The following is a 41,976-nucleotide window of genomic DNA, read 5'->3' on the forward strand; positions in this document are numbered from 1 at the left end:
CTCACGGGGGTCGGTAAAGGCCTCGTAGTCCACCTTGAGGTCATAGCTGTGGTCACTGCTGTTGAGCGCAGTGCGCTCGATGTGGACGTAACCGGGTTCATATTTGGCCATGGGCTCTCCTGTATGAGATTGGGCGGGCACATGGCCCGCCGACGGTATTCAACGGTAGCTGATCCCAGGGGCAGCGGTCGAAACCCGCGTGCCGGCGGTACCGGTCACGATGCGCTCGATATTGGCCAGCGAGCTGATCACCGCCACCTTGCCCGTGTGCCGGGCAAAGTCGCTGGCCGCCTGCACCTTGGGCCCCATCGAACCTGCCGCGAAACCTAGCGTGTCCAGCTCGTCAGGGTGGGCCTGGGCGATGGCGCGTTGGGTCGGCTTGCCAAAATCGATGTACGCCGCCTCCACATCGGTGGCAATGATCAGCAGGTCGGCCTCGAGCTGTTCGGCCAGCAGTGCAGAGCACAGGTCCTTGTCGATCACCGCCTCGATACCCTTGAGCTTACGGTGTTCATCGTAGAGGGTCGGGATGCCGCCGCCGCCGGCACAGATCACGATGCTGCCCTTTTCGAGCAGCCATTTGATAGGGCGGATTTCGAAGATGCGTTTGGGCCTGGGGCTTGCCACCACCCGGCGGTATTTGTCCCCGTCAGGCTTGACCACCCAGCCCTTTTCAGCGGCCAGGCGCTGGGCTTCATCCTTGCTGTAGACCGGGCCGATGAACTTGCTCGGGTCCTTGAACGCAGGGTCCTCGGCGTCCACTTCGACCTGGGTCAGCAGGGTGGCAAACGGCACGCCGACGTCCAGCAGGTTGCCCAGTTCCTGCTCGATCATGTAGCCGATCATGCCCTCGGTTTCGGCGCCCAACACGTCCAGCGGATAGGCCTCGTCGGGCTTGTACGACAGCCCTTGCAAGGCCAGCAGGCCCACTTGCGGGCCATTGCCATGGGCGATTACCAGCTCGTTACCGGGGTGGATCTTGGCAATCTGCTCGGCAGCGGTACGAATGTTGGCGCGCTGGTTTTGCGCGGTCATGGGCTCGCCACGGCGCAGCAGGGCATTGCCGCCTAGTGCAACAACGATACGCATGGAGAATGTCCTTTATCGAAAGTCGTGAGCGGCTGCAGGACGGCTAATGCGGCCCGCTAACAGCCGCAATGCCAAAGCAGGCGGCGATCTACAGATCGGCCAGTGTCGACACCAGAATCGCCTTGATCGTGTGCATGCGGTTTTCCGCTTGCTCGAACGCAATGCAGGCCGGGGACTCGAACACGTCATCGGTCACTTCGATGCCGTTAGTGAGGTCCGGGTACTGCTCGGCGATCTGCTTGCCCACCTTGGTTTCGCAGTTGTGAAACGCCGGCAGGCAGTGCATGAACTTGGTCCTGGGGTTGCCGCTGGCCTTCATCAGCTCGGCGTTGACCTGGTAGGGCTTGAGCAGCTTGATGCGTTCGCCCCAGGCTTCGATGGGTTCGCCCATCGATACCCACACGTCGGTATGAATGAAGTCCACGCCCTTGACGGCGGCCTTGGCATCTTCGGTGAGGGTGATGCGGGCACCGCTTTGCTCGGCGTACTGCTTGCAACGTTGCACCAGGTCATCGTGGGGCCAGAGGTCCTTGGGCGCAGCGATGCGCACGTCCATGCCCAGCTTGGCGCCGATCAATAGCAGCGAGTTGCCCATGTTGTTGCGCGCATCGCCCAGGTAGGCGTAGCTGATGTCATGCAGCGGCTTGTCGCTGTGTTCGCGCATGGTCAACACGTCGGCAATCATCTGGGTAGGGTGATATTCATCCGTCAGGCCATTGAATACTGGCACGCCGGCATACTTGGCCAGTTCTTCGACGATTTCCTGCTTGAAGCCGCGGTATTCGATTGCGTCGTACATGCGCCCGAGCACGCGAGCGGTGTCCTTCATGCTTTCCTTGTGGCCGATCTGCGAGGAGTTCGGGTCGATGTAGGTGACGTTGGCGCCTTGGTCGTAAGCGGCCACTTCGAAAGCACAACGGGTACGCGTGGAGGTTTTTTCAAAGATCAGCGCAATGTTGTTGCCCTTGAGATGCTGCTGTTCGGTGCCGGTGTACTTGGCCCGCTTGAGGTCGCGGGACAGGTCCAGCAGGTAACGCAGCTCACGGGTGCTGTGGTGTTCCAGGCTGAGCAGGTTGCGGTTGTGGATGTTGAACGCCATGACTTTTCTCCTGGGTGTGGTGAACGCCGGGCCGCTACCGGGTAGGGGCGGCTTGGTTGATGGACGTCAGTAATCGATGGGGTCGCGAACGATAGGGCAGGTCATGCAGTGGCCTCCGCCGCGGCCGCGGCCCAGTTCGCCAGCACTGATGGTGATCACTTCGACCCCGGCCTTGCGCAGCAAGGTATTGGTGTAGGTGTTGCGGTCGTAACCAATGACCACGCCTGGCTCCAGCGCCACCACGTTGTTGCCGTCATCCCATTGCTCGCGTTCGGCGGCAAAGCTGTTGCCGCCGGTTTCGACCACCCGCAGGCGCACACCCAGCTGTTCGCCCACAACCTCGATGAACGACTTGTGCTCGCGGCGCACGTCCATGCCATAGGGCCGGCTTTCGTCGGGCTGGATGATGAACGGTACGATCTCGCTGACCACCTCGGGGAAGACCGTGACCAGGTCGCGGTCGCAGAAGCTGAACACGGTGTCCAGGTGCATGGCGGCGCGGGACTTGGGCAAGCCGGCGACGATGACCTTGTGCACGGCGCCCTTGGCGAACAGGCTCTGTGCCAACTGGCCGATGGCCTGGCGAGAGGTGCGCTCGCCCATGCCGATCAGCACGATGCCGTTGCCGATGGGCATGACATCACCGCCTTCGAGGGTGGACTGACCATGGTCCTTGTCCGGGTCCCCGTACCAGACCTGGAAGTCGGCGCCTGTGAACTGCGGGTGGAACGTGTAGATGGCGGTGGTGAGCAGCGTTTCCTGGCGCCGTGCCGGCCAGTACATGGGGTTGAGCGTAACGCCCCCGTAGATCCAGCAGGTGGTGTCGCGGGTGAATTGGGTATTGGGCAACGGTGGCAGGATGAAACTCGAATGGCCCAGGTAGTCGTTGTACATCTTGACCACTTCGGCGCCTTCGCTTTGCGGCAGATCCTGGCCAGCCACACCGCCAATCAAAAATTCAGCCAGATGACGCGGCTCCATGCCTTCGAGCCAACTGCGCACCTCATTGGTCAGGCCTACCCCGACGGTGTCGGGGGTGATCTTGCGGTCCAGTATCCATTTGAGCGCTTCGGGTTGCTGCACGATGTCGGTCAGCAGGTTGTGCATTTCCAGCACATCGACACCCCGCTCGCGCATCTTGGTGACGAAATCGAAGTGGTCACGCTTGGCCTGATCCACCCAGATCACATCGTCAAACAACAGCTCGTCGCAGTTGGTCGGGGTCAGGCGCTTGTGCGCAAGGCCCGGCGCGCACACCATGACCTTGCGCAGCTTGCCGGCTTCGGAATGCACACCGTATTTCTGTTTTTCAGCGGACATGGTTTGAATCCTCCATTGAGTCGAAGAGGGATCACAGCGTCAGGAAGCCGTCGTACAGGCCGAAGGCTGCCACCAGGGCACCGACGACCACGGCTGCGAAAATCAGTTTTTCCACGGGGGTGAAGACGGGTTGGCCCACTTCACGCTTGGCCTTTGCAAACAGGATGGCGCCAGGGGCATACAGCAGCGCCGAGAGCAGCAGGTATTTCACTCCGCCGGCATACAGCAGCCAGATGGCATAGAGCAGGGCGACGCTGCCGATGAACAGGTCCTTGCGGCGTTCGGCCAGCGCTTGTTGGTAGGTTTCACTGCGCACCGCCAGCAACACGGCGTAGGCCGCCGACCACAGGTAGGGCACCAGGATCATCGAAGTGGCCAGGTAGATCAGCGACAGGTAGGTACTGTTGGAGAACAGCGTGATCACCAGGAAGATCTGCACCATGGCGTTGGTCAGCCACAAGGCGTTGGCAGGCACCTGGTTGGCGTTCTCGCGGCGCAGGAAGGCCGGCATGGTGTGGTCCTTGGCAGCGGCGAACATGATCTCGGCGCACAACAGCACCCAGGACAGCAGCGCACCGAGCAGCGAGATGATCAGGCCGACGCTGATCAGCACGGCGCCCCAGTGGCCGACCACGTGCTCGAGCACGGCCGCCATCGAGGGGTTCTGCAACCCTGCCAGTTCAGGCTGGGTCATGATGCCCAGCGACAGCACATTGACCAGCACCAGGAACAACAGCACGGTGATGAAGCCGATGACGGTGGCCTTGCCCACATCGGAGCGTTTTTCCGCACGGGATGAGAAGATGCTCGCGCCTTCGATGCCGATGAACACCCACACCGTCACCAGCATCATGTTGCGCACCTGATTCATCACGCCGCCCAGTTCAGGTGTACCGGTGCCCCATATATCGGCGGTGAAGACGTCCAGCCGGAAGGCGAACAGGCAGATCAGCGCGAACAGCACCAACGGCACCACCTTGGCCACCGTGGTAACCAGGTTGATGAACGCCGCTTCACGGATGCCTCGCAGCACCAGAAAATGCACTGCCCACAGCAGGATCGAGGCGCCGATGATCGCGGCCGGCGTGTTGCCCTCGCCAAATACCGGGAAGAAGTAGCCCAGGGTACTGAACAACAGCACGAAATAGCCGACGTTCCCCAGCCAGGCACTGATCCAGTACCCCCAGGCCGAAGAAAAGCCCATGTAATCGCCGAAACCGGCCTTGGCATACGCATAGACTCCGCCGTCAAGGTCAGGCTTGCGGTTGGCCAGCGTCTGGAATACGAAAGCCAGGGTCAGCATGCCCACGGCGGTGATAGCCCAGCCAATCAACACTGCGCCTACGCCGGCGCTGGCGGCCATGTTTTGCGGAAGGGAAAAGATGCCGCCACCGATCATCGAGCCGACGACCAGCGCAACTAACGCACCGAGTTTTAGTTTTGCGGGAGAATCAGACATTTAACAACTCCTGCCAGGAGGAAGTTGGCCACAGATTAAATCTGATGCCGTGGCCATACGCTGATATGGATCAGTGCATTGCAAGGTAAGGGCGTTGAATTACCTTACCGAACTCCTGGAGATTGCCGACTGCCATGGCTGCAGGCCTTGTACGCTGGCACCTCCATGTCTTGCTACGCTTCATCCCTCTGCCCTGCGAAGGTTGAAACTAGTCGCTTCTGGGCAGAGCGCAAATTTTTTACCGGTATTTATGCTTTTATCGAAATAGTGTGAACCGGTTGGCACTCTGGAGTTCTTAACAACCGCACGCTTAGACGTTAATGGCTTAGTGGCTAAATGAGAGTACGGCTGTAATTGAGGTCAGCCTCTATTAATAAACAGCGTCTTGTTACAACTGCAACACTGTCAGGAAATATTTGGAGACCTATGGGCGAACAAGGACAGAAACTGCGTCTAGGGGCATTGGTGGCGCTGGTCGTGGGTTCGATGATCGGAGGCGGCATTTTCTCCTTGCCCCAGAACATGGCGGCCCGTGCCCAGGCCGGGGCGGTGCTGATTGGCTGGGGGATCACTGCCGTGGGCATGCTGGCCCTGGCCTTCGTCTTCCAGACGCTGGCCAACCGCAAGCCTGAACTGGATTCAGGCGTGTATGCCTATGCCAAGGCTGGGTTCGGCGACTACATGGGCTTTTCCTCGGCGTGGGGCTACTGGATCAGTGCCTGGCTGGGGAATGTCGGTTATTTCGTGCTGTTGTTCAGCACCCTTGGGTTCTATTTCCCGGTGTTCGGTGAAGGCAATACCCCAGTGGCCATCGGGTGTGCCTCGGTGTTGCTGTGGGCGGTGCATTTTCTGGTATTGCGCGGGATTCGCGAGGCGGCGTTCATCAACCTGGTGACCACAGTGGCCAAAGTGGTGCCCCTGGTGCTGTTCGTCGTCATCGCGGCCTGCGCTTTTCGCCTGGATATCTTCACCCAGGACATCTGGGGGCTGGACAATCCGGCGTTCGGCAGCGTGCTCGAGCAAGTGCGCAACATGATGCTGGTAACGGTGTTCGTCTTCATCGGTATCGAAGGCGCCAGTGTGTACTCAGGCAGGGCTCGGCGGCGGGCCGACGTGGGCAGGGCCACGGTCATCGGCTTCGTGGGTGTGCTGGCACTGCTGGTACTGGTCAACGTCCTCTCCCTAGGGGTCATGACGCAACCGGAGCTGGCCGGTTTGCAGAACCCTTCGCTGGCGGCGGTCCTGGCCCACATCGTCGGCCCTTGGGGCGCGTTGCTGATCAGCCTGGGGCTGGCGGTTTCGTTGCTGGGGGCGTTACTGTCGTGGGCGCTGCTGTGTGCCGAGATTCTCTACGCCACGGCGCGCGACCAGACCATGCCCCGTTTCCTTGCCCAGGAGAACGCCAACCAGGTACCTGCCAATGCACTGTGGCTGACCAACGGCATGATCCAGGGTTTTTTACTGATCACGCTGGTGTCCGCCGGTACCTATACCAGCCTGATCTACTTGGCCTCGTCCATGATTCTGGCGCCGTACCTGTGGTCCGCCGCCTACGCCATGTCGCTGGCCGTGCGGGGAGAGACTTACGAAGGCCAACCGGCCCAGCGGCGCAAGGACCTGCTCGTGGCCGCGCTCGCGGTTGGGTACGCCGTCTGGCTGCTGTATGCCGGTGGCCTGAAGTACCTGCTGCTCTCGGCACTGTTGTACGCGCCGGGGGTGATCCTGTTTGCCCGGGCCAAACATGAGCAAGGGCTTAAGCTTTTCACGCTGACAGAGAAGCTGATCTTCGCCGCCGTGCTATCGGGTGCGGCGCTGGCAGGCTATGCCCTCTGGTCAGGGTTGCTGAGCCTGTGAGCCGGCTGTGAACGGCCGTTCCGGTCGCGACCAGATCCACAGGTTGCCCAGGCTCATACCGGCAATGGCCAGGAATACCGGCCAGTGATGCTCAAGAAACACCAGCATCAAAACCGCGCAGAGCAACATGCTGACCGTCGCACTGACCTTGGCCCGCCGCTGGATCACCTTGCCGTTGCGCCAGTTGTACAGGATAGGGCCAAACAACCGGTGGCTTTCGAGCCAGGCGGACAGGCGAGGCGAGCTTCGCGTGGCCGCCCACGCCGACAACAGGATGAATTCGGTGGTCGGCAAGCCCGGAACGACAATGGCGACCAGGCCTACCCCCAGGCTTGCGTAAGCCAGGATCGCATACAGCAGACGGGCAATTTTGGAGCGGGCAGGTTGGGTCATGGGCTCACTGCTAGAACGAACGGCCCCCGGTCAGAGGGCCTTGAAAGTGTTTCAAGCCTGCTCGGCATTCATGGCATAGGCCTGTTTGAGCAAGACGGTGAAGCGCTCGAACGCTGCGACGGCGCCGTGTTCGGCAGCCGCCTCTTCTTCAGCTGACAGTATCAGGCCATCGAGTGTTCGCGTGAACTGCTTCCAGCCTTCGGCGCGCCCACCGGCGGGCTCGCCCAGGTGACGGGCGCCGAAGGTCTCCGACAAGCCCAGCGCCGCGGCCCGCTTGATCAGAAACGCGGCGCCCAGTTTGGAGCCTTCGGACACGAAGATCCAGCCTAGTGCCTCTGCCATGCTTGGACGTTGCACCGCCCCCGGTAGCTCGGCAGGCGCCTGCATGTCCAGGTCCGCCAGGTCCTGACGCGCCTGACGGGCTCGACAGCGCTCGGCAAGGTCGGGTAGGAGGGCGATCAATTGCGGGTCGTTGTAAAGCGGCTGCAGTTCGGCCTGGAACAGGTACTGGGCAACCACGAAGCGGGCAAAACTTTCGCGGCTATCGAATGGCGCATGGGATTTGACCAAGGCGTCGAGTGCGGCATGGGGCGCCTGGGTCACCAGGTTCAGGCGTTGGGTAAGCGAAGAAGCGCGGTTGTTCATGATGCAGTCCTTGGAAAGCAAAGCGTTTCAATACAAGACGAATCAACAGGAGCGGGGGCGTAAAAAGCCTGCAGGAGCAGGCGTGGGTGCTGGGAGCCAAGCCGGGTGCACAGCGGCCCGGCCGGCCCCAGCTGCGCCAGCGCCTCAGATATCCCACACCACGTTGATGGCGAAGTTACGGCCCGGCATGCTCAGGCGGTCGATGTTGGCCGGCTGGGTCACCCCGGCCTCCCCCTGGCCGTCGTAGCTGCGCACCGAGTCCCACTGCCAGTATTTCTTGTCGGTGAGGTTGTACAGGCCAGCGTTCACCGTGATGTCATCGGTGACGTTGTAGAAGCCGGTCAGGTCCAGTACGCCATAGCCGGGCGTGCGGAACTTCGACGCCGAGCCATCGGGCGAATAGAAGGTGCTGTCGTCGACCCGCGTCTTGCGCTTGACCAGCGTCCAGCTCAGCAGCCCACCCATGTCGCCCTGCGTGTAGCCCAGGCCCACGACGCCCTTGAGCGGGTTGACGGTGTTGAGCGGCTGGCCGCTGTCGTCGTTGCGCCCGTAGGTGTACGCCAGGGAGCCTTGTGCATACAGCCCCGCTGGCGCGCCAAACCGGTCGAGTTCCAGCTGGCCTCTTACCTCGGCACCTTTGATGGTCGCGCGCTTGATGTTGTTGGCCTGGAATGTCTGCTCGAGGTTGGCGCCTTGCACGGCGTCTTCGTCAATGAAGTCGCGGTACTTGTTGTAGTAGACCGCCACATCGAAGCTGCCCGCGTCGAAGCGGCCGCGCAGGCCGGTTTCCAGGCCCTTGCTGCGCTCAGGCTGCAGGCCAGGGTTACCCTCCACGCGGTAGCCTTGCTCCAGGTTCACGAACTTGCCGTACATGGACTTGGCCGTGGGCGTGCGGAAGCCCTGGGCGTATTGCGCGTATCCGGTGTAGTGGTCGTTGAAGGCATAGGTCACCCCCAGCTTGGGCGACACGCGGTGCCACTTTTTGTCCGAATCATCCTGGAAAGCCGGGGCCGTACCGCTGGCGTCAAGCCCGCGCAGGAAGGCGTCGGTAAAGTGAGGCGCCATGCGTGTGTAGTCGTAGCGCGCACCTGGCAGGAACGTCCAGTTGCCCCAGCGAACCTCGTCCTGAACGAACAAACTGTAGGTATTGACGGTCGGGTCCGGGAAGTCGCTGACCAGCGCCTGGCCGTCGCGCGGGCTGTCCTGGCCGATACCCCGGCAAGTGCCGCCGATGTTCACGCACGTGCCAGTACCGCTGCGCGCCCCGGTGACGTTCTGGTGCTTGAGGGTGGTGCCATAGGTCAGCGAGTGATCGGTCTGGCCAAGGCTGAAGGCCTTCTCCAGCTGGGCATCGAAGATCCACTGACGATCCTTGTAGGTGGTCTGGCGGTCGCGCAGTACCTGACGCCCCGACGCGACGTACAGCTCGTCGGTGCGCTGATCGGTCTTGGCGATCTGGTAGTTCAGGCTCCACTTGACCTCGTCCGCGAAAAGGCTGTCCAGGCCGAAACGGTGGTTCAGGCCGAAGCGCTCGCGGGTGATGGTGTCGTTGCCCTGGCGCATGCGGTACGAATTCCTGGCACCAAAACCCGGGATGAACGGCCCGCCTACTGCGCTGAGCAGGTTCTGGTCGCGGTCGTCCTTGAAGCGTTCGTAGGTCACGCCCAGCCGGGCGTCGTCGGCGTAGTCCCAGCCCAGCTTGGCCAGCACGTTGGTGGTGCGCGCATCCACCGGGTTGGCGCGGGTGCGTGCAAGGCCCACGCCGCCGTGATCGGCATGGCTCTGGGTTTCGTGACCGTTGCGCTGGCTCAGGTGCAGCAGGCCGTCCAGGCTGCCCTCACGACCAGCTACGGTGGCGGACGTCAGCCAACTGTCATCGGCTGAGCTGTAGCCGGTTTTCAGTCGTGCACCAGCGTCTCGGCCGGGCTTGATGATGTCTTCAGGATCAAGGGTGAAATAGCTCACCGCACCGCCGATGGCATTGCTGCCGTAGAGCACCGAGGCTGGGCCGCGCAGGATTTCCACACGCTTGATGATTTCCGGGTCGACGTAATTGCGCTGGGTCTGGGCGTAGGGCCCGTAGAAGAAGCTGTCCGGGATGGCCACACCGTCGATTTGGGTGAGTATCCGTTCGCCGTCGATGCCGCGAATGTTGTAGCCGTTCAGGCCGCTACGCTGCCCGGTCCCCGCCACCGAGACGCCCGGCTCGTAGCGCACCAGGTCCTGGAGGGTGTTGACGTTCTGCCGGTCGAGTTGTTCTCGGGTCTGCACGCTGACCGTACTGGGGACCTGGCTCACGTCCTGGGCGCTGCGGGTAGCGCTGACGGTCACCTGTTGCAGGGCTATGGCCCCGCGACCTGACTGGCGCTCGAGCACCACGTTGCCGCGGCTGATGGTGCGCGGGACCAGGCCAGTACCCTGTAGCAGGTGTTTGAGTGCCTGCTCCGGGGGCAGTGCACCTTGTATGCCGGGGGAGGCGACCCCTTCGGCCAGGCGGGCGTCGAAGCCCACCTGCCAGCCCGTGACCTGGCTGAACGCATTGATGGCCGATACCAGCGGCTGTTGGGCGATGCCGAAGTGGTAAGCGCCCACGCGCGAGGTGCTCACCGACGCTGGCTCGGCCGCCAGCGTGGGGAGGGAGTAGGCGCCTGTGGTGAGCAAGGCGAGTGATAACAGGGACAGTTGCCCCTTCAGGCGGGGACGTAGGGTCGAACGGATAGGACTGGTGGGCATCGAAAGCGCTCCCTGACGCGCGAACTGTTCATAGGGTGTGCGTTCTTGATTGAACAAGAATCAATTGCATTGGCTATGACGAGACGGACAGGGGGGCGCTATCGCGTAAAAATAAATCGCCTGCGCCCAGCTGGGCGTGTGGCGCGCTGCCGTGCGTGGGCAGGCGCCTTAGTTCAGGATGACCAGCGCCGGATACTCATGCAGTTGTGCCGAGGTGATGTGGGCCAACGCACGTAGCGCCTCAAGCGGCTGGTCGAGGCGGTAGTTGCCGGTGACGGCGATCTTCTCCAGCCGCTCATTGCGATTGATGATCCAGCCGGGGTAATAGCGGCGCAGCTCGGCCAGCACCTGGCTCAAGGGGCAGTTTTCGAAGACCAGGCGCCCATCGACCCAGGCCAGGTCCTTGCGCATGTCCAGTTGCCTGCGTGCACCGAACCCGTCGGGCCCGACGCGAATACTCTCGCCGGCCTGCAAACGGATACGCTGATCGCGACCTCCTTGTACGTCGACGTCGCCGCGCTGCACCTTGACCCAAGCTTGGCCATCGAGCAGGCGGACGGCAAAATCAGTGTCGCGTGCCTGGGCGCGCAGTGGGCCGGCCTGCACCTCAAGCGGGGCCGGCGCGCCCTTGGGGACCTGGAAGTATGCCTCGCCTTGCAGCAGGCGGGCGACCTGTTGCCCGTCGCTGCGCTCGCTGGCAAACGCTGATTGGGTATTGAGCAGCACCCGGGCATCGTCCTGCAGTTCCACCCGGTGACGTTCACCCACGACCGTCAGGTGATCAGCTTGTAGGCGCACTGGCACGTTGCCGAACATGAACAGGCCTACCAGCAGCGCGGCGGCGGTGGCCAGTGGTTTCCAATGGCGACGCAGACGACCGGCGCGAGGGCGCGGTGTATGGCCCTGCAGCTGTGCAGCGGCCTGCTTGAGCGCTGCGCCGTTCCACAAGGCCTCGGCCTGCACGAACGCTTCAGCATTCTCAGGATTGGCGTGCAGCCAGGTTTCGAAGGCAAGGTGGTCGGCAGGCTCGGCGGTTTCAAGACGCACCAGCCATGCCAAGGCCTCGTCCGTGGCGCGACGACGCGCATCGGGCGTGGCAGGTGATGGAGGATGTTCGGGGCTGTCGGTCACGGTGAATCCTTGAGCGGGCGTGCGCAGATGATCAGGGCGCTGGCGTGATGTGGCAAGCAGGCCTCATCGCGGCGGCCCGTCAGTCGTCCAGGCGCTGGGCCACACCCAGGCAGATACCCATGATCAACTTCAGTTCCTTTTGCACCGTGCTCGCAGAAACCCCCAGCTGCTGGGCGATTTCAAGATAGGTGGCGCCGTGCAGCCGGCTTAGCGTGAAGATCCTTTGCTGGCGCTGGGTCAGTTGCTTCAGGCTTTCGCTCAGGTGACGGAGCAGGTGCTCGGCATGCGCAGCCTCTTCGTTGCTGCTGGCGGGCACGGCGACATTGTTTACCACCTCGTCAGAGACGTCTTCGACCAGGGTTCGGGCCTGTACGCGGCGGGCACGCAAATGGTCGAGCGCAAGATTGCGCGCGGTCTGAAAGACGAAAGGTTCGATGTGCTGGACCGAACGCTCGCCCAGTGCGCGTGAGACGCGCAGGTAGGTTTCCTGGAGCAGGTCTTCGGCGGTACAAGGGTTGCCGACCATACGCTGGAGCGTGCGCAGCAAGATGGGCCTCTGGCTGAGGAATACGGAATTGAACCGGGACTGACTCACGGAGCGACCTGACCTGACAAGCGGCCAATGATAATGCTTATCATCCCTGCTTGAGGTCAAGCTGCACTCTGTAGGTAAATCGTAACGGCGCCGCGGGCCTCGCCGAAGCCGCGAAGCGGCTACGACGATACGGGCTATATACCCCAGCATTGAGTGCCAGCCGTGTGGCCCATTTCAGTGGCCAGCGCGTGCTGGCACAGCCGTTACTGAGCGCGACAGAGCGCCAGGCAGTTGTCCAGCATGCGGTTGGAGAAGCCCCACTCGTTGTCGTACCAGGCCAGCACCTTGAGCATGCGCCCATTGGCCCGCGTGTGATTGGCATCGAAGATCGACGACAGCGGGTTGTGGTTGAAGTCGCACGAGACCAGGGGCAGGGCGTTGTAGCCCAGTACCCGCGAATGCTTGCTGGCCTCCAGGAACAGCTGGTTGACCTGTTCGGCCGTGGCTTCGCGCTTGAGGTTGACGGTGAGGTCCACCAGCGACACGTTGATCACCGGTACCCGCACGGCCATGCCAGTGAGCTTGCCAGCCAGTTCCGGCAATACCAGACCCACGGCTTCGGCGGCGCCGGTCTTGCTCGGGATCATCGATTGGGTGGCCGAACGGGCGCGATAAGGGTCGCTGTGGTACACGTCGGTCAGCACCTGATCGTTGGTGTAGGCGTGGATGGTGGTCATCAGGCCTTGCTCGATACCGAACTCGCGGTGCAGCACCTGGGCGATGGGCGCCAGGCAGTTGGTGGTGCAGGAAGCGTTGGAGATGACCTGGTGCGAGGCGCGCAGCACGTCGTGGTTGACGCCATACACCACGGTAGCATCAGCGCCCTTGGCTGGCGCGGAGACGATTACCTTGCCAGCCCCGGCGGCGATGTGCGCAGCAGCCTTGTCGCGCTCGGTGAACAGCCCCGTGCATTCGAAGACCACATCGATCGCCAGGGCTTTCCAGGGCAGTTCGGCCGGGTTGCGAATGGCGCTGACCGCGATGCGGTCGCCGTTGACGGTGAGGCTTTCGTGGTCGGCTTCGACGCTGGCCTCGAAGGTACCGTGCACGCTGTCGTACTTGAGCAGGTGGGCGTTCATGGTGCTGTCGCCCAGGTCGTTGATGGCGACGACCTGCATGTCCTGGCGGTAGCCCTGGGTATAGAGTGCGCGCAGGACATTGCGCCCGATGCGGCCGAATCCGTTGATGGCGATGCGAAGGGTCATGGCGATACCTCTGGCAGTCCGAGTCAAACCTGTGGCACAAAGGTGCTTCACTGAAACGGTTTTGTTGTTGGAATTACAAGATTATTCAGTTGCAGATAGAAAACAAGCCTTTTTAGTGGCAGTATTTTGTTTAAACCTACAACGAGCGGTTCGATCGTGAGCCTTCCGAAGCAGTGCGCGCCTGTCCCTTTGAGCCTAGGCGGCAATCGGCAGGGCGCGGTCACTTGGTAAACCGCCCTTACAATTAGCCTGGAGTCCAGTACATGCACCCGCGCATCCTTGAGGTCACCCAACGGCTGGTCGAGCGTAGTCGCGCCACCCGCGAACGCTACCTGCAGCTGATCCGCGGGGCCGCCAGCGAGGGCCCGATGCGTGCCAGCCTGCAATGCGCCAACTTCGCCCATGGCGTGGCCGGTTGCGGCAGCGAGGACAAACAGACCCTGCGCCTGATGAACGCGGCCAACGTGGCCATCGTCTCGGCCTACAACGACATGCTGTCGGCCCATCAGCCCTACCTGCATTTTCCCGAACAGATCAAGCATGCCCTGCGCGAAGTTGGCTCGGTGGGCCAGTTCGCCGGCGGTGTGCCGGCCATGTGCGATGGCGTCACCCAGGGCGAGCCGGGCATGGAACTGGCAATTGCCAGCCGTGAAGTGATCGCCATGTCCACTGCCGTGGCGTTGTCCCACAACATGTTCGATGCGGCCCTGATGCTGGGCATTTGCGACAAGATCGTGCCAGGCCTGATGATGGGAGCCTTGCGCTTTGGCCACTTGCCCACGGTGTTCGTACCGGGCGGGCCGATGGTCTCGGGTATTTCCAACAAGCAGAAAGCCGATGTGCGCCAGCGTTATGCCGAAGGCAAGGCCAGCCGGGAGGAACTGCTGGAATCGGAAATGCAGTCCTACCACGGCCCTGGCACCTGCACCTTCTACGGCACGGCCAACACCAACCAGCTGGTGATGGAAGTGATGGGGCTGCACCTGCCGGGTGCCTCCTTCGTCAACCCCTACACGCCGCTGCGCGACGCACTGACCGCCGAGGCTGCACAACAGGTCACGCGCATGACGAAGGCCAGCGGCACCTTCATGCCCCTGGGCGAGATCGTCGACGAGAAGGCGCTGGTCAACTCGATCGTGGCCCTGCATGCCACAGGCGGCTCCACCAACCATACCCTGCACATTCCGGCCATCGCCCAGGCCGCCGGTATCCAACTGACCTGGCAGGACATGGCCGATCTGTCCGACGTGGTGCCGACCCTGTCCCACGTCTACCCCAACGGCAAGGCCGACATCAACCACTTCCAGGCCGCCGGCGGCATGGCCTTCCTGATCCGCGAGCTGCTCGATGCCGGCTTGCTGCACGAGGACGTCAACACCGTCGCCGGCCGCGGCCTGCGTCGTTATACCCAGGAGCCGTTCCTGGAGGACGGCAAGCTGGTCTGGCGCGAAGGGCCGCAGCAGAGCCTGGACGAAAGCATCCTGCGGCCCGTGGCGCGGCCATTCTCCGCCGAAGGTGGATTGCGGGTGATGGAAGGCAACCTGGGGCGTGGCGTGATGAAAGTCTCCGCCGTGGCACCGGAGCACCGTGTGGTCGAGGCGCCGGCGCGCATCTTCCACGATCAGCAGTCATTGGCCGATGCCTTTAAGGCAGGCGAGCTGGAGCGGGACTTCGTCGCGGTGGTGCGCTTCCAGGGCCCGCGCTGCAACGGCATGCCTGAACTGCACAAACTCACCCCATTCCTTGGCGTGTTGCAGGATCGCGGTTACAAGGTAGCCCTGGTGACCGATGGGCGCATGTCCGGTGCATCGGGCAAGATACCCGCCGCCATTCATGTGTGCCCCGAAGCCTATGATGGCGGCCCGCTGGCACGGCTGCGCGATGGTGATATCGTGCGGGTCGATGGCGCTGAAGGTACGTTGCGGGTGATGGTACCGGCCGACGAGCTGGCCCAGCGTGACCTGGCGACCGCGCCCCAGGGCAATGACCTGGGTTGCGGGCGCGAGCTGTTCGGTTTCATGCGCATGGCGTTCAGCCCGGCAGAGCAGGGCGCCAGCGCCTTTACCTCTGCCCTGGAGAACCTGAAATGAATGACCTGCTGGTTGGCGACATCGGCGGCACCAATGCCCGTTTTGCGTTATGGCGTGACAACCAGCTGCACGAGGTGAAGGTTTTCGCCACCGAGGACTACACAAGCCCCGAACAGGCCATCGAGGCGTATCTAGAAGCCCTGGCCATCCCCCGTGGTGGTATAGCCGCCGCTTGCCTGGCCGTAGCCGGCCCGGTCGATGGCGATGAGTTTCGCTTCACCAACAACCACTGGCGCCTGAGCCGGACCGCCTTTTGCCAGCGGTTACAGATCGTGCACCTGTTGCTGATCAATGACTTCACCGCAATGGCCCTTGGCATGACCCGCCTGCGCGAAGGTGAGTTTCGGGAAGTATGCCCAGGGCAGGCCGATCCGCTGCGCCCGGCGCTGGTCATCGGCCCGGGTACAGGCCTGGGTGTCGGCTCGCTGTTGCGCCTGGGGGGCAAGCACTGGCATGCCTTGCCAGGCGAGGGCGGGCACGTCGATCTGCCCGTGGGCAATGCCCGGGAGGCGGCGATCCATCAGTACATCCATGGCCAGATCGGCCATGTCAGTGCCGAGACGGTGCTCAGCGGCGGCGGGCTGGTGCGCCTGTATCAGGCCATCTGCGCCCTGGATGGCGAGACCCCGCGGCACACCTCACCGGCGCAGATCACCGATGCAGCCCTGGGCGGCGAGCCGCGGGCGCGAGCGGTTATCGAGCAGTTCTGCCGGTTCCTGGGGCGGGTGGCGGGCAACAACGTGCTTACCCTGGGCGCGCGCGGTGGGGTATATATCGTCGGCGGCGTGATCCCGCGTTTTGCCGAGCTGTTCCTGCGCAGCGGTTTCACCGCCAGCTTCGGCGACAAAGGCTGCATGAGCGGTTACTTCGAAGGCGTGCCCGTGTGGCTGGTGACGGCCGAGTTTTCCGGGCTGCTGGGCGCTGGTGTGGCCTTGCAGCAAGCCCTGGATCAAGGTTAACCGCCTGGGCACCCTGCAAGGCGACACAGGTCAGCGGGCAACAAGACCCGCCAGCACAAAAGGACATACCCTTGAGCACTGCCGGCAAATCCATCCTGATGGTTGACGACGATCAGGAAATTCGCGAATTGTTGCAAACCTACCTCAGCCGTTCGGGCTTTCAGGTCAATGCCCAGGCCGATGGTGCCGGGTTTCGTCATGCCCTTGACACCACAGCGTGTGACCTGGTGATCCTGGACGTCATGCTGCCGGACGAGGACGGTTTCAGCCTGTGCCGCTGGGTACGCCAGCACCCGCGCCAGGCGAGGGTACCCATCATCATGTTGACGGCAAGCTCGGACGAGACCGATCGGGTCATCGGGCTTGAGCTTGGCGCCGATGACTACCTGGGCAAGCCGTTCAGCCCGCGCGAGCTGCAGGCCCGCATCAAAGCCTTGCTACGCCGCGCCGAGTTCGGGCAGGCAGCGCCGGGCGGGGCGGTGCTGGCATTCGACGACTGGCGGCTCGACACGGTCAGCCATCGCCTGTTCCACCGCGATGGAGAGGAGGTGATTCTTTCGGGTGCGGACTTTGCGCTGCTCAAGCTATTCTTGGACCACCCCCAGCAGATTCTCGACCGCGATACCATCGGCAACGCCACCCGAGGGCGAGAGCCGATGCCACTGGACCGCATCGTGGACATGGCCGTCAGCCGTCTGCGCCAGCGCTTGCGCGACACCGAAAAGCCACCCCGGCTGATCCGCACCGTGCGCGGCAGCGGCTACCTGCTGGCGACCCATGTCTGCACTGCACCCTGAGCGGCGCTGGCGCCTGCTGCCACGCTCGCTGCTGGGGCGCATGCTGCTGCTGACCTTGCTGGTGGTTCTGCTGGCGCAAGGATTGTCGAGCATCATCTGGGTGGCCCAGCTGCGCGCCAGCCAGTTGCAAGGGCTGCGTGCCAGTGCCAGCAGCCTGGCCCACTCCATGAGCGCCAGCGTCAGTTACTTTCGTTCACTGCCCGTGGCTTACCGGCCGATGGTGCTCGACCAGTTGCGCAGCATGGGGGGCACGCGGTTTTTTGTTTCGCTGAACGCCAAGCCGTTGGATATGCAGGTACTGCCTGTCACGCCGCGCAAGCAGGCCGTGGTGGAGGTGTTCCAGCAGGTGCTGCATGAGCGTCTCGGGCCGCAGATGGACATCTCCGTCGAATTCGTCGACCCCGATGAACTGCGCATCTTCAACAGTGGGCTCAAGCTCGACGAGTTGCCAAGGTCATGGGCGCATTACTCACTCACCCTCGAACCGCTCAACCCGCCGGTGCTGGTCACCCAGATTCGTCTGGCCGAAGGCGAATGGCTGTACATCGCCTCGTTGTTGCCCGAGCCCTACACCAGCCTGGAAGCCGAGCGTCTGCCGCGTCAGCAGATCGGCTTCATCGTCCTGACCACGGCGTTGTTGTTGCTGTTCATCGGGCTGCTGGTGCATTGGCAAAGCTGGCCGCTCAAGCGCCTGGCCCGTGCAGCGCGCGAGCTGTCACTGGGCGCCGATGTAGCGCCAGTGGCCGAAGGCGGCGGCAGCGAGGTGGTGGAGGTGGGCCGGGCCTTCAACAGCATGCGCGAACGCATCAGCCGTTACCTCACCGAGCGTAGCCAACTGTTCAGCGCCATCTCCCATGATCTGCGCACGCCCATCACCCGGCTTCGCCTGCGTGTCGAGCTGCTTGAAGACGAACACCTGCAAGCCAAGTTCAGCCAGGACCTGGACGAACTGGAGCTGCTGGTAAAGGGCGCGCTGCAATGCGTGAAGGACACCGACATTCACGAGAACATCGAGCCGGTGGACCTCAATCAGGTCCTCGAACTGCTGGCTGAGCCGTACCTGCGAGACGGTCGAATCACCCTCGAAGGGCATGCCCTGGCGCCGTATCCCGGCAAGCCGCTGGCATTGCGGCGCTGCATCGGCAACCTGATCGACAACGCCATCAAGTACGGCGAGCGGGCGCGGCTGCGCATCATCGACGGTGCGGCAGGCTTCGTGCTGCAGGTCGATGATCAAGGGCCGGGGGTGCCGCAACAGCAGATGGAGCAGGTGTTCGAGCCCCATGTGCGGCTGGCTGGTCATCAGCAAGGCTACGGGCTGGGGTTGGGCATTGCCCGCAATATCGCCCACAGCCACGGCGGCGAGGTCAGCCTGCTCAACCTGCGCGAAGGCGGCTTGCGGGTGACCTTGTACCTGCCACGGGGCGTGGATTGACGCACCTGCACGCGTTGAACGTGCAACTGCGCGCAGATGGTCGAACGTCACAGGCACGTGACAATCATACCCGCGTTCGTGACATCCCCCGTGGCCTGGCTGGCTAGAATCGCCACACGACTGGCAAGGACCTCGCTGGCGATGAACAATGATCTTTCTTCACAGGTGTCCTGGCTCCAAGCGCCTGGGCACACTGCATGGCGCCTGGCCGAGGGGCAGCGGTTACTGGCCTTCGCCAGGGCTGCAAAGCTGGCAGAAGGGTTTGGTGACCTGGATGCGGCAGGCAGGCTTGCCGATGATGCAAGCGCCCAGACCCTGACCACTGCCCGGATGACCCACTGTTTCGCCCTGGCTCACCTTCAGGGCATACCGGGCTGTCTGGGGCTGGCTGCCCACGGTGTGACTGCCCTGCGCGGCCCCTTGAGGGATGCGCGCTACGGCGGCTGGTTTGCCCAGGCGGGCGGCTGCGAGGGAAGCGGCAAGGCAGCGTATCTGCATGCTTTCGTCGCCTTGGCGGCCAGCTCCGCCGTCGTGGCGGACGTCGAGGGCGCCGAGGCATTGCTGACCGACGCCATCGACGTCATCGAGCGGCATTTCTGGAGCGAAGGGGAAAGTGCGCTTCGTGAAGCCTATGATCGCGCCTGGCAAACGCCTGAGCCCTACCGCGGCGCCAACAGCAACATGCACGCGACCGAGGCGTTCCTGGCCCTGGCCGATGTAACCGGCAACCCTGTGTGGCTGCAACGCGCCCTGCGCATTGCCGAGCGCATCATCCATACCCACGCCGCTGCCAACGGCTATCGAGTGGTGGAACACTTCGACGTCGCCTGGCAGCCGCTCAAGGATTACAACCAAGCACACCCGGCCGACCACTTTCGCCCCTATGGCACGACGCCAGGGCATGCCTTCGAGTGGGCGAGGCTTTTGCTTCACCTGGAGGCCAGCCTGGCCCGCTGCGGGCACGCGCCCCCGCCCTGGCTGGTCGACAGTGCCCGCACCCTGTTCGACACCGCCTGCGAACAGGCGTGGGGCGTTGATGGCCAGCCTGGCCTCGTCTACACCCTTGGCTGGGATGACCGGCCGCGGGTTCGCGCGCGGCTGCACTGGGTTCACGCTGAAGCCTGCGCATGCGCAGCGGCCCTGTTGCAGCGCACGGGGCAGGCGCGCTTCGAGCAGTGGTACCGGCGCTGCTGGGACTTCATATCCGAGCATTTCATCGACCTTGCAGGCGGCAGCTGGCACCACGAACTCGATGTCGACAACCGTCCAGCCGGCACGATCTGGCCCGGCAAGCCCGACCTGTACCATGCCTACCAGGCCCTGGTGCTACCCGGCCTGCCCTTGGCACGCAGCCTGGCGACCGGTGTGGCCTTGAATGTAACCAAACGATGACATTCGCGCATCGCTTCGTTACCTGGCGGTGCGCGCACGCTGTTTAGACTCCATGCAACGCAAGCGCACGACTTGCACGGCATAACAACAATAAGGTGTAGAAATGACTTCCTACCTTCGTCTCGCTGCCGCGATCTCCCTGGCTTCCCTGTTCCCCCTGACTGCGCACGCTGCCGATGCCAAGGGCACCGTCGAAGTGGTGCACTGGTGGACGTCCGGTGGTGAAAAAGCGGCCGTCGATGTGCTCAAGGCCCAGGTCGAGAAAGACGGTTTCACCTGGAAGGACGGGGCCGTGGCCGGCGGTGGCGGCGCTACCGCCATGACCGTGCTCAAAAGCCGAGCGGTGGCTGGCAATCCGCCAGGCGTCGCACAGATCAAAGGCCCCGATATCCAGGACTGGGCCGCGACCGGCCTGCTCGACAGCGACGTGCTCAAGGAGGTGGCCAAGCAGGAAAAGTGGGACGCACTGCTGGATAAGAAAGTCGCCGACACCGTGAAGTACGACGGCGACTATGTAGCCGTTCCCGTCAACATCCACCGTACCAACTGGCTGTGGATCAACCCGGAAGCCTTCAAGAAGGCCGGGATCGACAAGGCGCCCGCCACCCTCGATGAGTTCTATGCCGCTGCCGACAAGCTCAAGGCCGCAGGCATCATCCCGCTCGCCCACGGTGGCCAGCCGTGGCAGGACAGCACGGTCTTTGAAAGCGTCGTGCTGTCGGTGATGGGTGTCGACGGTTACAAGAAAGCCCTGGTCGACCTGGACAACGACGCCCTGACCGGCCCCGACATGATCAGGGCCCTGACCGAACTCAAGCGGGTCGCCACGTACATGGACCCTGATGGCAAAGGCCAGGACTGGAACCTGGAAGCTGCCAAGGTCATCAACGGCAAGGCCGGCATGCAGATCATGGGCGACTGGGCCAAGAGCGAATGGACTTTGGCCAAGAAAACCGCCGGCAAGGACTACCAGTGCGTGCCGTTCCCCGGCACCGAGAAGGCCTTCCTGTACAACATCGATTCGCTGGTGGTGTTCAAGCAGAGCAATGAGGGCACTGCTGCCGGCCAGCAGGACATCGCCCGCAAGGTGCTGGGTGAGGAGTTCCAGAAGGTGTTCAGCACCAACAAGGGCTCGATCCCGGTGCGCAACGACATGCTCGCCGACATGGGCAAGTATGGGTTCGATGCGTGTGCCCAGACCTCGGCCAAGGACTTCCTCGCCGACGCCAAGACCGGCGGGCTGCAACCGAGCATGGCGCACAACATGGCCACGACGCTGGCCGTGCAGGGCGCATTCTTTGATGTGGTGACCAACTACATCAATGACCCCAAGGCCGATCCGGCTGACGCTGCGAAGAAGCTGGCAGCCGCCATCCGAGCAGCCAAATAGCCCACGGGCGGGCTAATGCGGCCCGGTGCCGGGCGTGCCTGACAGGGCGCTGCGCCATCGGGCCCGACGTGAAAAGCAGGCTGCGGGGCCCTCCAAACGGCGGCTGCGTCACTCTCCCGCTGCCACCGACACGGCACCACGCAGCGCCCGAGGCGACCTTCAAACCTGAGCTAGACAGTCGCTGCCGCGCCATGCGCAGCAGCGCCTTCGAGGTGAACCATGACCACTACCACCGCCCGTCTGCGGGCCTCTCCCATGGATGCGCTACAGCGCTGGCTGCCCAAGCTGGTGCTGGCGCCGAGCATGTTCATCGTGCTGGTGGGCTTCTACGGCTACATCCTCTGGACCTTCGTGCTGTCCTTCACCACGTCCACGTTCCTGCCCACCTACAAATGGGCGGGGCTGGCGCAGTACATGCGTTTGTTCGACAACGACCGCTGGTGGGTGGCGAGCAAGAACCTGCTGGTGTTCGGCGGGCTGTTCATCACCATCAGCCTGGCGATCGGCGTGTTGCTGGCGGTGCTGCTGGACCAGCGCATTCGTCGCGAGGGGTTCATCCGCACCATCTATCTGTATCCCATGGCCCTGTCGATGATCGTGACCGGCACGGCCTGGAAGTGGCTGCTCAACCCAGGCATGGGGCTGGACAAACTGCTGCGTGACTGGGGCTGGGAGGGCTTTCGCCTGGACTGGCTGCTGGACCCGGACCGGGTGGTGTACTGCCTGGTGATCGCGGCGGTGTGGCAAGCATCGGGGTTCATCATGGCGATGTTCCTCGCCGGCCTGCGGGGCGTCGATCCATCGATCATCCGCGCCGCCCAGATCGACGGTGCCAGCCTGCCGCGCATCTACTCGCGCGTGGTGCTGCCCAGCTTGCGCCCGGTGTTCTTCAGCTCGGTGATGATCCTTTCGCACATTGCCATCAAGAGCTTCGACCTGGTCGCCGCGATGACGGCAGGCGGGCCTGGCTACTCGTCCGACCTGCCGGCGATGTTCATGTATGCCTTTACCTTCAGCCGAGGGCAAATGGGCATGGGCTCGGCCAGTGCCATCCTCATGCTGGGGGCGATCCTGGCCATCCTGGTGCCTTACCTGTATTCGGAGCTGCGGAGCAAACGCCATGCATAGCCCTGTCGACAAACCCGCGTTCAGCCCCAGCCGGCTTGCCATTCATGCCGTGCTGCTGATCGCCGTGGTGCTGTACCTGGTGCCACTGGTGGTCATGCTGCTGACCAGCTTCAAGACCCCCGAGGACATCAGTACCGGCAACCTGCTCAGCTGGCCGACAACGATCACCGCCATTGGCTGGGTCAAGGCCTGGGGCACCGTCAGCGGCTACTTCTGGAACTCGATTCTGATCACCGTGCCTGCGGTGCTGATTTCCACGGCCATTGGCGCGCTCAATGGCTACGTGCTGTCGATGTGGCGCTTTCGTGGCTCGCAGCTGTTCTTCGGTCTGCTGTTGTTCGGCTGCTTCCTGCCGTTCCAGACGGTGCTGCTGCCGGCCTCGTTCACCCTGGGCAAGCTGGGGCTGGCCAGTACCACCACTGGCCTTGTGCTGGTGCATGTGGTCTACGGCCTGGCCTTCACCACACTTTTCTTTCGCAACTTCTACGTCAGCATCCCCGATGCCCTGGTCAAGGCTGCACGGCTTGACGGGGCAGGGTTCTTCACCATCTTCCGGCGCATCATCCTGCCGATGTCCACGCCGATCATCATGGTCTGCCTGATCTGGCAGTTCACCCAGATCTGGAACGACTTCCTATTTGGCGTGGTGTTCTCCAGTGGCGACTCGCAACCGATCACGGTGGCCTTGAACAACCTGGTCAATACCAGCACCGGGGCCAAGGAATACAACGTCGACATGGCCGCTGCGATGATCGCTGGCCTGCCGACCCTGCTGGTGTACGTAGTGGCAGGCAAATATTTCGTGCGCGGGCTCACGGCCGGCGCGGTAAAGGGGTAACTCATGGCAACGCTCGAACTTCGCAACGTGAACAAAACCTACGGTGCCGGGCTGCCGGATACCCTCAAGGACATCCAGCTGTCGATCAAGGACGGTGAGTTCCTGATCCTGGTCGGCCCTTCGGGCTGCGGCAAGTCGACATTGATGAACTGCATCGCCGGCCTCGAGCAGATCACCGGCGGCGCTATTCTGATCGACCAGCAGGACGTCAGCGGCATGAGCCCCAAGGACCGTGACATCGCCATGGTGTTCCAGTCCTATGCGCTGTACCCGACCATGACCGTGCGCGAGAACATCGAATTTGGCCTGAAAATCCGCAAGATGCCCCAGGCCGCCATCGACGAGGAGGTGGCGCGGGTGGCCAAGCTGCTGCAGATCGAGCACCTGCTGGCGCGCAAGCCGGCGCAGCTGTCTGGCGGTCAGCAGCAGCGCGTGGCCATGGGCAGGGCGCTCGCGCGCCGGCCGAAGATCTACCTGTTCGATGAACCCTTGTCCAACCTCGACGCCAAACTGCGGGTCGAGATGCGGACCGAAATGAAACTGATGCACCAGCGCCTGAAAACCACCACTGTCTACGTCACCCATGACCAGATCGAGGCCATGACCCTGGGTGACAAGGTGGCGGTCATGAAAGACGGCATCATCCAGCAGTTCGGTACGCCACAGCAGATCTACAACGACCCGGCCAACCAGTTCGTCGCAAGCTTCATTGGCTCGCCGCCCATGAACTTCGTGCCGGCGCGGCTAGTGGCCCAGGGCGGTCAGCTGCATGCCGTGCTCGACAGTGGCCAGGCACGCTGCGAGCTGCCCCTGCCCGGCGCCGACCTGGGCCTGGAAGGGCGCGAAATCGTCCTGGGCATTCGACCCGAGCAGATTGCCCTGGGCGCGGGAGGCGGCAGCGGCGGGCCAAGCATTCGCGCGCAGGTACAGGTCACCGAGCCCACTGGTCCGGACATGCTGGTGTTCGTGACCCTCAACCAGACCAAAGTGTGCTGCCGACTGGCCCCTGACGTGGCCTGCCAGGTGGGCGACACCCTGGCCCTGCAATTGGACCCGGCACGGGTGCTGCTGTTCGATGCCCAGAGCGGCGAGCGCCTGCAGGCAAACCGTATCGCCACCACCGTCAAGGACAACATGGCCGCCCTCGGTGGCCGTTGAACCGTCTACACCATCAATAAGAAAAAGAGGACGCAACGCAATGGAACAGCGCAATCGTACTACCACCTGGGGCTCACTGGCGTTGCTTGCGCCGCTGGCGATGGCCGCCAGCAGTGGCCTGCAGGCTGCCGAAGCTTTCTCCAGCGAGTCGAAATGGATGACCGGTGACTGGGGCGGTACCCGCACCGAGCTGCTGGAAAAAGGCTACGACTTCACCGTCGATTATGTCGGCGAAGTGGCCGGCAACCTTAAGGGTGGCTATAACCACGACAAGACCGCCCGCTACAGCGACCAGTTCGCCCTGGGCGCGCACCTGGACCTGCAGAAGATCTTCGGCTGGCACGATGCCGAATTCAAACTGGCCATTACCGAGCGAAGCGGTCGCAATCTGTCCAACGACCGCATCAGCGACCCACGCGCCGGGCAGTTCAGTTCGGTGCAAGAAGTGTGGGGGCGTGGCCAGACCTGGCGCCTGACCCAGATGTGGTTCAAGCAGAAGTATTTCGACGGCGCGCTGGACGTGAAATTCGGCCGCTTCGGGCCGGGCGAGGACTTCAACAGTTTCCCCTGCGACTTCCAGAACCTGGCGTTCTGCGGCTCGCAAGTAGGTAACTGGGTGGGTGGCATCTGGTACAACTGGCCCGTCAGCCAGTGGGCAACGCGGGTCAAGTACAACGTCACCCCCGAATTCTATGTACAAGTCGGTGCCTATGAGCAGAACCCGTCCAACCTGGAAACCGGCAATGGCTTCAAGCTGAGCGGCAGCGGCACCAAGGGCGCGATCCTGCCGGTGGAAATGGTCTGGACGCCGAAGCTCAACGGCCTGCCGGGCGAATACCGCCTGGGCTACTACTACAGCACCGCCGATGCCGAGGATGTATACAAGGACGTCAACGGCAACGCCCAGGGGCTCAGTGGTTCGGGCTTCAAGTCTCACTCCAGCAAGCATGGCTGGTGGGTGGTGGCGCAACAGCAGGTCACGGCCCAGGCAGGCGACGTCAACCGCGGGCTGAGCCTGTTCGCCAACTTCACGGTGCACGACAAGGCCACCAACGTGGTGGACAACTACCAGCAGGTGGGCATGGTCTACAAAGGTGCCTTCGACGCCCGGCCCAAGGACGACATCGGTTTCGGCATCGCCCGCATCCACGTCAACGACGATGTGCGCAAGCGTGCGCGCCAGCTCAACGACATGAGCGGTATCAACGACTACGACAACCCAGGCTTCGTCCCGCTGCAGCGTACCGAGTACAACGCCGAGCTGTACTATGGTTTCCACGTCACCAATTGGCTGACCGTGCGGCCGAACCTTCAGTACATCAAGAGCCCCGGCGGCGTGGATGAAGTGGACAATGCCCTGGTGGCGGGCTTGAAGATTCAGTCGTCTTTCTAAGCCCATTTGTTGTAAATTTACGCCAATCCCGTTTGGCGCCCGGCAACCACTGACCTGCAGTGGTTGCCGTGGACAGGCCAAGACAGCGCTATCTCAAACAACAAGAGCCCTGCACCATGCCTGAGCATCCGCTCCATCGCTTCTTCGCCGCACGGCGGCCCCGGCCGACGTTCGAATGGGAGCGCTACCAGCAGCGCGATGTGCTGATCATCGATCACCCCCTGTGCCAGGCGGCGTTCAGTCGCCAGGGCGCGCAGTTGCTGCATTTCCAACCCACAGGTGAGCGGCCCTGGCTGTGGTGCGCCGAACAATGGCCACAGGTGGGCGCCATTCGCGGCGGCGTGCCGGTCTGCTGGCCCTGGTACGGGCGCCATCCCAGCGAAGACCTGTGGCCTGCCCATGGTTGGGCCCGCCTGCTGGACTGGAAGCTGATGGACAGCCATGAAGACGCGCAGGGCGTGGTGCTCAAGTGGCGCCTGGAACTGTGCGACTGGCAGGTCGACCTGGAGGCGCGGCTCGGCAGCCGCATGGAGTTGAGCCTGAGCACCGAGCACCAGGACAGCGAACCGTGCCAGTTGAGTCACGCCTTGTTGGCCTACTGGCGCATCAGTGACGTCTCGGAGGTAGCGCTGTCTGGCCTTGAAGACATCGAGGGGTACGACCACCTCAACCGTCAGGCATGCCGCCAGGAAGGGGCGCTCAAGCCCAAGGGCGGCTGTCAGCGGGTCTATTCAGGCATTCCCGGTGTGCAACTGCATGATCCGGCCTGGCAGCGCCAACTATGTATCGACACCGGCGACAGCGACGACACGGTCGTGTGGCACCCCGGCAGCCGACCGCTACTGGGGGTTACCGGGCGCGAATGCCAGCGTTTCGTGTGTGTGGAGGCCGCCAGCGGCAGCGACGACGGCCTGAGCCTGGCACCGGGGCAGCGCGCGCATCTGAGTCTGCAGGCGCACCGGCTCAGCTGAGTTCGTCGTCCTCGATGGGGTAGCGACTGGCGTTGAGGCTTTCCTTGATCTTGCGCAGGTGTGGCTGGAAATCCACACCCCGGCGCAGGGTCATGCCGGTCGCCAGCACATCGAGCACGGTCAGCTGGATGATGCGCGAGGTCATCGGCATGTAGATATCGGTGTCTTCGGGCAGAGGAATGTGCAGGCTAAGGCTGCAGGCGTTGGCCAGCGGCGACCCGGCCGCTGTCAGACCCAGCACCGAGGCGCCGTTTTCCCTGGCCAGGCGAGCCACTTCCACCAGCTCGCGTGTACGCCCGGTGTAGGAAATGATCACGAACAGGTCGCCGGTATGGGCCACCGACGCCAGCATGCGTTGCATCAGTACGTCGGCGTGCGCTGACACGGCCAGGTTGAAGCGGAAGAACTTGTGCTGGGCATCCAGCGCTACCGGTGCAGAGGCGCCCAGGCCAAAGAAATGAATCTGGCGGGCCTGGATCATCATGTCGACCGCGCGGCTGACCTGCTGGGGGTCGAGCTGCTGGCAGGCACTGTCGAGCGAGGCGATGGCGCTGGCGAAGATCTTCTGGGTGTAGGCCGCCGGATCGTCGTCGGCCTCCACCGCGCGGCTCACGTAGGCCGCGCCGCTGGCCAGGCTCTGCGCCAGTTGCAGTTTCAGCTCTGGGTAACCGCTCACGCCGAAGGAGCGGCAGAAGCGGTTGACGGTCGGTTCGCTGACCTTGGCCGCCTGGGCCAGCGCCGCGATGCTGAAGCGTGTGGCTTGTTGCGGGTTGAGCAGGATGACTTCGGCGACTTTGCGTTCGGCCTTGTTCAGCTCGTCGAGGCGTCCCTGGATTTGTTCCAGGAGGTTTCTCACGCGGTCCATGGGGTGTCCTTGGGTCGGGAAGGCAGCCGGCTGAGGGAGCAGCAGGCCTGTTTACAGGGTCGTCTATCGTACTGGCGGCGCCGGTTGCGCACCACTTGTCTGTCATACATCCGACTAATGTTATGGTTTTTACTACATTTGTCCTTGAAAACCCTAACTGAAAACGGTATTTCTAAATCAACTTTAGGAAAGAACCAACATCATGGCTGCAATCAGTGTCGAACCTTGCACATTTGCCCTGTTTGGCGCCCTGGGCGACTTGGCCTTGCGCAAGCTGTTCCCTGCGCTCTACCAGCTCGACCGCGCCGGGCTATTGCACGCACAGACGCGCCTGCTGGCGCTGGCGCGGGAGGTCGGCAGTGCCCAGGAGCACCTGAACAGCATCGAGGCCCATTTGCGTAAGCATGTGCCCGAGGCTGACATCGAGGCCGCGGCCCTCGAGCGCTTCCTGGCAAGGCTCGATTACCAGCATCTGGATTTTCTGCAGCCAGAAGGCTACCAGGCACTGGCCGCGCAAGTGCCCGACGGGCACCCCCTGATCGCCTATTTCGCCACGGCCGCCGCCGTGTATGGTGCCATCAGCGAAAACCTCGACAAGGTGGGCCTGAGCGAGCGCACCCGTGTAGTGCTGGAAAAGCCGATCGGTCATGACCTTGAGTCTTCACGCCGGGTCAACGATGCCGTGGCGCGATTCTTTCCCGAAAGCCGCGTCTATCGCATCGACCACTACCTGGGCAAGGAGACGGTGCAGAACCTGATCGCCCTGCGCTTTGCCAACAGCCTGTTCGAAACCCAATGGAACCAGAACTCCATCTCCCACGTGGAAATCACGGTGGCGGAGAAGGTGGGTATCGAGGGTCGCTGGGGCTACTTCGACAAGGCCGGTCAGTTGCGCGACATGATCCAGAACCACCTGTTGCAGTTGCTGTGCCTGATTGCCATGGACCCGCCGAGCGAGCTGTCGGCCGACGCCATCCGCGACGAGAAGGTCAAGGTACTCAAGGCGCTGGCCCCGATCACCGGAGACGGGCTGAGCACGCGGGTGGTGCGCGGGCAGTACATTGCCGGCTACAGCGATGGCAAGCCGGTTCCGGGTTACCTTGAAGAAGACAATGCCAATAGCCAGAGCGACACCGAGACCTTCGTCGCCCTGCGCGCCGACATCCGCAACTGGCGCTGGTCGGGTGTGCCTTTCTACTTGCGCACCGGCAAGCGCATGCCGCAAAAGCTGTCGCAGATCGTCATTCACTTCAAGGAAACGCCGCATTACATCTTTGCCCCGGAACAGCGTCTGCAAGTGGGCAACAAGCTGATCATTCGCCTGCAGCCGGACGAAGGTATCTCCTTGCGCGTGATGACCAAGGAGCAAGGCCTGGACAAGGGCATGCAACTGCGCAGTGGCCCGCTGCAACTGAATTTTTCCGACGCCTGGCGTAGCGCGCGGATTCCGGATGCCTATGAACGCTTGCTGCTCGAAGTGATGCGGGGCAACCAGAACCTGTTCGTGCGCAAGGACGAAATCGAGTACGCCTGGAAGTGGTGTGACCAGCTGATTGCCGGTTGGCGCAACACGGGCGACGCCCCCAAGCCCTATGCTGCGGGCAGCTGGGGGCCAATGAGCTCGATTGCATTGATCACCCGCGATGGGAGGGCCTGGTATGGCGACATCTGAAGCATTGTCCGAATTGCAGTTTCCGGCGAGCACCGAGGTGCATCAACTGCCCGATGCCAGCACGTTGGCTGGTACATTGGCCAAGGATGTGAGTGAGCGCCTGCGTGCAGCCATCGACGATAAAGGCCAGGCCTGCGTCGTGCTGTCCGGTGGGCGCAGCCCGGTGCCTTTTCTCGAGCAACTGGCCAAGCAGGACCTGGACTGGAGCAAGGTGACGGTCAGTCTTGCCGATGAGCGCTGGGTGCCGGTGGAGCACGCCGACAGCAATGCCGGTCTGTTGGCTCAGCATCTGCTCAAAGGGCAGGCCGCCAAGGCGCGTTTCATCGGGTTGTACCAGCAGGCGCCTTCGCTGAAAGAGGCCGCCGAAGAAGCTGACCGCGCCCTGGCCGATCTGCCGCCCATCGACGTGCTGGTACTGGGCATGGGTGACGATGGCCACACGGCCTCACTGTTCCCAGCCAGTCCTAACCTGGCCGAGGGCCTGGATCCGAACACGCCTCGCCGTTGCCTACCGCTAATGGCGCCAACCGTTCCCCATCAGCGCCTTTCCATGACCCGAGCGCTGCTGGCCACCGCAGGGTTCACCGCATTGTCCGTGCAAGGGCCAGGCAAACTCGCTACTCTGCGCGCCGCGCTGGCGGATGACGACCTCGCCGAAATGCCCATTCGCGCTTTTCTTCACGCACCCCTGGACATCTACTGGTGCCCATGAGCCAAGGATCCACAGCAATGATCACCCTCGAACGTCCACAGCCCAAGCTCTCGATGGCCGACAAGGCCGCCCGGGTCGACGCCATCTGCGAAGCGGCGCGCATCCTGCCGGTGATCACCATCGCCCGCGAACAGGACATCCTGCCCCTGGCCGACGCCCTGGCGGCCGGCGGCATCCGCACGCTGGAAGTGACCCTGCGTTCACAGCATGGCCTGAAGGCCATTGAAGTGCTGCGTGAGCAGCGCCCCGAGCTGTGCGTAGGCGCCGGGACAGTGCTCGACCGCACCATGTTCGCAGCCGTCGAGGCCGCAGGCGCCCAGTTCGTCGTCACACCCGGCATTACCCAGGATGTGCTGCAAGCGGGCGTGGAGAGCGAGATCCCCTTGCTGCCGGGTATCAGCACCCCATCCGAAATCATGATGGGCTACGCGCTGGGTTACCGCCGTTTCAAGCTGTTCCCCGCCGAAATCAGCGGAGGCGTGGCGGCGATCAAAGCGTTTGCTGGCCCGTTCGGCGACATCCGTTTCTGCCCAACCGGCGGCGTCAACCCGGCCAACGTGCGCAACTACATGGCACTGGCCAATGTGATGTGTGTAGGGGGCACCTGGATGCTCGACAGCAGCTGGATCAAGAATGGCGACTGGGCCCGCATCGAGGCCTGCAGTGCCGAGGCCATGGCGCTGGTGGACGGTCACTGAATTTCGTTGTGTGCTTTACGGCTTTTTGGGCGCTTGGTCGGCGCCCATTTTTTTGCCTGGTGATTGGCGTTTGCGGGTTATGTGCGCGTATACGAAGGGTAAGCGCGCCCTTAGGTCGTTGGGGCCGCAAGGCGGCCCCAACAATCTCAAGTCAACAGCATCAGCTAAAGAGGCCGCTTTCTCCCTAACGGTACTCAGGCCGCCTTGGCCTCTTGCTGGCTCAGCGAACGGTTCAACGCACTGAACAGGGCCTTGAAGCTGGCTGTGGTGATGTTTTCATCGATGCCCACACCGTGCACAGGACGCCCGCCGGCTACACGCAGTTCAATATAGGCCGCTGCCTTGGCGTTGGTGCCCGCGCCGATGGCGTGTTCGTTGTAGTCCATGATTTCGACGGCAACCGGCAGGCCGGCCACCAAGGCTTCCAGGGCGCCATTGCCCTTGCCGCGCCAGTGCAGCGTGGTCTCGCCTTCGCCGGCTACTTCCACTTCCACGGCGCTGTGACCGTTTTCTTCCTGCAGGCGATGGCTGACCAGCGCGTACGGTGCGTTGGCTTGCAGGTATTCCTTGTGCAGCAAGCTGTAGATCTGCTGGGCAGTCATTTCCAGGCCCAGGCGGTCGGTTTCGCCCTGCACGACCTGGCTGAATTCGATTTGCATGCGGCGCGGCAGGCTGATGCCGTATTCCTGCTCGAGCAGGTAGGTGATGCCGCCTTTGCCGGACTGGCTGTTGACGCGAATCACGGCCTCGTAGCTGCGGCCGATGTCGGCCGGGTCGATCGGCAGGTACGGCACTTCCCACAACTCGCCTTCCTGCTGCTTGGCCAGGCCCTTGCGAATGGCATCCTGGTGCGACCCGGAGAAGGCTGTGTGCACCAGGTCACCTACGTACGGGTGGCGCGGGTGCACCGGCAGCTGATTGCATTCTTCGACGACCTTGCGCACACCGTCTATGTCGGAGAAATCCAGGCCCGGGTCGATGCCCTGGGTGTACAGGTTCAGCGCCAGGGTCACCAGGTCGACGTTGCCGGTGCGCTCACCATTGCCGAACAGGCAGCCCTCTGCACGGTCGGCGCCGGCCATCAGGCCCAGCTCGGTCGCGGCGATGCCGGTTCCCCGGTCGTTGTGGCAGTGCAGGCTGATGATCACGCTGTCACGGCGATTGATGTTACGGCAGAACCATTCGATCTGGTCGGCGTACACGTTGGGCGTGGCGACCTCGACGGTGGCCGGCAGGTTGAGGATGATCTTGTGTTCGGGCGTTGGGTTCCACACCTCGATCACCGCATCGCACACTTCCTTGGCGAATTCCATCTCGGTAGCGCTGAAGGTTTCGGGCGAGTACTGGAATGTCCAGTGCGTATCGGGCTGCTGTGCGGCGTATTTGACGAACAGCTTGGCTGCATTGACCGCGATGTCCTTGACGCCCTGCTTGTCCTGGTTGAAGACGATGCGGCGGAAGGCCGGGCAGGTGGCGTTGTACAGGTGAACGATGGCCTTCTTGGCCCCGCGCAGGGACTCGAAGGTCCGGGCGATCAGGTCTTCACGCGCCTGGGTCAGCACCTGGATGGTGGTGTCCTCTGGAATATGACCGTCTTCGATCAAGGTGCGGACAAAGTCGAAGTCGGTTTGCGAGGCCGAAGGGAAGGAGGCTTCGATTTCCTTCACGCCCACTTGCACCAAGGTCTTCCAGAACCGCAGCTTCTTCTGCGCATCCATCGGCTCGATCAGCGACTGGTTGCCGTCACGCAGGTCCGAGCTGCACCAGATCGGCGCCTCGGTGATGGTCTTGGACGGCCAGGTACGGTCAGGCAGATCGATGATAGGGAAGGCGCGGTATTTCTTCGACGGGTCTTTGAGCATGGTCATGGAAGCAATCCTTTTATGTGCGGCCGAGATCGGGCCTGCCGAGCAGTAACGAGGTAGGGGCGAGGCGACGCGATTCAGCCTGGTAGTCGAGCGCTGACCAGGCAGAGGCTGCGATGTTGTCGGAGCAAGATGAGGGTGCTGAAGGTTTTCATGGCCTCAACCCTAACCAGTGGACTGAGGGTTGGCAAGCGTTGAAAAAAAATTGAGAGGAATGCTTAAAAAAAGTGATATGGCGAGATCTACTTGTTGAGACTGGTAAAATACTTAGGTTCTGTTGCGCGGTATTTTTCTTTGGCGCAATGGTCTGTCAGTCGCGTGAGGACCTCCTGGGCCCTGCGTTGTGGCAAGCGCCGCCCTTATTGCGGGGCGGCCCAAACGTCACTCAACGAAGTGTCAACCCTGCCTCAGGGCTGAAAGGCACCGATGAAGATCGCCGGGTCAACACGCGCATCGTTCAAGCTGACGTTCCAGTGCATGTGGGGCCCGGTAGCGCGCCCCGTTGAGCCCACGCGCCCGACCACATCACCACGGCGCAGCGACTGCCCGTTCTGCACGTCGATACGGGACATATGGCAGAACATGCTGATAAAGCCCTGCCCGTGATCAACGAACACCGTGCGGCCATTGAAGAAGTAATCGCCCACCAGAATCACCTTGCCGTTGGCAGGCGTCTTGATCGGCGTCCCCGCCGGTACGGCAAAATCCAGCCCCGCATGGGGGTTGCGTTCCTCGCCATTGAAGAACCGGCGCACGCCGAACTTGCTCGACAGCGGCCCGTTGACCGGCTTGTCGAGGATCAGGTTGCTCGGCAATGCCGGGCTGAAGCTGCGGTAGGCCTTGATCTGCTCGGCCAGTTCGCGATCGATGCGCTTGAGGTCGGCCGGATTGGGGTTGACCTGGCGGGTGTTCTTCAAGGTGATGCGCTGTTCGGGGTACTGCTTGTGCCCCACGGTGAAAGGCAGGCTTCGGCTGCCTTGTTGCACCACCGCCTGCCCAGGCTTCTGGGTCAGGGGGATGCCAACGATGGCCAGCCAGTTGTCCTGTTCCTTGACCACCAGCACGGGCTTGCCATCGAAGCGTGCGCTGGGAGCACTGGCTGCCGGCCCCAGGTCGACCACGGCAACGCCGCCAGGCACCGGTTTGTTCAGCGTGCGCGTGATGTAGCTGGCCTGGGCTGTGGCGCTCAGGACGGTGAAGGCGAGGGCGAGCAGTGACGCGAGCAAGCGGGGCATGTGTCAGTCCAGAAGTGAGAGCGTGACCGGAGTCAGGTGATTGTCTTCGACCCGCACCTGCAGCTCGCCTTCGTTCAGGCGTGCAGTCAGGCGCTGGCCGTTGCGCGTCTGTTCGGCGCTGCGGATGGCCTGGCCTTGTTCGTCGAGCAGGATGCTGTAGCCGCGCGCCAGCGTCGCCAGCGGGCTGACGATCTGCAGGGTCTGCAACTGGGCCTGGAAGCGCTGGCGCCGGTCCTTGAGCACGTCACGCATGGCCCGGGGCAGTCGCTCGGCCAGGCTGTCCAGGCGCTGGCCCAGCAAAGCCAGAGTACGCCCGGGATGTTGCGCAGCCAGACGCGTCTCCAGGCGCACCAGGCGCTCGCGGCGTTGATTGAGGTTATGCAGGAAGGCACGGCGCAGGCGCATGTCCAGGTCATCCAGGCGCTGAGCCTGCTGACGCAGGCGCTCGCCCGGATGGCGCAGGCGGCGAATCAGGGACTCCAGGCGCAGGCGATCATGCACCAACCGGTTCTGCATGCGCAGGGTCAGGCGCCGTTGCAGGCCGTCCAGGCGGTGCTGCAGGCCGCTGTTGTCGGGCGCAAGCAGCTCGGCCGCAGCAGACGGGGTCGGGGCCCGCACGTCGGCCACGAAGTCGCTGATCGACACGTCGGTTTCATGGCCCACGGCGCTCACGATCGGCGTCTTGCACGCGGCCACGGCACGCGCCACGGCTTCCTCGTTGAAGCACCACAGGTCTTCCAGTGAACCGCCGCCGCGGGCCAGTATCAAGGCGTCGAAACCGCGGCTGTCGGCCAGGCGAATGGCCCGCACGATCTGGGCGATGGCTTCGCGGCCCTGCACGGCGGTGGGGATCAGGTTCAACTCCACCTGGGGCGCACGGCGGGCGAACACACTGATGATGTCGCGGATCACGGCCCCGGTCGGGGAGGTGATGATGCCGATACGCTGGGGGTGCGCAGGCAGCGCTCGCTTGCTGTCGGTGCTGAACAGGCCCTCGGCGCCAAGCTTTTCCTTGAGCGCCTCGAAGGCCAGGCGCAGCGCACCATCGCCGGCAGGCTCCACGGAATCGAGGATCAGCTGGTAGTCGCCACGGCCTTCGAACAGGGATACCTTGCCACGCACCCGTACCGCCAGGCCGTCACGCAGTGCCTGGCGCACCCGCGTGGCGCTCTGCCGGAAGAGGGCGCAGCGCACCTGGGCACCGCTGTCCTTGAGGGTGAAGTACATGTGGCCGGAGGCCGGCCGGGCCAGGTTGGAAATCTCGCCCTCCACCCATACGCTGCGGAACACGTCTTCCAGCAGCACCCGGGCGCGGCCATTGAGTTGACTGACGGTGAGCACATCACGGTCAAGGCCGAGGCGTTCGAAAGGATCTTTGATCATGGGAAGGCACTATAAAGGATGAGGGGGCCGGGTGTCGTGCCCGGTCGATCAGGAGCTGGCCTGGGTCGCCGGTGCCTGCCCTGGCGTACCGATTGCCGACGCTGCGCAGGTCATGTGCTCGATGAACTGACTCACCAGTGGCCCGGCATCGCGGCGGTGGGCGATGGCGACGGTGCTGACGCAGCCGGGGTCCATCAGCGGGATGAACCGCAGCGCCGGAGGGGCGATGTCCTGCATGCAGCGTGGCAGCAAGGCCACCCCGAACCCCGCCTGGATCAGCTGCAACTGGGTGGTCTTGCGCGACACCACCCGCGCAGGCTGGGGAAAGAACCCCGCCGCCATGCACAGCTCGGCAGACAGGTAGCTCAGGCCACCGCGTTGGTGGTGGGGAATGGAGATGAACGGCTGGCTGGAAAGCTCCGCCAAGGCAATGCAATCACGCTCCGCCAGTTCATGGGTAGGGGCGAGCGCCAACAGCAGGGGCTCTTCGAACAACGGCTCGATGCTCAACCCATCGTGCTGGCGCAGCACCGGCAGCCTCAGCAGCCCGATGTCCAGGCGACCTTCGGCCAGTGCTGCAAGCTGCCCTTCGGAGGACAACTGGGCGATCTCCATGCTCACATCAGGGTTTGTCCGCAGGTAATCACCCAGGTGCTCGAGCAGCCGACCGGTCAGCGGCACCGTGCTGGAGTGGCTGATGTTCAGGCTGCCGCACAGGCCCTGGCCGACGGCTCGGGCCAGCTCGCCAGCCTTGTCCAGGTCCAGCAGCAGGTTGCGCGCGCGCGGCAGGAACGCCCGGCCCGCATCGGTCAGGCGAGGCAACCTGGCCGTGCGCTCGAACAACGCGGTGTCCAGCTGCAGTTCGAGCTCGCGCACCTGGCGACTGAGGGCGGACTGGGCGACATACAGTCGTTCGGCGGCGGCGCTGAAGCTGCCACATTCGGCGATTTCCACGAAGTAACGCAGCTGGCGGGTCGAGATCATGAGCGATGCCATTTCGAGATGGATCAGGGCGAGATTGCATATTAGCCGGGATAGCGCGGGTTTGGTTATGGTGCGCTGAACCTTCAAGGACAATGCGCCAATGCTCGCTGACCTCGCTATACCGTTCTCGGGGCTCGACTGGCTACCCATCGTGTTGGGTACCGCGGCGGCCTATGTGGTGTTCGGCATCGCCGGCTTCGGCACGGCGTTGGTGGCAGGCCCGGTGCTGATCCATTTCATGCCGCTGTCGCAGATCATTCCCTTGCTGGTGTTACTCGATTTCGTAGCGGCGTTCGGCAACCTGTTGCCCTCACGGCGCGATGTGGTACGGGGCGAACTGCTGCGCCTGCTGCCGTTCATGGCGCTGGGGTGCACCCTGGGCGTTGCGTTCCTGCTGCAGCTCAAGTCGGACCTGCTGATGCTGCTGATGGGCCTGTTCATCACGGCCTATGCCCTCTATAGCCTGGCGCTGAAAGTACGCCCGGCGTCGCTTGCCGGGTGGTGGGCGGCACCGATGGGTACCGTGGGCGGGTTGTTCGGCGCCTTGTTCGGCAGCGGCGGGTTTCTCTACGCCCTTTACCTGAGCGCTCGCCTGCCCGACAAGGAGCAGGTACGCGCCACCCAGAGCGCGTTGATCAGTTGCAGCACCTTGGTGCGCCTGACGCTGTTCCTTGTTGCCGGTGTCTACGCCGATCGACAACTGCTGCTGATGGCGGCCTGCCTGCTGCCGGTGATGGTCATCGGTCTATGGGCTGGGCGCAGGCTCACGCACAGGCTGTCACGCGAGGCCTTCGTCCGGTTGGTCACCTGGTTGGTGTTGGCCAGCGGCCTGGCGCTCATCGCTCGCTATGTGAGCGCTTGAGCAGGGGTTAGAATTGGCCGACTACCCGATCCAAGGCTTGTCCGCTCATGAATACCCAAAGCATCATCGTTCCCAGGCAGTCCACCGTCCCGGTGCACGAGGCCCGCGCCCGCGCCATCCTGCGCTGGCTGGTCCGCGAAAAGATCGTGCAAGAGCAGCTGACCACCTGCGGGCGTACCGGCAACCGTATGGCCCATGCCCTTGGGCCAGGTGCCCGCCAAGTGGCGCTGCACCCCGAAAAACTGCCCTTCGATACGCCGGTCAACGGCCTTGAGGTGATGCTCAAGCGCTGCATCTATACGCCCACCGAAGGCTTCAAGGAAGAGGCGGGCTGCCCGCAGTGCCGGCGGGAAGTGGGCGAGCCGTTGTTCGATAGCCTGGAAGAGTGGATGCCCGGGGTCAGTGACAACTTCACCTGCCCGCTGTGCGGGTTCGAAGACGACATCAACGGTTTTTTGTTCCTGCAACCCTGCGCCTTCTCCAACCTGGGCTTCATCTTCAACAACTGGGGCGATGCCGGGTTCACCCAGGCCTTCATCGACAGCTTCGCCGACTGGCTGGACCAACCAGTGGCCGTGGTGCAGGTCCGGCTCGCCTGACGAGGGCTGAGCAGGGCTTTGGTGCGCAGGGCGGCAACGGCCACTTGTAACTTCAGGCTTGATTTACATTGAGTGGCAGGGCACGCATGAGTATAATGGCGCGCTTCCATTTTTCCCGCCCGGGAGCCCCCGCGATGTTGCGTATCAGCCAAGAAGCCCTGACCTTCGACGATATTCTCCTTGTACCTGGTTATTCCGAGGTACTGCCCAATGAAGTCAGTCTCAAGACCCGTTTGACCCGTGGCATCGAGCTGAACATCCCGCTGGTCTCCGCTGCCATGGACACCGTCACTGAAGCGCGCCTGGCCATCGCCATGGCTCAGGAAGGCGGCATCGGCATCATCCACAAGAACATGACCATCGAGCAGCAGGCCGGCGAAGTGCGCAAGGTCAAGAAGTTCGAGGCTGGCGTGGTCAAGGACCCGATCACCATCGAGGCCGACGCCACCGTGCGCGACCTGTTCGACCTGACGCGCCTGAACAACATTTCCGGCGTGCCCGTGCTGGAAAACGGTGACCTGGTCGGTATCGTGACCTCCCGCGACGTGCGCTTCGAAAGCCGCCTGGACGCCAAGGTCCGCGAAGTGATGACGCCCAAGGAACGCCTGGTCACCGTCCGCGAGGGCGCGGACAAGAACGAGGTGCGCGAGCTGCTGCACAAGCACCGCCTCGAGAAAGTGCTGATCGTCGACGAGCACTTCAGCCTCAAGGGCATGATGACCGTCAAGGACATCGAGAAGGCCAAGGCTTACCCACTGGCCAGCAAGGACGACCAGGGTCGTCTGCGCGTTGGCGCAGCGGTCGGCACCGGCAAGGACACCGGCGAGCGTGTTGCCGCCCTGGTAGCCGCTGGCGTTGACGTGGTCGTGGTCGACACCGCTCACGGGCACTCCAAAGGCGTGATCGAGCGCGTGCGCTGGGTCAAGCAAACCTACCCGCAGGTGCAGGTGATTGGCGGCAACATCGCCACCGGCGCTGCTGCCAAGGCCTTGGCCGAGGCGGGCGCTGATGCGGTCAAGGTCGGTATCGGCCCTGGCTCGATCTGCACCACCCGTATCGTAGCCGGCGTCGGCGTGCCGCAGATCAGCGCCATCGCCAACGTCGCCGCTGCCCTGGAAGGCACCGGTGTGCCACTGATCGCCGACGGCGGTATCCGCTTCTCTGGTGACCTGTCCAAGGCCATCGTCGCCGGTGCCAGTTGCGTGATGATGGGTTCGATGTTCGCCGGTACCGAAGAAGCCCCGGGCGAAGTCGAACTGTTCCAGGGCCGCTCCTACAAGGCCTACCGTGGCATGGGTTCGCTGGGCGCCATGGCGCAGTCGCAAGGCTCCTCCGACCGTTACTTCCAGGACTCCTCGGCCGGTGCCGAGAAGCTGGTCCCCGAAGGTATCGAAGGCCGTGTGCCGTACAAAGGCGCACTGGCTGCGATCATTCACCAGCTGATGGGCGGCCTGCGTTCGTCCATGGGCTACACCGGCAGTGCCACCATCGACGAGATGCGCACCAAGCCGGAGTTCGTGCGCATCACGGGCGCCGGCATGGCCGAATCCCACGTTCACGACGTGCAGATCACCAAAGAAGCCCCCAACTACCGGGTTGGCTGATAGCTCAGCGGTAAGCTCCAGACGGTGGCTGCGTTCGCGCAGCCACTGCGTTTTCCCCGATCAACTTGCAGCTTGCAGCTTCAAGCTCGCAGCTGAATCAGAGATTCCCCATGGCCCTCGATATTCACGCTCACCGGATCCTCATCCTCGATTTCGGCTCCCAGTACACCCAGCTGATCGCCCGCCGCGTGCGCGAGATCGGCGTGTACTGCGAACTGCACCCGTTCGACATGGACGATGAAGCGATCCGCGAATTCAACCCGCGCGGCATCATCCTCGCCGGTGGCCCCGAGTCGGTTCACGAAGCCAACAGCCCCCGTGCACCCCAGGCCGTGTTCGACCTGAATGTGCCTGTGCTGGGCATCTGCTACGGCATGCAGACCATGTCCGAACAGATGGGCGGCAAGGTCGAAGGGTCGGACCTGCGTGAGTTCGGATATGCCCGCGTTGACGTGGTCGGCAAGAGCCGCCTGCTCGACGGCATCGAGGACCATATCGACGCCGACGGCGTACTGGGCCTGGACGTGTGGATGAGCCACGGTGACAAGGTCACCCAGCTGCCGACCGGTTTCCACGTACTGGCCAGCACCCCGAGCTGCCCGATCGCCGGCATGTTCGATGACACCCGCGGCTACTACGGCGTGCAGTTCCATCCGGAAGTGACCCACACCAAGCAGGGCGGTCGCATCCTGTCCCGTTTCGTGCAGGACATCTGCGGCTGTGAAGCCCTGTGGACCCCGTCCAACATCGTCGAGGACGCCATCGCCCAGGTGCGTGAGCAAGTGGGTTCGGCCAACGTCCTGCTGGGCCTCTCCGGCGGCGTGGACAGCTCGGTGGTCGCGGCCCTCTTGCACCGGGCCATCGGCGACCAGCTGACCTGCGTCTTCGTCGACAACGGCCTGCTGCGCCTGCACGAGGGTGACCAGGTGATGGCCATGTTCAAGGAGAACATGGGCGTCAAGGTGATCCGTGCCGACGCTGAAAAGCAGTTCCTCGACAACCTGGCCGGCGAAGCCGACCCGGAGAAGAAGCGCAAGATCATCGGCCGCACCTTCATCGACATCTTCGATGCCGAGGCCAGCAAGCTGCCGAACATCCAGTTCCTCGCCCAGGGCACCATCTACCCGGACGTGATCGAATCGGCCGGCGCCAAGAGCGGCAAGGCCCACGTGATCAAGTCCCACCACAACGTCGGTGGCCTGCCGGAGGAAATGAACCTCAAGCTGGTCGAACCGCTGCGTGAGCTGTTCAAGGACGAAGTGCGCAAGATCGGTCTGGAGCTCGGCCTGCCTTACGACATGGTCTACCGCCACCCGTTCCCAGGCCCGGGCCTGGGTGTGCGCATCCTGGGTGAAGTGAAGAAAGAGTACGCCGACATCCTGCGTCGCGCGGACCACATCTTCATCGAAGAACTGCGCAAGGCTGATTGGTACCACAAGACCAGCCAGGCCTTCGTGGTGTTCCAGCCGGTCAAGTCGGTTGGCGTCGTGGGCGACGGCCGTCGCTATGCATGGGTCGTGGCCCTGCGCGCCGTCGAGACCGTGGACTTCATGACCGCTCGCTGGGCTCATCTGCCTTACGAACTGCTGGAAACCGTCAGTGGCCGCATCATCAACGAGATCGACGGTATCTCGCGGGTGACCTACGACGTGTCGAGCAAGCCGCCGGCAACGATTGAGTGGGAGTGAGCCTACGCCCGCTATGGGGCCTGCGCTAACTAACAGAAACGCCCGCTAAGTTGCGGGCGTTTTGCATTCGTCACCGCCCTAAATTGGCACATGCGTGTAAAGGCTGCCCAACACGGTCGCAGCCTCAAGGCTAAGATGCGAGGCATTTTTTGAATCTATTGGTGAAACCACCAGGCCGGATCAGGCTGGGCTAGCTGATGGGCAAGCGCCGCACACGCAATAGGCAGCTCGGTGTATCTTGCCTTCCAGTGCGCTACCGTAAGGGCAGAAGATAATCGAACCGTTTGGGGTACTAAAGTCATGAGCCACAAGCTGGACATCTATGGCGTATCCATAGTAAAGAGGCCTAAAGTTAAAGCTATCAAGAAGCTGGACTTGGGTGGCGACTTGGGTAAGCAGATCGTTTATTCAGAAACCAAACTCGTTCTCAGGACTCACAAGAAGACCTTTCAGAAGTTGGCTGATATGTAATGGAATTGATCTTCTTTCCATTTGAGCGTGTTATTGAAATAAATACTCAAATCTTGACTGCCGAGCCCGACATGAAGGGGGGCGGTGAATATTCCGATTTTGCAAGGCGCGCTGGCAAGAATCGATAATGCTATCGCGTATAATGGCCTTGACGATGTGTTTGAAATTGCCGCCAAGTACACTGCCAGCATCGCGCAAGGCCACGCACTGCCTGATGCGAACAAGCGCACCGGGCTTGCAGTCGGCTTGGAGTACCTTTCGCTC

Annotated in this window: 36 protein-coding genes (1 of these 36 running past the window's edge); 20 read left to right on the top strand and 16 right to left on the bottom strand. The window is 63.0% G+C overall.

The window, feature by feature from the left end; all coding sequences use genetic code 11:
• The 5 genes from ACF8GB_RS19900 to arcD (ACF8GB_RS19920) form a co-directional block, all read right to left on the bottom strand.
• Positions 1-111: the 5' end (the start) of a DUF5064 family protein gene (locus tag ACF8GB_RS19900; protein ID WP_392527507.1), read on the bottom strand. The gene continues 258 nt to the left of window position 1, outside the view; the window shows 111 of its 369 coding nt (coding positions 1-111); it begins with the start codon at positions 109-111; its stop codon lies beyond the left edge, outside the window.
• A 48-nt stretch (positions 112-159) separates the two neighbouring features.
• Complete coding sequence (gene arcC / locus ACF8GB_RS19905) at positions 160-1,089, bottom strand: carbamate kinase (protein WP_078479035.1); 930 nt, start codon at positions 1,087-1,089, stop codon at positions 160-162.
• A gap of 88 nt (positions 1,090-1,177) precedes the next feature.
• The gene (locus tag ACF8GB_RS19910) at positions 1,178-2,188 is read right to left on the bottom strand and encodes an ornithine carbamoyltransferase (RefSeq protein WP_058604437.1); all 1,011 of its coding nucleotides are present in this window, start codon (positions 2,186-2,188) and stop codon (positions 1,178-1,180) included.
• 66 nt (positions 2,189-2,254) lie between these two features.
• Positions 2,255-3,508, bottom strand: a complete 1,254-nt coding sequence (gene arcA / locus ACF8GB_RS19915) for an arginine deiminase (RefSeq protein WP_058604438.1) — start codon at positions 3,506-3,508, stop codon at positions 2,255-2,257.
• Positions 3,509-3,539: 31 nt separating this feature from the next.
• Entirely contained in the window at positions 3,540-4,967 is a 1,428-nt protein-coding gene (gene arcD / locus ACF8GB_RS19920) for an arginine-ornithine antiporter (RefSeq protein ID WP_058637529.1), read from the bottom strand.
• Between the two features lie 426 nt (positions 4,968-5,393).
• On the opposite strand from arcD (ACF8GB_RS19920), the gene arcD (ACF8GB_RS19925) reads away from it, so the two are divergent.
• On the top strand, positions 5,394-6,821 hold the full coding sequence (gene arcD, locus ACF8GB_RS19925; protein ID WP_058637530.1) for an arginine-ornithine antiporter: 1,428 nt from the start codon (positions 5,394-5,396) through the stop codon (positions 6,819-6,821).
• Here the strand turns inward: arcD (ACF8GB_RS19925) and ACF8GB_RS19930 are convergent.
• From ACF8GB_RS19930 to gap, 6 genes are all read right to left on the bottom strand, one after another.
• Complete coding sequence (locus tag ACF8GB_RS19930; RefSeq protein ID WP_058637531.1) at positions 6,801-7,214, bottom strand: YbaN family protein; 414 nt, start codon at positions 7,212-7,214, stop codon at positions 6,801-6,803. The two genes, arcD (ACF8GB_RS19925) and ACF8GB_RS19930, sit on opposite strands and share 21 nt — an antisense overlap.
• Before the next feature lie 51 nt (positions 7,215-7,265).
• Positions 7,266-7,859 carry a biliverdin-producing heme oxygenase gene (locus ACF8GB_RS19935; RefSeq protein ID WP_058604442.1) on the bottom strand — a complete coding sequence of 198 codons (594 nt, stop codon included), beginning with the start codon at positions 7,857-7,859 and terminating at the stop codon, positions 7,266-7,268.
• Between the two features lie 144 nt (positions 7,860-8,003).
• On the bottom strand, positions 8,004-10,592 hold the full coding sequence (locus ACF8GB_RS19940) for a TonB-dependent receptor (RefSeq protein WP_392527508.1): 2,589 nt from the start codon (positions 10,590-10,592) through the stop codon (positions 8,004-8,006).
• Between the two features lie 168 nt (positions 10,593-10,760).
• The gene (locus ACF8GB_RS19945) at positions 10,761-11,723 is read right to left on the bottom strand and encodes a FecR domain-containing protein (RefSeq protein ID WP_326384301.1); all 963 of its coding nucleotides are present in this window, start codon (positions 11,721-11,723) and stop codon (positions 10,761-10,763) included.
• A 79-nt stretch (positions 11,724-11,802) separates the two neighbouring features.
• Positions 11,803-12,318: an RNA polymerase sigma factor gene (locus tag ACF8GB_RS19950; RefSeq protein ID WP_058604445.1), complete on the bottom strand. Its 516-nt coding sequence runs from the start codon at positions 12,316-12,318 to the stop codon at positions 11,803-11,805.
• 203 nt (positions 12,319-12,521) lie between these two features.
• Positions 12,522-13,523, bottom strand: a complete 1,002-nt coding sequence (gap, locus tag ACF8GB_RS19955) for a type I glyceraldehyde-3-phosphate dehydrogenase (RefSeq protein ID WP_027913781.1) — start codon at positions 13,521-13,523, stop codon at positions 12,522-12,524.
• A 263-nt stretch (positions 13,524-13,786) separates the two neighbouring features.
• On the opposite strand from gap, the gene edd reads away from it, so the two are divergent.
• The 11 genes from edd to ACF8GB_RS20010 all read left to right on the top strand — a co-directional run bounded on the left by edd (position 13,787) and on the right by ACF8GB_RS20010 (position 27,074).
• Positions 13,787-15,613 (top strand): phosphogluconate dehydratase, encoded by a 1,827-nt coding sequence (gene edd / locus ACF8GB_RS19960; protein ID WP_196124856.1) that lies wholly within the window; start codon positions 13,787-13,789, stop codon positions 15,611-15,613.
• Positions 15,610-16,572, top strand: coding sequence for a glucokinase (locus ACF8GB_RS19965; RefSeq protein WP_392527509.1), 963 nt, complete (start codon positions 15,610-15,612; stop codon positions 16,570-16,572). Before edd ends, ACF8GB_RS19965 begins: the two co-directional genes overlap by 4 nt.
• Before the next feature lie 71 nt (positions 16,573-16,643).
• Positions 16,644-17,369: a two-component system response regulator GltR gene (gltR, locus tag ACF8GB_RS19970; RefSeq protein WP_058604449.1), complete on the top strand. Its 726-nt coding sequence runs from the start codon at positions 16,644-16,646 to the stop codon at positions 17,367-17,369.
• Positions 17,350-18,804: an ATP-binding protein gene (locus ACF8GB_RS19975; protein ID WP_058637539.1), complete on the top strand. Its 1,455-nt coding sequence runs from the start codon at positions 17,350-17,352 to the stop codon at positions 18,802-18,804. Before gltR ends, ACF8GB_RS19975 begins: the two co-directional genes overlap by 20 nt.
• A gap of 141 nt (positions 18,805-18,945) precedes the next feature.
• Positions 18,946-20,196: an AGE family epimerase/isomerase gene (locus ACF8GB_RS19980; protein WP_392527510.1), complete on the top strand. Its 1,251-nt coding sequence runs from the start codon at positions 18,946-18,948 to the stop codon at positions 20,194-20,196.
• Positions 20,197-20,299: 103 nt separating this feature from the next.
• Entirely contained in the window at positions 20,300-21,586 is a 1,287-nt protein-coding gene (locus ACF8GB_RS19985) for an ABC transporter substrate-binding protein (RefSeq protein WP_058637541.1), read from the top strand.
• 219 nt (positions 21,587-21,805) lie between these two features.
• A complete protein-coding gene (locus ACF8GB_RS19990) occupies positions 21,806-22,714 on the top strand; it encodes a carbohydrate ABC transporter permease (RefSeq protein WP_392527512.1) in 909 nt (302 codons plus the stop codon).
• Positions 22,707-23,552, top strand: coding sequence for a carbohydrate ABC transporter permease (locus ACF8GB_RS19995; protein ID WP_392527513.1), 846 nt, complete (start codon positions 22,707-22,709; stop codon positions 23,550-23,552). The genes ACF8GB_RS19990 and ACF8GB_RS19995 overlap by 8 nt, the downstream gene beginning before the upstream one ends.
• 3 nt (positions 23,553-23,555) lie before the next feature.
• On the top strand, positions 23,556-24,710 hold the full coding sequence (locus ACF8GB_RS20000) for an ABC transporter ATP-binding protein (protein ID WP_058637543.1): 1,155 nt from the start codon (positions 23,556-23,558) through the stop codon (positions 24,708-24,710).
• Between the two features lie 100 nt (positions 24,711-24,810).
• On the top strand, positions 24,811-26,103 hold the full coding sequence (locus ACF8GB_RS20005; RefSeq protein WP_230375235.1) for a carbohydrate porin: 1,293 nt from the start codon (positions 24,811-24,813) through the stop codon (positions 26,101-26,103).
• Positions 26,104-26,219: 116 nt separating this feature from the next.
• Entirely contained in the window at positions 26,220-27,074 is an 855-nt protein-coding gene (locus tag ACF8GB_RS20010; protein WP_058637544.1) for a D-hexose-6-phosphate mutarotase, read from the top strand.
• Here the strand turns inward: ACF8GB_RS20010 and hexR are convergent.
• Positions 27,067-27,930, bottom strand: a complete 864-nt coding sequence (gene hexR / locus ACF8GB_RS20015; RefSeq protein ID WP_178091267.1) for a DNA-binding transcriptional regulator HexR — start codon at positions 27,928-27,930, stop codon at positions 27,067-27,069. The two genes, ACF8GB_RS20010 and hexR, sit on opposite strands and share 8 nt — an antisense overlap.
• 211 nt (positions 27,931-28,141) lie before the next feature.
• Between hexR and zwf the strand changes: the two genes are divergently transcribed.
• The 3 genes from zwf to ACF8GB_RS20030 are packed head-to-tail and all read left to right on the top strand — an operon-like array spanning position 28,142 to position 31,021.
• Entirely contained in the window at positions 28,142-29,611 is a 1,470-nt protein-coding gene (zwf, locus tag ACF8GB_RS20020; RefSeq protein WP_392527514.1) for a glucose-6-phosphate dehydrogenase, read from the top strand.
• Entirely contained in the window at positions 29,583-30,323 is a 741-nt protein-coding gene (pgl, locus tag ACF8GB_RS20025) for a 6-phosphogluconolactonase (RefSeq protein ID WP_058637546.1), read from the top strand. The genes zwf and pgl overlap by 29 nt, the downstream gene beginning before the upstream one ends.
• A gap of 17 nt (positions 30,324-30,340) precedes the next feature.
• Positions 30,341-31,021, top strand: coding sequence for a bifunctional 4-hydroxy-2-oxoglutarate aldolase/2-dehydro-3-deoxy-phosphogluconate aldolase (locus ACF8GB_RS20030; protein WP_058637547.1), 681 nt, complete (start codon positions 30,341-30,343; stop codon positions 31,019-31,021).
• Positions 31,022-31,215: 194 nt separating this feature from the next.
• On the opposite strand, the gene leuA is transcribed toward ACF8GB_RS20030, so the two are convergent.
• The 4 genes from leuA to ACF8GB_RS20050 form a co-directional block, all read right to left on the bottom strand.
• Positions 31,216-32,889, bottom strand: coding sequence for a 2-isopropylmalate synthase (leuA, locus tag ACF8GB_RS20035; RefSeq protein ID WP_392527515.1), 1,674 nt, complete (start codon positions 32,887-32,889; stop codon positions 31,216-31,218).
• 404 nt (positions 32,890-33,293) lie between these two features.
• On the bottom strand, positions 33,294-34,121 hold the full coding sequence (locus tag ACF8GB_RS20040) for a M23 family metallopeptidase (RefSeq protein ID WP_058604462.1): 828 nt from the start codon (positions 34,119-34,121) through the stop codon (positions 33,294-33,296).
• Positions 34,122-34,124: 3 nt separating this feature from the next.
• A complete protein-coding gene (xseA, locus tag ACF8GB_RS20045) occupies positions 34,125-35,504 on the bottom strand; it encodes an exodeoxyribonuclease VII large subunit (protein ID WP_392514961.1) in 1,380 nt (459 codons plus the stop codon).
• Between the two features lie 48 nt (positions 35,505-35,552).
• Positions 35,553-36,488 carry a LysR family transcriptional regulator gene (locus ACF8GB_RS20050; RefSeq protein ID WP_392527516.1) on the bottom strand — a complete coding sequence of 312 codons (936 nt, stop codon included), beginning with the start codon at positions 36,486-36,488 and terminating at the stop codon, positions 35,553-35,555.
• A gap of 100 nt (positions 36,489-36,588) precedes the next feature.
• On the opposite strand from ACF8GB_RS20050, the gene ACF8GB_RS20055 reads away from it, so the two are divergent.
• From ACF8GB_RS20055 to ACF8GB_RS20075, 5 genes are all read left to right on the top strand, one after another.
• Positions 36,589-37,350: a sulfite exporter TauE/SafE family protein gene (locus ACF8GB_RS20055; RefSeq protein WP_058638593.1), complete on the top strand. Its 762-nt coding sequence runs from the start codon at positions 36,589-36,591 to the stop codon at positions 37,348-37,350.
• Positions 37,351-37,397: 47 nt separating this feature from the next.
• Entirely contained in the window at positions 37,398-37,949 is a 552-nt protein-coding gene (locus tag ACF8GB_RS20060; RefSeq protein ID WP_078479025.1) for a sugar ABC transporter ATPase, read from the top strand.
• 134 nt (positions 37,950-38,083) lie between these two features.
• Complete coding sequence (gene guaB, locus ACF8GB_RS20065; protein ID WP_058604466.1) at positions 38,084-39,553, top strand: IMP dehydrogenase; 1,470 nt, start codon at positions 38,084-38,086, stop codon at positions 39,551-39,553.
• A gap of 110 nt (positions 39,554-39,663) precedes the next feature.
• Positions 39,664-41,241 carry a glutamine-hydrolyzing GMP synthase gene (gene guaA, locus ACF8GB_RS20070; RefSeq protein WP_058604467.1) on the top strand — a complete coding sequence of 526 codons (1,578 nt, stop codon included), beginning with the start codon at positions 39,664-39,666 and terminating at the stop codon, positions 41,239-41,241.
• A 555-nt stretch (positions 41,242-41,796) separates the two neighbouring features.
• Positions 41,797-41,976 (top strand): type II toxin-antitoxin system death-on-curing family toxin (locus ACF8GB_RS20075; protein ID WP_392527517.1); only part of this gene is annotated, 180 nt, incomplete at its 3' end.

The organism is Pseudomonas sp. xss_4 (genome assembly GCF_043104125.1).
In the GTDB taxonomy this organism is placed as follows: domain Bacteria; phylum Pseudomonadota; class Gammaproteobacteria; order Pseudomonadales; family Pseudomonadaceae; genus Aquipseudomonas; species Aquipseudomonas parafulva_B.

What these genes read in the sequence shown, in the direction of transcription:
- ACF8GB_RS19995 (WP_392527513.1), top strand. Translation starts at nt 22,707, where the DNA reads ATGCATAGCCCTGTCGACAAACCCGCGTTCAGCCCCAGCCGGCTTGCC.
- zwf (WP_392527514.1), top strand. Translation starts at nt 28,142, where the DNA reads ATGGCTGCAATCAGTGTCGAACCTTGCACATTTGCCCTGTTTGGCGCC.
- ACF8GB_RS19935 (WP_058604442.1), bottom strand. Translation starts at nt 7,859, where the DNA reads ATGAACAACCGCGCTTCTTCGCTTACCCAACGCCTGAACCTGGTGACC.
- ACF8GB_RS20055 (WP_058638593.1), top strand. Translation starts at nt 36,589, where the DNA reads ATGCTCGCTGACCTCGCTATACCGTTCTCGGGGCTCGACTGGCTACCC.
- ACF8GB_RS20010 (WP_058637544.1), top strand. Translation starts at nt 26,220, where the DNA reads ATGCCTGAGCATCCGCTCCATCGCTTCTTCGCCGCACGGCGGCCCCGG.
- ACF8GB_RS20005 (WP_230375235.1), top strand. Translation starts at nt 24,811, where the DNA reads ATGGCCGCCAGCAGTGGCCTGCAGGCTGCCGAAGCTTTCTCCAGCGAG.
- ACF8GB_RS20060 (WP_078479025.1), top strand. Translation starts at nt 37,398, where the DNA reads ATGAATACCCAAAGCATCATCGTTCCCAGGCAGTCCACCGTCCCGGTG.
- arcC (WP_078479035.1), bottom strand. Translation starts at nt 1,089, where the DNA reads ATGCGTATCGTTGTTGCACTAGGCGGCAATGCCCTGCTGCGCCGTGGC.
- xseA (WP_392514961.1), bottom strand. Translation starts at nt 35,504, where the DNA reads ATGATCAAAGATCCTTTCGAACGCCTCGGCCTTGACCGTGATGTGCTC.
- ACF8GB_RS19965 (WP_392527509.1), top strand. Translation starts at nt 15,610, where the DNA reads ATGAATGACCTGCTGGTTGGCGACATCGGCGGCACCAATGCCCGTTTT.
- guaB (WP_058604466.1), top strand. Translation starts at nt 38,084, where the DNA reads ATGTTGCGTATCAGCCAAGAAGCCCTGACCTTCGACGATATTCTCCTT.
- ACF8GB_RS20030 (WP_058637547.1), top strand. Translation starts at nt 30,341, where the DNA reads ATGATCACCCTCGAACGTCCACAGCCCAAGCTCTCGATGGCCGACAAG.
- ACF8GB_RS19930 (WP_058637531.1), bottom strand. Translation starts at nt 7,214, where the DNA reads ATGACCCAACCTGCCCGCTCCAAAATTGCCCGTCTGCTGTATGCGATC.
- arcD (WP_058637530.1), top strand. Translation starts at nt 5,394, where the DNA reads ATGGGCGAACAAGGACAGAAACTGCGTCTAGGGGCATTGGTGGCGCTG.
- arcA (WP_058604438.1), bottom strand. Translation starts at nt 3,508, where the DNA reads ATGTCCGCTGAAAAACAGAAATACGGTGTGCATTCCGAAGCCGGCAAG.
- ACF8GB_RS19910 (WP_058604437.1), bottom strand. Translation starts at nt 2,188, where the DNA reads ATGGCGTTCAACATCCACAACCGCAACCTGCTCAGCCTGGAACACCAC.
- ACF8GB_RS20000 (WP_058637543.1), top strand. Translation starts at nt 23,556, where the DNA reads ATGGCAACGCTCGAACTTCGCAACGTGAACAAAACCTACGGTGCCGGG.
- gap (WP_027913781.1), bottom strand. Translation starts at nt 13,523, where the DNA reads ATGACCCTTCGCATCGCCATCAACGGATTCGGCCGCATCGGGCGCAAT.
- guaA (WP_058604467.1), top strand. Translation starts at nt 39,664, where the DNA reads ATGGCCCTCGATATTCACGCTCACCGGATCCTCATCCTCGATTTCGGC.
- edd (WP_196124856.1), top strand. Translation starts at nt 13,787, where the DNA reads ATGCACCCGCGCATCCTTGAGGTCACCCAACGGCTGGTCGAGCGTAGT.
- ACF8GB_RS19975 (WP_058637539.1), top strand. Translation starts at nt 17,350, where the DNA reads ATGTCTGCACTGCACCCTGAGCGGCGCTGGCGCCTGCTGCCACGCTCG.
- pgl (WP_058637546.1), top strand. Translation starts at nt 29,583, where the DNA reads ATGGGAGGGCCTGGTATGGCGACATCTGAAGCATTGTCCGAATTGCAG.
- ACF8GB_RS20040 (WP_058604462.1), bottom strand. Translation starts at nt 34,121, where the DNA reads ATGCCCCGCTTGCTCGCGTCACTGCTCGCCCTCGCCTTCACCGTCCTG.
- leuA (WP_392527515.1), bottom strand. Translation starts at nt 32,889, where the DNA reads ATGACCATGCTCAAAGACCCGTCGAAGAAATACCGCGCCTTCCCTATC.
- ACF8GB_RS19990 (WP_392527512.1), top strand. Translation starts at nt 21,806, where the DNA reads ATGACCACTACCACCGCCCGTCTGCGGGCCTCTCCCATGGATGCGCTA.
- ACF8GB_RS19940 (WP_392527508.1), bottom strand. Translation starts at nt 10,592, where the DNA reads ATGCCCACCAGTCCTATCCGTTCGACCCTACGTCCCCGCCTGAAGGGG.
- ACF8GB_RS19980 (WP_392527510.1), top strand. Translation starts at nt 18,946, where the DNA reads ATGAACAATGATCTTTCTTCACAGGTGTCCTGGCTCCAAGCGCCTGGG.
- ACF8GB_RS19985 (WP_058637541.1), top strand. Translation starts at nt 20,300, where the DNA reads ATGACTTCCTACCTTCGTCTCGCTGCCGCGATCTCCCTGGCTTCCCTG.
- ACF8GB_RS20050 (WP_392527516.1), bottom strand. Translation starts at nt 36,488, where the DNA reads ATGATCTCGACCCGCCAGCTGCGTTACTTCGTGGAAATCGCCGAATGT.
- arcD (WP_058637529.1), bottom strand. Translation starts at nt 4,967, where the DNA reads ATGTCTGATTCTCCCGCAAAACTAAAACTCGGTGCGTTAGTTGCGCTG.